This window comes from Streptosporangium sp. H13245 (genome assembly GCF_055690525.1).
On the sequence record NZ_JBSZKT010000004.1, the window covers coordinates 56203 to 105552 of the forward strand.

The following is a 49350-nucleotide window of genomic DNA, read 5'->3' on the forward strand; positions in this document are numbered from 1 at the left end:
TCGAGGCGGGTGTGCCCAGCGCGGCCCAGTCGATCGCGGCGAGGATGCCGCGGCTCCCGGCTCCGGTGGAGGTGTAGCCGTTGACGGTCGCGTTGTTGGTGGCGCTGGTGCCCTCGCCGGTGGCTCCGGCGGGGCTGGCGTGCTGCCCGGTGATCACATACACCTTGAGCGCGCCCTGGGCGTTGGTCACGGTGACAGACGTGTTGGTCAGCGCGGTGGGGTTGGGGGCGGTGTAGATCCGCAGCCCGCCGTAGGTCGCGTGCTGCTTGCGCAACGTCCAGGTGCGCGCGGTGACGTTGTTGGAGATGACGGGTGAGAAGACCTCGCCCATCACCACCGCGACGATCAGGCTGCCCGCGGGTGGGCTGAAGTTCGGGCTCTGGAGGGTGCCGGAGCCGTCGACCTCCACCGCCGGTGAGGTGCCGATCGCGATGGCCATGCCCGCCTCCTCTCTGCTGGGTCAGGGGGAAGGCGGGCATGAAAAAACCGCCCGGAGGCGGCTGCAGCGGCGAGGACGGCCCGAGGTCAGGGGGTGAAGTCCATGGTGAACAAACCGTTCGCGTGTGGCGTGATCAACAGGGTTCCGGCCGAGGTGTTGACGGCGTCGACGAGGTCGATGCCCATGATCAGCGGGTCACCGGAGGTGTTGTCGGCGATCATGTCGACGTGCTTCACCCCCGTCAGGGTGCTGGACGGCCACTGAACGGCGTCGGAGGAGTACTTCATCAGCCCGGCCGTTTTGGACAGCGCGGTGCCGGTGACGACCTTGCCCTTGGCCGTGTACCCGGTGCCTACGATTTCGTTCGTGCTGCTGTAGACGGTGTCGTCGTTGTAGTTCGGCGTCTTCGACGCGTTGTACAGCGCCCAGAGGTGATCCTCGCGGTCGAAGTCCACACCGAGCTGGGTCGCGTCGAAGATGTCCATGAACGTGGCTGCGTACAGACCGGATGCCATCTCTACTTACCTCCGGTCTTGCCGGTGCGGGGACGCGCCCGCACGGTCACGGGCAGGCCGGTCGCCTCAGCGGATCCGTCCTCGATCACCACCGGCGCCTCCGACGGTCGGGCGCCGAACAGCTCCCGCAACGGAGCCGCCTCGACCTCCAGGTCGGCCAGTTCCTCCTGCCAGGCGGTGAGCCGCCCGACGAGGACGGCGCGCAGCTCGGCGTCCGGGTGGCCCCCCTGGTCGAGGATCTGCCCCTGCAACCGCCGGTCCAGCGCCGGGATCTCGGCGCTGAGTTTCGCGATGCGCTTCTCCCTGCGCAGCCACGCGCGGGTGTCGTTCAGCGCGACCGCCGCCGTGTTCTTCGCCTTGCTGGCCGCGCGGATCGCCGCCGGGTCGCCGCCCTCGACGGCCTCGGCGTACGCCGCCTTGGCCGCCTGGTGGGCCTGCCAGATCGGCTCGCACGCCTCGGCCACGGCGAGCTCGGCGCGCAGCTGCGACAGTGGGGTGGGTGGCTGGGGTAGTCCGAGACCGTTCACCAGTGCCTCGTCTCCTTCATGACCTCGCCGCTCGCGGCGTGGACGAGCAGGTGCGGCAAGAACACGTGCGCGTCCATACCGTGCTTACGTTCGCGGATGCGGTTGCCGAGCTCAGTGGTGGTGATCTGCATCAGCTCCCCCGTGATGGGGTGTCGGATGGTCTGGCGCTTCGCCTTGACCCGGTAGGACCAGCCACGCGGGCGGGCCTGCACGGATCGCATCCGAGCCAGGTCCGCGGCGGTGTACGCCTGAAGTCCGGACATGCCGAACCGCCTCTCTGTCGTTGGGGTCCAGGCCCTACGCCTGGACCGCGAGCTCGTAGCCGAACTCCCGGCCGAGCTTCGCGACGTCGGCCTCCTCGCGGATCACGGCGTTCGGCATGTTGACTGTGATGCCACCCCCGCCGGTCGCGGCCGATCCGCCGCTCCAGGTGCCGCCTCCGCTGTCGCTGCTCCAGATGTTGGCCGCGCCCTTGATTTCCGTTGTCTGCTGCGCGGCCTTCGCTTTCTTCTCTGCGGCGGCGAGCGCGTTGTCGATCTCCGCCCGGTTGTCGCCGAACGACTCCGCCATGGCTGCGTCCTTGGCTCGCTTCATGACGGCCTTCACCGCGCCCGCCGCGAGGTCGCCCTTGGCGAGGACGCCGTCGACCCAGCCTTGGATCGTGTCTCCGCCGATCCCGTGGTACAGCTTCGACGGCGAATGCGAGTCCAAGAATCCGGTGACCGCGTCGGTGGCGTTTTTTACCACGGATTTCGCCGCGTCAGCTGCAGCGCCAACCATGGACCTGATGCCGTTCACGAATCCCAGGATCATGTCTTTTCCGGCCTGGAGCAGCCATTTACCGGCGTCGACGAAAACAGCTTTCACTTTACCGGGAAGCTCTTTGATGAAGACGATCAGAGCGTCAATCTTTTCAGACACCGTTTTCTTGAGATTTTCCCAGGCGGTGGTCGCATCAGCCTTGAGTTTCGTCCACGTCTCGGACGCTATTCTCTTGATAGTTTCCAGGGCGCCAGAAAGAATATCTTCTACTAATTTCCAGAGGGAGTCCCAGATTTGACGCAAACCCTCTTTGAGGAGCGTAAAATCACCGGTCATTACGCCCTTGACGGTTTTGACTAGACCGGAAACGACGCCCCAAAAAGCATTCCAGATAGAGAGGAAAGTGGAGACTAGACCGGTGACGGCGGCAATAATGTCCTGGCCATACTTATCCCACAGTTCTTTCAGGATAGTGAGGACATCGGAGACGACCGTTTTCGCGGATTCGAATCCCTCAGAGAGTTTCGTTTTCCACTGTTCGATGGTCTCCCCATTGGCGTCCACCCATTCCTGGACATCGGCGACCACGCCGTCCCAGATCGCGCCTGCCTGCTCCCGCCACTGGCCGAGCGTCTCCAGCGCCCCCGACATCGAGAAGTGGGTCGCAGCCCCCTCTAGGGCCGGTATCACCGTGCCGCCGAGAAAATTTACGACACCCTCAGAAAGTCCCCTCTTCCACTGCTCGATTTTATTCGTCGCTGTGTCATGAAGGGTGTCACCGGCCTTCTTGGCCGCACCGGAGAAACTGCCGAGAGACGTCGCGGCGGTGGTTGGATCCAGGGCGAAAAGAGCGTCTTGAAGATCCTCCGCTTTTGTTCCGAAAAGGCCGACCGCAATCGCATCCTGCTGGACCGGGTCCTTGACGTCTTTCAGGCGCTGGATGACGTCGCCGAGAGCCTGCTTCGCAGGCTCACCGCCCTTGGCGAAGACCTGGAACATTTTGTTGGCGTCGAGACCGATGCCTTCAAATGCGACCTTGCTTGTTTCTGAACCATCCTTAGCGCGGATCGCGAACTCTTTAAGAGCGTCCGCGACCGTATCCGAGTCACGCGCACCGGCTTGAAGACCCTGGGAAATAAGGCCGAGAGCATCCTTGCCGGATAAGCCAATTTCACGGAATTGAGTACTGTATTCATTAAATGTGTCGAGCAAATCTTCCGACTTGTTCGCGCCGTTCTGCGCACCCTTAACGAGGATGTCGAACGCCGCTTCGGCATTCGGGGCAAGATTATTTCGGAGGATGTTGCCGACGGCCGCCGTGACGCGATTGACGTCCTCGTCGAGGATCGTCGACGCGTTCAGGGCGTGCTTCGACAGCGCCCCCAGCGACTCCTCGCTGGCGCCTCGGATCCCGTCAACGTTCTGAATCAGGCTCCGGATCGAGTTGGTGACGTCGCCGATGCCCTCGCCGTACCCCTGGGAGTACACCTCCCCGGCGACCCGGCCGAGCCGCCCCATCTCCGCCTCGGACGCACCGATCTGCGCGAACAGCTTCTGCCGCGCCTCCTCGCCGTCCAGTGCGGACTGCAACCCGGACATCAGGGCCGCACCGATCGCCGCGCCCGCCGCGAGCGCCAGCCCGGCCGCGCCCGCCTTCAGCCCACCGACCAGGTTGGCGCCGACCCCGGCCAGGCGGGACTGCCCTGAAGCCTCGACACCGTCGCCGAGGCCCCGGCCAACGTCGTCTCCGGTCTGCCGGGCGGCCTCCCTGGCCCCGTCCAGGCCGGTGCGCAGGCCGTCGACGAGCTGGTCTCCGGCGCGCTGCCCGGACGCCTGGGCATCGTCGTCGAGGGAAGCGAACGCTTCGTCGATCGAGGCGTCGAGCTCGCGGGCGAACGCCTCAGCCTCCGCCTCCATCTCGCGGAGGCTCGCGTCGAGCTCGGCTTCGAGCCGGTCCAGGTCGGCGATCGCGGAGGCAGGGTCGAGGCCGTCAGCGATCGCCTGCTCGACCTGGGCGAGGGACCGGGTGACGGTGCCCTCGACGGACGCCATGACCTGCGTCGTCGCGGACTGCAGCCCCGACATGGCCTGTCCGGCGCTGTCGATGGCGGAGTCGAAGCCCTTGTCTTCGAGGTCGATGATGCCGTGCAGCTCTCCCAAGCTGAGACTCACGGGAGATCACCTCCCGGTCGCTCAGATCACAGGGTGCTGATGTAACTCTGAGCGGCTTGGCCGCGCAGCTCGACCGGCTCAGCGGCGACGACGCGGCGCCACAGCGATGTCTCGGGGAGCAGGCCGTTGACGAGGACGCAGAACTTGCGCCACGTCATTCCTTCGTTGACCGCCTGGACGATGTCGAGGCCGTTGTACTCGCGCGTGATGTCTGCTTCGAGGAGCGCCCAGTAGCGGACGATGCTGCGCGTCCAGTGGCCGAGGCCGTCGGAGCCCCCGTCGTCGGGGGCTCCGCTTCCCCCTCCGCGGCCTCCTCCTTCTTGGAGTTGTAGGCGCGCATGCAGTAGTCCACGAGGTCGTTCAGCTGCGTGTCGAGGCCGAGGCCATCAGCGAGGATCTGCTGGTATTCGGCCTTACCGAACATCGATTCGAGGATCTCCTGCAGCAGCAGGAGGCCTGTGGCGCCGTCTTGCTCTTTGCGGGCCTTCCGCTCCCGGATCAGCAGGATCATGACCCGCGCGGGCCGCTCGGGCGGCAGGGTGTAGATCTTGCCGAGGACCTTGACCCGCTTCGGCTTCAGGGTGGCCCACGCGGCGTCGAAGTCGTGGTCCAGGTCCTCGTCGTAGTCGTCGGGGTCGACGAACGACGGCTCGATGTCGCTCATGGTCAGGCGACCGCCATCGTGGTGGTGAGGCCGCACTTCGTGATCGTCGCGGCCCACGCGGACTTGTCGTTGTGGGCGCCGCCGGACTCGCCGAGGGTCACGGTGCAGTCCCACACCTTCCACACCTGGTCCATGGGGTGACGGAACCGGATTCGGCCGCGGCTGTCATAGCCGACCTTGTCCTCGCCACCCAGCGCCTCCACCCGGGCCCTGCCCGGCTGAAGGGCGCCGGTGATGTGGTCTTTCTTCTCGGCGCCTTCCAGCTCCAGCACCGCGCCCCTCTGCATCACGTCCTGCTCGTAGGCGCCCTGGGAGTCGTAGTCGGTGGTGTCGGCCACCTCTTCGTTTTCACCGCGGTTGACGGTGGTGTTGCCCAAGTTCTCGATGGTCAGCCACGTCGGCGACGGAGTGGCTCCGTCGGAGACCTGGATAATGATGTCCCTGGCGTTGATCTTCACCTGAGTCAAGGCCGGTGCTCCTGTTCCTACGTGGCCCGCGCGTTGATCTCGGCGCGGAAGTTGACGGTGTACTCGTGGCGGCCGTGACCATCGGGGCCGATCGGCACGGGCCCGGCCTGGGTGCCGACGACCAGCTGCAGCCAGGTGCCACCCGCGAGGAAGCGCATGCCGAGGCCGTGCAGGGCGTCGTAGACGTCCTGGGCCTTCCGTTCGGCGATGCGGTGGTCGTGCGCGGGCCCGCGGACGCGCACCTGGATGCCGGGCTCGTCGTAGCTGTCGGCCAGCGACGACTCGGGGCCGCCGTAGCGGAAGATGGCCAGCGCGAGGTCAGGGGTGTCCGGCAGGTGGCCGGGGAAGATGGTGCTGCCCAGCTCGCCGTCGGCGTGGTAGATGCCGAGGGTAAGGTCGGCGGCGAGCTGCGCGAACTCCTCCAGCAGGGTCATGTCAGCTCCCTGCGGATCTCCGCGGCGATGATCTCGGCGATGACCGGCGCCTCGGTGGCCATCGGCTCCTCCAGGTATTTCGCCTGGCGGCCGTCGTCGTGGCGGTAGGTGAGGTCCTCGTGCTGGCGGACTGCGTACGGCCCGTCGAAACTCACCGCGGCCCGCAGCGCGTCCTCGTCGACCGACGGGGTGCCTGACCGCTCGAGAGTGCCTTCCTCGTGCGGCACGAGCTTCCGGCTCGCCCCGAGGAGATGCTCAGCCCCCTTGCGGAGACCAAGGATGGCGCCTTTCCTCTTCGCGGCCTTGATGGCCGCCCCGTTGAACGTCAGCTTCGCTCTCTGCGGCACCCTGACCACCTCCCTTACTGCAAGGCGACCTCCAGGTGGGAGGGGACGGGCAGGATGCCACCGTCGATCGGCGCGCAAGTGATGACGGTGGTCTTACGGCCGTCGGGGAGCGTGACCCGCGAATCGGGCGGACAGGTCTCCCACAGCTGCATCCGCAGCGTCGTCTCCGACAGCACCTCTTTGCGCTGGGCATCGCGCACCAGGCGGCGTTTGTCCTCCCGCAGGCAGCGCACCGGCGTCGGCGGCCCGTAGATCGGGCCGAACGTGCCGGCACCCTTGTACGGCTCGATCACCACGTCGACGCCCGCCCGACGCAGCAGGAAGCCGGGGATACGGCGAGGCATCAGGTCATCCAGGGGCCGGTGCGGAACAGGCCCGGGACGGCGGCGAGGATCTCGATCGCCCGCTCGGATCGGCGCGGGTCGGCTGGCACCCCGGACGGCCCGGCACCCCGGGTCAGGGCGATACCGCCAGCGGAGACGCTGGTGTAGTCGGCGCCTGCTCCGGTGCCGTCGTCGCCGTGTTCCTGCCACCACTCCACCTGCGCGCACACCGCGCGGGCGAAGGCTTTCGCCACCGCCGGATCCGAGGGCATCTCGTCGACGTCGCCGGGCACCAGGTCGTAGACCGCCCAGCGCAGCACGTTGTCATCGAGGTACTCGGTCGCCCGGGTCAGCAGGCGGTCCGAATCCAGCGGCGGCGCGGCTTGCAGTTCGTCGGCCAGGTCGGTGGTGGTGGCGTAGGAGCGGCCCTGGGCCGGAGCCGGGGCGACGCTCACCAGCTGGTGCTCGATGCCCGCGCCGGTGCCGGTGACGGTCCACGTCAGCCGGTAGATGCCCGCGGCCGGGTACGGCACCTCGGCGGTCCACGTTGCGCCGTCGTCGGTGCTCGCGGCCGGTGTGGTGATCGTCCCGGCCGGTGCGCGGACGGTGAGTACCACCGCCGTGGACAGGTCGGCGGGGTCGACGGCGAGGGTGACGATCTGGGAGTCTCCGGCGTCCGGCATCCTGACCACCTCCTACGGGGTGCGAACGATGGTGAGGGTGGCGGTATCGGCGGCGGCCGCGGCCAGGACTCCGCCGGTGCGCGCGGGCGTGAGCGTCGAGGCGGGAGCGGTGGTGATGGTCAGCGTCCCGGGCACGGGGACGTCGTCACCTGCCGCGACGGCCGCGGACAAGGCGCCGAGCGGTGCGGCTGCAGCTCCGTGCACGGTCCGCTGGCCCCGGCCCGCCGCGACGAACGCGCCGAGGACCGGCGCGGCGCCGTGCACGATCCGTCGGCCCGACGCAGCCGCAGTCAGGGCGCCGAGCTGCGCGGTGAGCGCGGCGCGGATCCTGCGCCTGCCGGTGATGGTGGCGGTGAGCGCGCCGAGCGCCGCGGCGGCGACGCCAGGCACCGGAGGGCGGCCCGCTACCGCGGTCGCGGTGAGCGCGCCGAGCGGGGCAGAGGCCACCGCGAGGACGGTACGACGACCAGCCGCCGTAGCCGTGAGCAAGCCCAGGTGCGCGGTTGCGACCCCGGTGACTTTCCCGACCGCGCCGCCGCTGGCGGCAGCGGTGAGCCCGCCGAGGCCTCCGGTTGCGGCGCCGTGCACGGTACGGTGACCGGCCGCCGCGGCCGAGATGCCACCGAGGTTGGACGTGGCAACGCCGTGCACCGCCCGGTCGCCGACGGCGGTCGCGGTGAGGCCGCCGAGGTTGGCTGCAGCACTGCCACGGATGGTGCGTACGGCCGAGGCTGTGGCGGTGAGCGCGCCGAGCTCCGCGACGGCCCGGCCGTGCACGAGCCGGTCGCCGACGGCCACAGCGGTGAGAGCTCCGAGCGAACCGGTCGCCGCCCCGCGTACGGTCCGGTCGCCGCTGCCGACAGCCTCGAGCGATCCGAGCACCGCAGCGGCCGTCCCGTGTACGCGACGTGTACCGGTGGCCGTCGCGGTCAGTCCTGCGAGGTTGGCGGTCGCGACGCCAGTGACGGGGACATCGCCGACCGCCGTACCGGCGGCCGCCGCGGCGAGCGCTCCGAGGCCAGCCGACGCGCTGCCGTGGACCGTACGGCGGCCGGATGCCGCCGCGGCGAGCCCGCCGAGAGATGCCGCCGCGGCGCCGTGGACGGCGCGGCGCCCGGCGGCGGTGGCCGTGAGGCTTCCGAGCGCTGCGGTGGCGACGCCGGTGACGTCTCCGCCGCCAGCCTGCGGGGGCTGGATGGCCAGGAGGAACGTGATGTTGTCGCGGCTGCCCGCGAGGGTCGCGGCGAAGTTGCCGGTCGCCCCCATGCTGGTCTGTGGGGCGGTGGCGATCGCGGAAGCGGTGTCGGCTCCGCCGGACGACAGCAGGTCGGTGCGCTCGGTCAGGCTGGCCGGGTTGGTGGCGCACGCCCAGCTCAGGTCACCTATGAGCTGGTTGTCGTCGGTGGCCACCGCGGCGACGATCAGGCACTCCGCGACCGTCGTCGTGATGCTCGCGCAGGCGGGGTGGCTGTTGATGTTGGGCTGCGCGTGGAAGACGTGCACCGGGGTCGTGGTGTCAGCGCCGACGACGCCGATCATCGACCCGGCGCAGCTGTCGGTGAACCCTGACCAGGTGTAGCTCGACGGCTCGCTGCCGCCGTCGGTGACCTTGTGCTCGTAGACGCCCGCCCAGAACGTCGTCGAGACCGAGCCGGAGGCGACGAGCACCCACCCGGACGGAACCGTGGTCGGCGCGCTCGCCGCACCACCGTTGCAGACCAGGGCGTACAGGGTGTCGCCGGTGACGGTCCCGCCCGGTTTCGCCACTGTGGTGGAGGTGGTGGTGGAGGTGCCGCCGAGACCTGCGGCCCGGAAGGTCGGGGCGGCCATCCCTCACCCCCTCGGGACTTACGCCAGAGGATCAACTTGCAATGGAAAGCGCCACGTCCAGGTCGCCGATCGGGATCACGAAGTCGTCGCCGATCTGCATAGCGTTCGCCGTCACCGTTCCGGAGAACAGGAACGTCCCGGACGTGCTGGCTGACCACGCGGTGAAGTGCGTATAGTCCTCCGCGCCAGCTACACCGGGCCAGGTCAGCACGGCCGTATTGCTGATCGCCCCGGACGCGGCGTTGGTTCCGAACGTCGCCTGGATCCGATCCGCCTCGGTGGCGACGGCGATGGTGCCAGCCGCACCGGGGGCAGCGGTGTGCAGCTGCACCCACACCTCGTCGGGCTCGGTCCACGGCGTGCTCCGGCAGAGCGCGTTGAGGATCGCGTTCGCGATCCCCGAGCTGAGGCCTTCAGCCATCGGTGGTCACCCTCTCTGTGGTTGTGACGCGGGCAGACGCGGCCCGGACCCGCACCCTCAACGCGCCTGCCCGCGCGTCTACTCGACCTGGTCGGCGGCCAGCCGCCAGCCGCCGGTCTCCTCCAGGACGGCCACGCCGAGGCGGGTGTCCTCGTACGAGCCGGTCGGGGCGTGCACGCGCTCGAGGACCTGGCCGTCGTCGTCGAGGCGTTCGTAGGTCGGCATCAGGTCGGCCCGTCGTAGGTCAGGGCGGTGACGCTCGCGTCCGCGCCGGAGTAGTTGACGTGGATCGTGCCGTCGGCCTGCCGGTACAGGGCGGCCTCCAGCGGCGGGACGATCGCGTACTTCCCGGCTGGGATGATGATGGCCAGGTCGGCGATCGCCGCCCCGCCCCGCCCGGCGGTCGCCGGGGACGGGATGGTCGCGGTCAACGTGGTGTCGTCCCCGTTGAGGAGGAACAGCCACCGGCGCGGACCCCACACGAAGCTGTTGCCGTCGGCGATGTTGACCGCGGCGTCGGTGGCGGTCGGGTCAAGGCCGGAGTCCGGGACGGTCGCGGCCGCGGCGAAGGCGGTACGTGCCATCAGCTACCACCGAACCGCTCGATGAGCTTGTCCTTGGAGAGCTTCTCGGCGTCGGCCTTGGACATGTCGCCGTGCTCGACGGCGTAGTCCACCCACTCGGTTTTGTTCGCCGAGGTGGGCGGAGGCGTCGGACGCTGCCCCTGGCCGTCGCCGCCGGAGGCGGTCTCGGTCGACTGGGCGGGCGCCTCGTCCTGCTCTGACGGGGAGGACAACAGCACCCACTGCTCCAGCCGGTCGAAGCGGCCCGACCGAGCCTCGCGCTCCACGACTTCGTCGGTGTTGAGGTTGCGATAGACGTACATCGGGGCGGCTCCCATCAGCTGTTCGGCAGGTCGTTGACGTCGGCACCGAGCACGATGTCGGCCTGGATGATGACCAGCGGCCCCGAGCTGGTGGAAGCGACCTCCAGGCTGAGGACGTCTCCGGCGGCCATCTTCCCGGCGGTACCGACCGGCCGGGCGGTGGCGAAGGTGCTGCTGCCAGCGGTCAGGTCGGAACCGAGGACGTCGACGGCGCCGATCTGCGCGTTGACGGTGGTCGCGGCGCCGCCGGAGCGGTAGCCGTGGATGGCGACGATGCGGCACGCGGCGGGCGCCCGCCAGACGACGTTGCTTCCGGCGGTGGCGGACGGGACGCGGATCTCCTTGGTGACAATGCGGCGCTGATACCCCATGGGGCTACTCCTTGTTGGTTCGGTGAGGGGGTGGCCCGCGCCCGCCCCGCCCGGGGCGGGCGGAGGGGTTAGACGTCGGCGCCCTTGATGAGCACGGCCCTGTTGGGGTCCAGCGTCTTGACGCCGTAGAGGCAGTCGATCGAGCAGATGTCCTGCTTCTGGTCCATGTCGTAGCCGTAGATCACCCGCAGGGAGTAGCCCTGGTAGTTCATGACCGCGGCGTTCGGGTTGCCCTTGGGCAGAGCGAGCGGCCTGAAGGCGAGGGCAAACGCGGTCTTGTGGAACGCGACGCCTTCCTCGGTCGTGCTGTTTCCGCTGGTCTGGGCGGGCTTGGCGATGTTCTGGGTCATATACGGCGAGAACCCGAACACGCGTCCGCCGAGGCTCGCCTCCAGGAGGCCCTCGGTGCTGCCGCGCTTGTCGGCGTGGTGCAGGATGTCCTGGCCGATCCACCGGGCCGACGTGGTCGGGCCGACCACCGCGCGCCGCTCAGCGCCGGGCACATTCCGGGTGTCGAGCACGCGGCCAGCGTCGATGAGGACCCTCGGGTCGGACCAGGCGTACTGGTTGTCGCCAGCGACGACACCGACCTCCTGGCTGATGTCGGTGCGCAGGGACAGGATGTCGCGGTCGATCTTCTGCGCGATGGCTTCCATGGCTGGGGTCAGGAACTGCTCATCGAAGTCGGTGATCTTGAGCGTGAGCTCCTCGGCGGTCACGCTGAACGAGACGTCGGCCATGTGGTTGAGCGTCATGTTGATGCCGGTCTCGGTCGCGTCCTGGACGTTGATGCCCTCGGTGCGCTCGTACTCCTGCGCGACGAACACGGCTGGCTTGCGGATCGTGATCGCGTTGCCGACCTTCCGGCCGAACTCGGGCTCATAGTCGCGGTGGACCAGACCGGCCATGACGGTGGTCTCGTGGAGGTTGACCAGCGCCTGCCGGGCGATGACCGTCGGAGAGAGGATGGTGTTGGCCATGGGCAGGCCTTCCTAGGAGTCGACCCCGCGGCGCCTACGGCGTTCCTTACGGAGTTCTTCGATGTCGTCTGATCCGGCCGTATCGCCGGTTCCGCCGCCGAAGTCGGCCCCGCTCCGGGCGGGCGGCTCGACGCCGCCGATCTTGAGCTTGGGGTTGTCGGTGACGGCCTTCTCGATGGCCTTGCCGACCTTCGCCACGAAGTCGTCCGCGGCGGGGTCGAGCTTGGCCAGGGCGGCGAGGAATGTCCGGGAGTCGGTGAGCGCGCTGGCGTCGGCGTCGTGCTTGGCGGCGCCTCGCCAGACGGCGAGCTCGGTGGACAGTTCTTTGTTGGTGGTGCCGAGCTGCTCGATCGTCGCGGTCAGCTTGGCCGGGTCGGTCGGAGTTTTGTCGTCTTCCTTGACCAGGCCGAGCGCCTTGCCGAGTTCCTGGACCAAGGCGGTGCGGGCCTCGGTGGCCGCCGCGTCCTTGGCGGCGGTGCGGTCCTTGGCTGCCTCTCCGCGGGCGGCCCTGAGTTCCTTCTCCAGGCGGGTGATCGTCGCGGCGGAATCGCCGTCGCCGGTCTTGCCCGCGTTGTCCTTGCCGGTGTCGGTGGCCGTGTCCTTGGTGCCGTCGTCCTGCGCGGCGCCCTGGTCCTGGCCATCCTGGCTGGTGCTGTCCGGCGCGGTGCCGCCATCGGCTCCAGCGCCTGCGTCGCCGCCGCCCTCGCCGGACCCGCCAGCCTGAAGGTAGATGGGACGGTCGTGCTTGGTGTAGCCGAGGAGCGCACCCGGCGCGGTCGGCAACTGGTCGAACATGTGCCCTCCTGGGGCATCACAGGGGAGGCTCGCACCTGGCGGGCCTACGTTTCGGGTGGTGCTGGTTGCCCGGTTTCGGGCGTCCGTCCCCTGGTTCGGGACGGATGGTCATGGGTTGCGGCATATGGTGCGCGCGTGCACCCTCCGCAGCAGCCGCCTCAGCAGCCGTATTCGTCTCAGCCGGGCCCGCCGCCGGGATGGCCATCGAGACCGTCACCGCCCGGCTGGGATTCATCGCGGCCTTGGCGGGAGTTCGGCGACTCCCCAGACGCTCGGCGCCCGTATCTCCCGCCGAAGCCACCGAAGCAGAGCGGGAAGGGCCGAGCATTCGCTGTGCTCGGCGGCCTACTGGTCGTCCTGGCCCTGCTCGGAGGGCTCGTCAGCATGTTCAGCGGCGACGAGGCTGCGGAGCCGGAGGCGAAGGCGAGCGTGCCAGCGCCGAGCACGGCGTTGACGATCCCGAAGCCTGACGCGATACAGGCCGAGGATCTCCTGCGCGGACTATGGCAGATCGATCCGGAGCTGGACCACGAACGCTCGATAGGCCGAGCCCGGAACAGCTGCTCGAACCTCCTCGCTGGCGAACCTCGCGACGAGGTGGTCAAGAAGACTCAGCAGCGGTTCGACGGTGGCGCGGCGAGCGTCGACCTGGCGGACGCACGGGCGATCGTGAAGCTGATCGAGGACGGCGACTGGTGCGTCAGAGCTTGACCATCAGGTAGCCGTTGGACCATCCGGTCCGCGCCAGGGTGGCGAGAGCCTGTGCTTCGGTCTCGCTCGCGGCGCGCATCTGGGTACGGATCGCGGCGCGGGCGCTGTCTCCGCCGAGGTAGGTGACCGTCCCGTCGTCGGCCAGTTCGGCGCGGGCGACCTCGGTGCCGGTTCGGACGCTCACGATGCGCAGCACGGTCATGGCGGTCACCGTACCCCGGCGATCAGGTTCCGGGTGCCGGACGCGTTCGGTGCGAGGGCATCGAGCACGCGCAGCGAGTAGTCCAGCCACTCGCCTCGGCCGAGGTGGTCGAAGTCCTCGCGCAGCCCTTCCAGGCGGCGGCGGACCTCGTCTACGTCTGCGCGCGTGAGCGGGTTTCCCTCACCCTGGGTGTAGAGGTCCGCGAAGTCGCTGACCACGTACTCCAGGTCGACGACGCCGTCGTCGAGCATCTCGGTGTAGGCGACGCCGTGATCGATGGGGACGACCCGGCCGTCTCGCAGCATCCAGTTGCCGCTGTTGCGGTCGAAGTTGTGGACGAGCAGGTCGAGGAGCCCCATCTTCTTGCCGTCGTCGCTGGCCGCCGCGTCCCTGACCCGCTTCGGTGGATCGCCGTAGCCGGTGAGCTCGGCGGCGGTCGTGGCGTCGTCGACGTAGTCCATGTAGATCGTGTCGGGCCCGGTGCGGTACACGCGGGGCGCGTCCAGGCCGAGGGCGCGGGCGACCTTGGAGGCCACCTGCTCCCCGGCGGCTTCCTGGATGCCGCCGCTCCCCGGTTTGGCCGTCTTACGGACCACCTTGCGGCCGTCCTTGAGGGTGAGCAGGTCCACCTTGGCGACGGCGCCGCCGCCGAGCGGCCGCTCCTCGCGCACACCTTCTTCGACGGCGCGGGCGAGGTCCTCGATGCCGTCGAGGTTGCGGTGGTACGGCTTCGCGGCCGCCGGGACCGGCGAGGCCTTGGGCTTCGGCGGGGTCTTCGGCGCCGGAGCCTTCGGCAGGGCGGTCTTCGGCGCGGGCCCGCCGGGGGCGGGGGGTTGCAGGTCTGCAACGGGTCCGCCCTTCGGCCCGCCAGCCCCGGGGGTGCTGCCAGCCCCGGGCTGCTCCCGGTAGGACAGCCTTTTCAACTTCGGGTTGGCCTTGAGGTGGGCCCGCATGGCGCCCTGCCAGCGGCGGACGTCGGCCTCGGCTTTCTTCTGCGCCTCCGGGGTGATAGCGCCGGTTGCGCGGAGCTTGTGCTTGCGGATCTCCCGCTCGATCGCCCGCTGCCGCTGCCTGGCCTTGTCGCCCTCAGGGTCGGCGGTGTTCTTCGGGGCCGCCGTGACACCCGGAAGGTAAGCGCTGACGCTGTGCCTGCAGTTCGGGTGCTGGAACCCGGCGCGGCGGGCGTCGTCGAGTGTGCCCTCCACGTCGACGGTCACCAGCTCGTCGTCGTCGCGCGTCGCGTGCTGCAGCTGGACCTTGCCGACCGGCCCGGAGTCCCGTCGCAGGACTTTGCCTTCCCAGGGGCGGCAGAGTTTGCACTCCTGGCCGTGGTCGCTGACGATCACCAGGTCGATGCCGATGCTGGCGAGCCGGTCGGTCTGGGCCTGCACTGCTGCGCGGGCCACGTTGGTCCGCGCGATCATCTCGGTGTAGGAGGACAACTGCCAGGTACGGCCAACGGAGTCCGTGAACGAGGTGATGCCCTTGTCAACGAGGCGCTGCCACGCCGCCTGGCTGGCCTGGCGGCGGGTGGCGGTACCAGTCGCGATGCGCGCCGCGGTGGCGGCCTGCACGGCGCGGTATGCGTCCTCGGGAGCCCGCAGCAGGTTGCTGTCCACCCTGCCGAGGTCGCGGTGGAGTGCGGCCGCGATGTTCTCCACTACCGCAGCGCCGGGCACCTGGTCCAGTGCGGACTTGGCGCCCGTCTTGGCCAGGGCGGCCGCAGGGATGGTGCTGAGCGCGCTGCCATAGCCGTTCCGGTAGGCGGCCCGTGCGGCCGCGCGCACCGCGGCGCTCTTCGTCTTGGCGAGGCGCGCTGCAGCCTGCTCGGCGGCCGCGCGAAGGCGACGGACGGCGTCGAGCTTGACCTCGGCGGTCGGGTACGGAAGGTCGCGCCTGAGCTCGGCGGCGATCGCGGTGACGAGGCTGTTCTCGACCTCGCGGTAAAGGTCTGCGACCGATGAGGCGATGGAGTCGAGGAGGTCCTGGTCGACGGCCACGGGAACCTCCCCGCAACCATCAGAGGTGGAGGAGTGCCTGGCCCGGGCCGGTAGGCGCATGGTTGTGCGCAACCACAAGAGGTCACGCACAACCTCTTGGGCCTACCGCCCGGGACCGCTGTGGCCTAGCCGCAAGGACTGCGAAAGTCGACTTGAGCAGCCATTTTGCCGTCTGAGAGAACCGTAGCCGGAAGCGGTCTATGGCGGAGCAGCTTTCATCGGGAAACTTCTTGCGGCCCGTTCTGCTCCTGGGCCTCCGGCTTCTCGCCCTCGGCGCCTTGCATCTCCTCGGGCAGCGCGAAGGGGTCCATCACCGTGGCCGGTTTGTCGTCCTTGATCTTCTGGACTTCTTCCTGCACCTCGGGCTCGTCCCAGTCGGGGTGAGCGAGCCTGACCTTCGTCTCGGTGCTGGCGGCTTCGGCTTGGGCGAGGAGGTTGATGGTCTCGGCGACCGTTTTCGGATCGGGGCTGACGCCGTCGGGCCAGGTCACGACCGGCCGTTGCGGTGTCACCTTGGATTTGAAGATCATCCGGTCGACAGTGAGGAGGGTCTCGGCGAGCCAGGGCATGGCCGGTTTCCAGTAGTTGATCTTCTTGTCGCGCGTCGCGTACGACTTCTCCTTGCGGGCGCGAACCTCGGTCGCGGTCTGGGCGACGTCGCCCTGCTCACCGAACGACTGCGCCGAATAGCCAGCCGCGCGGACGATCTGGTTGACCAGGTCGGCCGATGTCGCCAGGTGCTCGTCGACGCGGATGAGGAACTGGTGGGCCGACAGCTGCATGTTGCCGTCGCCCTTGCCCAGGATGTTCAGCGCCTCGTAGACCTCGCGGTCGGGGTCGAAGCTGGGGCCTTCGCCGCGGCGGCCGGTGCTGTCGAGGTAGTTGTCGGGGACGACGAGTCTTGCCTTGGCGAGGCGGATGTCCCTCATCAGGCTGCTGTAGGTCTCGTCGAGGCTGTCCATGAGGCGCATCACGGCGGGTGTGTAGTCCGACCGGCCGAGCGGGGTGCCGCGGATGATCCGGTGGGGCCGGATGTTCGGTACGTGCTTGACGGCCAGGCCGCGAAGGCCGGTGACGAGCGCGCCGGTGGAGTCGACGAGCAGCGCGAACGGGGCGGTCTCCGGGTGGTCGGCGAGCGGCATCTGCTTGCCGAGTTTGCTGCTGGTGCCCCTGTACAGGCCATGCAGCACGCGGCCCTTTTCGTGGCGTTCCAGGTGGCGCCAGACCTCGCCGTCCTGGTCGGCGACGACGTGCCAGAACGTCACCGCGACCAGGATGCCGCGCTTCCACTCAGGCACCGCGGTGTCGCCCTCGATCGCGTCGACGAGCGGGTAGTCGGCGAGGTCCTTGTCCCAGTCGACGCGGAGGTAGACGTCGCCGTACGCGGCGTTGATCTCCGCGGACTCCAGGAGCCGGGCGTAGATGCCGCCCTCTTCGAGGATGTCTTCCAGGCGGGCCTGGGTGGCTTCGTCCTCGACTTTGAAGCTGGGCGGCTCGCTGAACAACAAGTCCGCGGAGGTGACGGCGATGTCGCTGGCGATGGGGATGTGCAGCCGGTTGTCGCGCATCTGGTTGGGCGGCGTCGGGTTGCCCCAGAAGAAGCGGGCGGCCTTGCCGATGAGGCCGCCGCGGTGCTGGCTGGGGCGGTCGTACTGCTTGAGGTCGAGGCCGGGGCTGCCGTTGGCGCCGCCGTAGTAGCTGATGAGCTGGTCGGGGTCTCCTCCGTACCAGGTAGCGGCGTCCCGGTAGTACTTGTTCGGGAGTTCGCAGGCGGGGGGCGGCCACATGGTGCCGCCGCCGCTCGGCAGCGGCATGGGATGCATCCTCTCAGGGGGCGAGTGGGGTCCAGCCGAGTGCGATCAGGGCGTCGGTCACCCGCTCGGCGGTGGTGAGGACGAGATCGCCGTCTGCGGTTTCGATCTCGATGCGGTGTCTGAAGAGGTCGGTCATCAGGTCGAAAGCGGTGGGTTCGAGCCGTGCGCGCTGGCCTCGTGGCGAGTGGCGGCGGCGAGCAGCACGGAGATGGTGGTCACGGCCTCGACCTCCGGGGCGGGGGGTGCGTTGCCGAGGGGGTCGTAGTGAGCGATCGGTCGGCCGCCGTGGTAGCAGTCACGGCAGTGGAGACTGACCTCGCCGTTTTCGTCGCCACACAGCCAGAACCGCGAGGCGAGCGGGGGTGTCCAGCCGAGCGCGACCAGCGCGTCCCTGGTCTTGTCCGGTACGGCGACCGCGAGCAGGCCGCCGATCTTGACCTCGTAAGTGTCGAGGTCCACGGTCAGCTGGGGCGGCTGGCCGGCCTTCGCGGTGAGGGTGATGCTGCGGACGCCGGGGAGGACCTGGCCGTCGAGCTCGATGGCGTTCGCGCGGCCGGTGGGGCTGAGGTGCAGATGAGCGCGACGCTCCATCAGGTCGCGTGCCGGGTGTCGAGGTGCGTGTCCTTGACGCAGGCGGCCAAGCGCTCGTACTTCTCGGCGGTCGTGTGCCCATCCCAGCCCGGCCACTCGGCTTCCGAGACGGCCACGGGCACGTGCTGGACCAGGTCGAGGTCGGCCTCAGCCAGATGCCAGGACAGCTGGCCGTGCGGGGTGGTGATGTAGATGACCGGCCAGTCGGGCTCGTCCCGGTCGGCGTAAGCGATGACGGAGGGGTAGATCGCGGCGAGGTGGGCGATGAGCGCGGCCCGCTCCCGGTAGGCGCCGATCTCCGGAGCGGGCTCCGGCTTGGCCTGGCTGGAGGCCGACCGTACGAGCCCGGTTTCAAACTCGTACTTGGCGAACTCCGCTCGGAGCTTCTCACGCAGGGCAACGCGGTCGGGGTCCTCAATGGTCGCGCCCGACATGTTGACCGTCACGGGCTGGCCCTGGCTCGTCTTGAGTGCGGTGTGGAGCCTGGTCCAGGCGTCGGCGATGCTCACGAGGGCGGCTACGCGGTGCGGGTCGATCCCGTACTGCCGGGCGTCGTCGAGGGTCTTGGCGGCGGCCTCCGCCGCCTGCTCGGGGGTCACATCGCCTCCGAGTTCATGAGGCCCTCGGCGGCGTCGATGACGTCGCGGTAGAGCTCGACGCGCCGCTCGGGCAGCGCGCTGGCCCACTGGGTGTTGACCGAGTTCACGGCCGCCAGGAGCGGGACGACCTCCGGGATGACCGGGGCGGCGGCGCCGACGTCGGGCGGGACGTCGCGGGCGGGCGGCTCGGGGTCGACCTCGTCGATGTCGGCGTCGACTCCACAGAGGCGCGGCCAGCCGGGCATTTCGAGGAGCGGGGTGGGCTCGGTGTACAGCGAGCGGAGAAGCTCGGCCCAACCCCTGGCGACGGTGACCCGGTTGTCGACGATGGCCGCCGAGCTCTTGCCGTGGAATGCCTCGTTGGCGGCCTCGTCGAGCAGCGCGGCCGCGCGGGCGGCGGCGTAGGCCGGGGTGATGCCGGAGATGGTCTCGCTCATCGGGTACCGCTCCGGGCGATCGCGGCGTTGGCCCAGAACATGGTCTGCTCCAGGTTCGTGAGCGCGAGCGCCTTCTCGCGGCCCTCGGGGAGCATGTAGTCGAGCACCGAGGCGAGAGCGCGGCATGCGTCTCGGACGTCCTCGTGGCCGCGTTGCCGTTCCGGAGTGTCGGCGGGGTGGAAGGCGAAGCGGTTGGCGATGTCCTCGGGTGCCATGGGTTTCTCCAGGTGGGTGCGGGGTGCGGATGGAGTAACTACCGGGAATACGTCTTCTCGCAAGTGAAACGCGTGTTCGAATCAGGCGGCGAGGATCAGCGGCGGCCGGAGTTTGTGCTGCCAGGAGGCCTGCGTGGTGTGGATGCCGTACCGCAGCATGTCCACACCGTGGTCGTTGACCTTGATCGGCTGCTCGTCGCCCTGCTCGGTCTTCTTCTCGTCCCAGCAGTAGCCCGGGATCTCTTCGATGAGCTCGGTGCACTCGGCGGCGATCTTGAGCCGGTCGGTGGCCAGCAGGCTGGCGACGTTGCGCAGGCCGTCGTTGACGTCGTTGTCGCCGGGCAGGCTGGTCAGCCGGTCCGTGTGCAGCTGCACGCGGAACGACGCAGCCGAGGGGTCCACCACGGTGTAGCGCGGCTGGATGCCCTTGAGCGTGGTCCTCGGGATCGGCGCCTCGGCCAGCCAGGCCCGCAGCCGGGCGGAGTACTCGACGTCGCTCAATTGCCGGTGCTTCACCCGGGAGTCGTAGCGCCACTCGTGGGTGAGGTACAGCCGCCGGTCCGAACCCAAGCCCAAGATGCCCGCGTGGAAGGGGTTGGTTGTGCCGTAGTCCACCGAGCAAGCGATCCACTCCGTGATGAGCGGCAGCTCCTGGACGACGTGGACGTCTGGGTCCCATGTGTCGAAGATCGCGCCCTCGGCGGCGACCCACGCACCTTCGATGAATCTGCGGTACCACAGGCCGACGTACTCGGACTTCAGGGACCGCACGTATTCGGGGTCGAGGGCGTGGTTGTCGTCGATGCTGAAGTGCCACGACCTGAGGTTCAGCTCGCCCTTACGCAGCAGGAACTTTTTGCGCAACCAGTGCGCGGGGGTGTCCGGGTTGGTCGTCGCGAAGAGCTTCGCTCCCGGGACCGACAGCCTGGACAGGAGCATGTCCCAGAAGTTCGACGGGATCAACGTGGCCTCGTCCACGTACGCGCCAGCGAACGTGCCGCCGCGCAGTCGCCCCTCGGCGCGCTGGTCGTTGGCTGTGATGATCTCGATGGTGCGGCCTAAAATCATCGCGGTCGGTGCGCCCCGGGTGTAGCTGATGAGCCGGGCGGCCGGACCGAAGAGGGCAGGGTCCATCAGCGGGCCGAACACGTTCCGCCAGACGGTGTCGTACGTTTTGCCGATGACGACAAGCTGGCCGCCGCGCGGCGCCGATGCAACGTAGACGAGCCACCGCAGGAGGCTCGCGATCGTCTTCCCGCTGCGGACGCTGCCTTCCCAGATGTTGATGCGAGCGGTCGCGTGGGCGATCGACCGTTCCTGGGCCTCCGATAGCAGGAGGCTACTCCCCGCGACCATGCCGGTCCTGGAGGGTGTCGAACAGGCCGCCGAGGAGCGAGGAGATCGCCGCGGCGTCGTCGCCGGTGTCGTAGTCGGTCAGGCGGAGCGCCTTGTCCGTGGCGATCGCGACGGAGGCGAGGATCTCCCGCTTGTCGCGAAACAGCGGCTCTTCGAGGTCGTGGCTGTTGTGGGTGTTCTCCTTGCCGCCGAAGTTGTGGATGGTGCACGGTTCCCACAGCTGGCGGCGGAGGCGGATGGCGTCCTGCAGGAGGTCGGCGGCGAGCTGCGCGCGGAGCGCCCGGTTGTCGGCCTGGCGGGCCGCGGTGGCGGCTGCGGTCTGGGTGCGGGCCCAGGACAGGCCCATGTCGGCGGCGTGCCGACTGATCGTGCCGGGCGCTCGGTTCAGGCGGCGGGCGACCTCGTGCAGCGACAGACCCTCGCCGTGCAGCTGCCGGATCTGGTCGCGTTCGGCTTCGGTGACGGGGCGGGCATGGGCCACGGTCACCTCCCGGAGTCACGCGGCTCGCTGCGCCTCCTCGGCGGCTTCGCGGCGGCGGGCCGCACGCTCCTGCCACGTCCGGGGGACGGGTTGGCCGGTGCGCAGGAGCCACTCGATCGTCGCCAGGTCGACGCCGTCGTACATCGCGGTCCGGCCGACGGAGCCGAGGCGACGGGCGTGGTAGCGGTGGGCCCAGACTCCGAGGGTCGCCCGGGGCCGCTCGAGGTGCTCGGCCGCTGCTGCGAGGGTGGTGGGCTCTGGGCGGTCGCCGTCCACGAGGTCACCCCCCGGGAAACACGAAACCCCCGGCGCGGTGCGCTCGGGGGTACAGATCATCCAGATTCGGAACGAAGTGTTACACCTGGTCAGGCCGTCGCGCAAGTGGGGCTCGTCGCGAGCGTGTCGAACGCGGACAGATCGGCGATCAGCTGGTGGCGCTCGGCCGGGGTGAGGCGGATGACGAGCGGGCCGCGCGGGATGAGCAGGGCGTCCCCGCGCGGGCACGGCATCAGGACGTACGGCGGGGAGTCGGGGGCGTCCACGAGATCATTCTCCCAGGGGCGAAACCGGCATCTGACCGCCTCCACACCGGATTACTCTTTGCGCCATGAACGAGACGATGCGTCACTACGCTGAGGTTCCCATCCCCAACGAGGTCATGGAGAAGGCCGCCGCTGCCACGAAGGCGGCAGGTCTCGACATCAGCACGCCGGAGGGCCACGAGTTCCTGATGGACCGGGTCTCGGAGTGGATCAATAACCAGGAAGAGGTCGAGGTCCGCAACCTGGTGAACCTCGACGACCTGGACCGCGCGGCCGACCCCGGCGACCTGTGAACGCAAGTGGGCCCAGGTAGGCGTACGCCTCCTAGGCCCGTAAGCAGCGGGGCTCCGGTTCCTCCCGCAACGTCGGATCGGAGCCCCTGCTGTATCTCAACCCATCATGCCGCGTGAGCGCATTCGTGTAGGCGAGGTCGGCGATTTGAGCCGGAGGGGCTCAACCTCAGGAGGAGACGGGAAACCCCTTCCGGCCCCGCCGCCGGGAGACCAATCTTGAAGCAGGCGCCCCGACCGGTGCGCCACCCCAGCGCTGAGGAGTCCCACCATGGAACTTGACCGTTCCCCGGCTGCCCTGGCCGACTGGTCCACGGTCCCCACCGTGATCCGGATCATCTCGTTCGGCTACCTGCACGGCGCGGCCCCGTCCGCAGACATCACCCTCGACCTGCGCCACCACTTTCGGGATCCGCACGTCAACCCCGACTTCGTGAACAAGACCGCCAACGACTTCGAGGTCCGCGAAGCCGTCCGAACGACGCCGGGCATCTGGAACCTGATCACGTCCACTTGCACCCTGGCGAACGCCTACATGGAAGGCCCGAGCACCGGCGGGCTGCTCACGATCGCCGTCGGATGCGCAGGCGGCCGACACCGCGCCGCAGCCGTGACCATGGCGCTAGCCGAGTTCCTCGGCGGCGACTTCGAGGTCACGCTGGAACACCGTGACCTCGCCAAGGACGTTGTGGAACGCTGACCTGGGCGTGCCGGGATGGCAGCGACTTGACAGCAGTGCATAGTGCCTAGGCGCATTCGTGCGGGCGAGCTCGGCGGATCCATCCGTCGCGGGTCATCACGAACCAGGCGGGGAACCCGCCGTCGCACGACGAGCAGAAGACCATGAGGTCGAACTTCTGCACCTCGTCGACGGCCCCGCCCCACTCCAGCTCATCGAGGGGGTAGGCCAGGAACTCGCGGCTGGTCATCTCCCAGAAGTCGCTGAACGATCGCCGGGGTGTGGTGAGGCGGCCATTGTCGCGGAGCCAGGCGAGGACGACGTCCTCAAGCGTCCTCGTTGAGGCAGGCGGCGACGAACGTGACCAGGTCCTTCTGCGGCTGCTCGGTGGTCATGGGCTCATCCTTCCTCGTGGGCGTGGGATCCGGCAGGCGTCCGGCCGGACAGGTCGTGGTCGTACGTAGGGAGCAGGGCAGGCGTGAGCGCGGCCGCGCGGGCACGGGCCTCACCGAGGCGGCCGTCGCGCAGCTTCTCGAACTGGGCCTGGCTGTAGGCGGTCTTGCAGTTGAGGCACTTCGCGCCGTCGGGCCGGTCATCCCAGGAGCGGATCTCGACGAGGCGGCGGAGCCCGCACCGGCACGGCGTGCTCAGCGGGCGGGCGGGCGCCGTGGTGTCCGTGAGCATCGCGCGGCACCGCCAGGCGAGCTGGAGGATCTCGATGCCTGCGTCGAGGCCGTCCAGCTCGACGAGCTCCCCGTCGCGCACCATCGGCTCGAAGCGGAGGACCAGGAGCGCGTCGACGCGGGGCGCGAGGATCCGGGCGGCCTGGGCGACGGCGACGTGGCCGCGGCGGGCCCGGGACGTCGCGGTGTCGAGCGGGGAAAGCCGGGCGACGGCGCGGACGCGTTCTTCCCAGGAGACGAGGGTCTCCTCGATGAGGCGGGTGAGCTCGTCGGCGCCGACGTCGATGAGCAGGCCCGGGTTCTTCGAGGTGGCGACCTTGATGCCGTCGCCGCCGTCAGCCTGGCCCTCGCCGCGGGCGACGGCGGCGTGCTGGCGGGGCAGCTGGACGAGGGCGTGCTGGACGAGGTCGCGGTCTGCGTCGCAGAGCGGCCGCCACGTCCAGGCCGGGGTGGTGCGGCCGGTGGCGGGGTCGACGGTGCGGGCGGTGCAGTGGGCGCCGCGGGCGCAGGGCCGCATGTGGTCGTTGGTGGTGGTGCTCGGCAGCATGCCCGGCCTCCCTGGTCGTACAGTGAGAGAGCCGGTGTTGAGGCTGGTGGTAGACGGTTTTGGGGCGGCTCCTCGCTGGCGGGCGGGGAGCCGCCTTTCTCATGATCAATCTACTGGCTGGGGAAGGTCAGTTGTCCTCTCGCTCTGCATCGGCTACCGCCTCGCGAGCCAGCCGGATCAGCTCGTCTCGGTCGATGTCTTCGGGCAGCACGACGGCGAAGAGCATGGGCATGAACTCGGCGACGTGCTCGCCATCGCGGTAAACCGCGTACTCGCCTCGCTGGCTCGGGCAGCAAATGCCGAGGTGGTCGATCTCGTAGGTTCGACCGCCCTCCTCATAGGAAGCGACCATCTCGGTGGTGTCGTAGTTCGCCATCTCGGTTCCCCTTGGGTTCAGGTGCCAGGCCGGGCGGCCTGCCCGGCGCTCCCCCGCGGTGGGAGCGCCGGGCAGGTCTACCGGTCAGGCGGAGAGGTTCAGGGCGGCGAAGAACCTGGTGGCCGCCGGGGCGGCGAGGGCGGCGGCGACGATCCCGGCGACCGTGGGGGTGGTGGGGGCGTCGTCGGCGAGGGGGATGATCTCGGCGTCCGCCTCGATGCCCTGGCGCTCTTGGACGCCCTGCAGGTCGGCGAGCATCTGCTCGGCGTGCTCCGCGCTCTTGGCGGGGTAGATCTTGACCTGCTCTCCCTCGGCGGTGCGGATGGTGCCCTGGACGCCGTGGCGGGTGGTGGTGGTCATGTCGTGCTCCTGAGGTCGGGGTGGAAGGGGGTCGGCGCCCGGGGTCGCCCCCGGGCCGGGCGGTTCAGAGGGTGGCGAGGGCGGCGGCGACCGCCAGGTCACGGTGCGACCAGATGACGGTCTCCATGTCGGCGGCGGCGATCGAGAAGGGGATCCAGCAGCCCTCGGCGTCGAGGGCGAGCTCGGCGCCCTCGTGGAGGATCTGCCAGCCGCCGTGGTCGCAGGGGACGATCGTGATCTCGCCGCGCGTCTCGGTGTCGTCGTTCTCGCGCCACTGGCGGGGCGCCCGGTTGGCGGCGGCGTAGGCGGCGCGGCGGTCGGCGGGGGTCAGGCTGCGGATGATCTCGTCGCGGGCGGTGGTGTTGAGGCTGGTGAGGATCGCGGCGGTCATGAGGTCGGCGGCCTGGGGGGCGGTGAGGCTGGTCATGTCCGGCTCCTTCGTCGTTCCTGCTGTCATGTATGACTGTACTAGAAAAGTGACAGTGGGCGTACTAAAAAGATGGCAGTCGTGTCATCTGTTACCTGACCGTGACTGTTGCTTTTCTGGTACGGTCGCCGCATGGCAGACACTCCGCTCGACGTCGTCGGCGCCCTCGAAATCGTCGCCAGAACCCAGGAGCGGTACGGCGCCACCATCCCGGTCGGCAACGTCAGGTCCTGGGAAAAGCGCCGCGCTGCTTGGGCCGCCGCTGGCCGTCCCGCCCGCAACGCCTCCCGCCCCCGGGAAGAGCCGATGCCCGACCCGCTCGGCGAGGTCAACGGGTCTCCAGCGTGGTCCTGGACGGTGATCGAACCGTGGCTGATCCGCTCCGGCAAGGTGAGCCCTCTGTCGGGCCACACCTGGTGCGGCCACTGCCAGAAGCCCATGACGATCACCGCCGACGGCGGCAGGCATGTATGCCCCGAAGCTGATCCAGCGGTGACAGCCGCACGGCCGTCACCCGGGAAGCAGGACTGATCGGCCACGCCCTCGATCGGCCGCCCGGATATCGTGGGCTGTGCGGCCCTGTGGGGTTGTCAACGGCCGGTGGGGTCTCTCACGTCGTGGCGCCTCGGCGCCTCGCCCCACCGGCCCCCCTGAAACGAGGAAGGCCCCCGGCTGGATGCCGGGGGCCTTCGTGTCAGTTCTGGGTGTCGCGGCGGTCGAGCAGCTCGTGAACCCTGCTGATCTTCTCCTTGATTTCCTCGGTGAGGATCAGGGCGGCTCCGAGCCTCCAGACTGCCGGGTCGTCGTAGGCGCCGGTGAGGAGTTCGCCGGTGGCCAGCCACTTGATGATGATCGCCCGGGTCGCCATGGTGGCTTCGAAGGTCGCCGCCGTGGTGAGGCTGAGGGCGGGCAGGTGGGCCAGGGTCCGCTCAAGGGCGGCCTGGGTGATGCCGTGGAGCACCATGTCGGTGGGGATCGCGATGTTGATTCCCTGCCGGTGGAGGATCTTGGCGATGCCCTCGAGGAGGTTCTCCCAGCTGGTCATGAGCCTGTCGACCTCGTGGTCGCGGTAGTCGTCCATGTGGACTCCTTGTTCTCTGTGGATTTGTCTCGCTCGGGGGCTCTCACCCCCCCTTGCGATGTCTCTATTATTGCATGAACCCTTGCGATCCTTCAAGAGTTTTGACATGCTGAATCCATGAGAAACCACATCACGATCACCCTCGGCCAGCCCGTCACCGACGAGCTCCTCGCCCTCCTCCACGCCGCCCTCGCCGACGCCGGGATCCCCGACGCCCGCGTCCAGGACGGCCTCCCCGAACTCGTCGGCGCGGCCGAAGCCGGACAGAGCCTCGACGTGAGCCGGGCCCGCGTGCACCAGCTCGCCGAGCGCCCCGATTTCCCGGCGCCGCTGTACGAGCTGGCGGCCGGGAAACTCTGGGACCGCGAGGACATCCGGACCTTCGACGCCGGATGGGAGCGACGCGCAGGCCGCCCCCGCAAGACGCCCGACCTCGCCGACGGTGAACTCCAGTCCGCAACCGAGGAGGCCGACGCCCGCACCGCCGTCGGCCAGCTCACCCACGGAATGCTCACGGAGATAGCCGCCTTCGAGTCCGACCGTGCCAGTGAGCAGCGGCGGGAGCGGGCGCGCGCCACCCGGCTGGCCTACCCCCGCGAGACGCCCTGACCTACACGCGCGGGTCGTCCAGTAGCACGAACCCGTCTGCGTCCTCCTGGGTCAGGGTGGCGACGGTGAACCGGCGGCCCGCGAGCTCGGCGACCGGGATCCCGGCCTGCTGAGCGATGCGGGCCGCGAGCACCTGGAGCGGCGACCCGGCGGGGTGCCGGGCGGTGATCAGCTCAGCGATCGTCTCGTCGTCGAGCTCGTGGGTCAGCAGCACGTACGCCTCCCCCTCAGGGATGGAGGGGAGGGTGCGGTCGGGGCGCGGGCGGCGGGTCATGGTGTTCATTCTCCTATCGGCTGGAGGTCGTCGCAGGTGCAGACGACCTGGTCGCAGGTGTCACAGGTGTTCTCGATGCACGGCTGGCAGTAGTCAGACCAGGGCTCGGCGGGGATGTCTCTGCAGCGGGCGCATGGTCGGCAGTTGCAGCCGAGGTCGTCGCCCCACCACTCGGGTCCGACGAAGAGGCCGCAGTAGTCGCAGGTCATCGGCGGCGGGTGCCGGGTGCTGAGCGTGCGGGGCGGACCCATCGGCGGCGGGCGCTGTGCCGTCCGATCGGCCGGGCGGGCGGCCGGAACGGGGCAAGGACCAGGTAGCCGCCGATGATGGCCACGATGATCAGGATCGCTGCGGTGAAGAGCGTGACGGCGGCGACGTACAGCACCAGGAGCGGCAAGTGCGTGAGCCTCGAGGCGCGCATCTCGTTGATCTCCCTGGCGAGGGAGACGAGTTCCCATCGCATCCGGTCGAGGTCGGTCGCGTCGCCGCGGCGGGCGGCGCGCTCGGCGCACTCCTGACAGGCGAGCTGGGCGACGTCCTCGGGGTCGAGGATGGTGGTCGCGGTGAGGGTGAGGTCAGCCACGACGGTCGCCCTTCGCCTGCTTGCGCTTCCACGCTGCTACCGCTCGTCGTTCCCGGCGGTTCTTCGGCGCTTCCACGTCCATGAGGTCTTTGGTTTCCATGTCGCCGATCGGCCCACCACGCTTGTTGATCTTCACTTGCCAGGGGAAATGCTTCACGGCGACTCCTCCGGATAGGTGGTGGCGATCACGGCGCCGGACTCGTCGAGGGCGGCGAGCACTCCGACGCCTGCCGACCGAAGGCCTTCGGTCGGGTCCAGGAGCTGCCAGTCGATCTCGTCCAGGGGGCGAGCGTCTCGCCACCGCTCGGCCTTCTTCCTCACGGCGGCCAGCACGGTCTCGGCCCGCCCGGCGCGGCGGAGGAGCCCGTTCTCTCGCATGGCGCACAGCCGGTGGTCCATGGCCTCAGCGGAGGTCTTCTCCATCGCGGCCTTGAACGCGTCGCGCTCGGTCTCGGCCTGCTGGGCGCGCTGGGTGGCGTGCCGGGCGTGGGCCAGGAGATCGTCTACGTCCGTCGGGGCATGGACGACGAACTCGGACATACCGCCGTTGGCGGGGAACACGTGGATTGTGTCCTCGCCGTCGTAGCGCCACTCGCCTTCCTTGACGTGCTCGCGCAGCGCTGCCCGGCGGGCCTCGATCGCGGCGAGCCGCTCGGCCGGGAGTTCCACGCCGGGCACGGCCGCCGCGGCGAGCATGCGGCGCAGTTCCGCCTCGATGGCGAGCCGCTCCTCGGTCGCGGTGTTCAGCTCCTTGGACACGGCCCGCAACGCCGTGGTGAGGTTCTCCGCCTCACGCTCGGCACGGCGCCGGGCTTCTCCTACGGTACGGAGATCACTCTCACGGGCCCGCGCGATCACCTCCCAGTCCACCGGACCATCAGCCTCGCCAGGCTCGCGCACATCGCGAGGGAACGTTTCCGGCCGCGCGCCCGGGTCATCCGCTCGGATGGCTTCGAGGAGGGGGTGAAGGGCGTCGAGGTGGCGGCGGACGTTCTCCTGCGCTTCTCGGATCTCCTGAACTTCGAGGGCGGTGAAGCGGTGGGTGACGGTGGGGTCGTCGGGCTTGATGGCGAGCCAGTCGCCGGGGTTCAGGTCGATGGTGCCGCTCGGGAGGTTGATGCTGAGGATGGCTCCGGAGCGGGAGCCGGTGAGGGTGATCTCGGAGGAAAGTCTGTTACTCAGCCAGGTGGTGAACTGGGTGAAGTCTTCGGCGCTCTGGCCGGTCCACTGCATGGCGTGGGGCTGCTTGTTCATCGGATCTTCCGGAGGTCTCGGATGGCGGGGTGGGCGAGGTAGGTGCGGACCTCGTCGGCGAGCATGCGGCGCTCGGCGGCTGCCGGGGTGAGCCCGCGGCGGGCTCGCGGGGACAGCTGTGGGGTGCCTTCGCACTGCCAGATGGCCCACCAGGAGGAGCGGCAGGCCGCGTGGAGCATGTAGCCGAGCCGGGCGAGGGCGACGTGCCAGTGCCGGTAGCGGAAGGCGACGCGCAGTTGGTGGAGGTCGCGGCCCGCGCCGACGCGGTAGGGCTCGGAGACGGTGAGGCCGAGGGTGCGGGCGGTGGCGCGGAGAGTCTGGAGGTCAGGCATGGCTGTCCTCCTTGGTCCAGGCGCGGCGTGCGGCGGCCTGGATTTTCTGGAGGGCGGCGCGGGTTTGTTGCGGGGTGAGGGCGCCCTTGTCGAGGGCGTTGAGGATGTCGTGGATGCCGACGACGTAGGTGGCGCGCACCTTTTCGAGGCGTGTCTCGGTGCGCTGGGTGCGCCACGCTTGCTGGATGCCTGCGGTGCAGCGGGGGCAGGTGTCGCGGTGGCGCGCGCACGCCAGTTCGACGTTCGACCAGGTGCGGTGCGTGTTCTCCCGCTCGAAGCGCAGGTATTCCTCGTGGGTTCGCAGGCGCCCGCGGACCATCTGGAGGGCGATGCGAAGGCCTTGGGCTCGCTCGTACGCCTGCCAGTAGGGGGAGCCGGAGCGGCTGGTGCCGTCAGGGTCGAGGAGGTATTCGCCTTCGAGGTAGTCGGGGGTCTCGTCAGTGACGGCGGCTTCGAGTCCGGCGATGAGGCCTCCAAACAGGAGTTCCCGTACGCCTTTCGGGTCGAGTGGCTTGGCGGGCGGCTGGGTGTCGTCGAGGTCGAAGAGGGTGTCAGTCACGGATCCCCCACCCATCGTTGGCGGGGCGGTACGCCTCGGCCGGGAGCTCCTGGCCGGTCGCGGCGGCCCACCAGCCGCGGCATACGAGAGCGCCGAGCGGCTGGCCGTTGAACCACGCGGTCGGGGCGTAGGAGCCGCCGACGACCGGCATCCCGTGGTGGCAGAAGAACGGCTTGTCCGGCGGTGGGAGCTCGTCGGCCTCGGGAGCGCCGGGCCGGTACGCGCAGTCCCCGCACGGGCGCTTCATGACGGCGGGCGGGATCGGGGCCAGCCGGACCTCGGCGCGGTCCCACTCACCGAGGGTGTCATCGTCGACGGCGCCCCGGCCCTGGCACGTCTCGCAGGGCAAGCCGTCGTCCCAGACGCCGGTGCCGTCACAGCAGGGGCAGGCCCAAGGCAGGATGACCACGCCGGTCTGGGTGGGGGCGATCTCGGGCGAGGAGGCGCTGAACAGGCACATTACGAGGTCCTCCGTTGGTAGATGAGCCAGGCAGGGACGGTGATGAGCCATGTGAGCCCGACGAGCAGGCACAGGCCGAGGCAGCAGGCCCAGACGTAGACGGTGCCCAGCCCGCCGTCACGTGGTCCGCCGGGGCGGCCGCGGTCGACGACGTCGTTCCACACCCGGGGGTAGGCGGCTCCGATGATGGCGGCGCCGATGACGGCGTAGACGAGCAGGGTGGCCACCAGGGCGGGCCAGGTCATCGGCTGGCCGGGGTGTTGGCGACGTCGGGCACGAACTCGGTGCGGCGGCCGCGGTGGCTGTCGCAGGCTCGCGCCCACCCGGTCGAGTACCAGCGCCAGCCGGTCGACGGGCGGCAGCCGTACGTGCACGGCTCGACCGGGGCGGGCGCCGGAACGGGCGGGCGGTCAGCGGACACGAGGGCTCTCCCCGAGGTCGCGGAGACGGGCCCTTTCGCGGATGAGGTCCTCCAGGGGCCGTTTGCCGAGGCGGCGGGAGGCGGGATCGGTGCCCGTGAAGATCGCTTCGAGCCTGTCGAACTCGCGGCCGACCTTGTCGACGCAGGCGGTCATGGCCTTCTGTGTCGCCGTGCCGAGCTCCTCCAGGTTGGCCGTGAGCTGTTCGGAGATGCGGGCGTCGACTTTGGCGGGGATGCCGTCGAGGAGCTCGTTGATCGCGCGGCGCTCGCGCTGCAGGTCCTTGAGGAGGCCGTGGGCTTCGCGGATCAGGCTGCGGAGTTCCTCGGCTGGGGTCTGGGTGGTCATGGTTCCTCGGGTGGTTGGGGTCGGCGCCGTCCCCTCCAGGTCGGCGCCGACCGGGTGGCTACGTGGTGGGGGTGACGCCCTCGGCGGGCGGGGTGTCGGGCCAGTCGAGGTCGAGGTCGACGTCGAACGGGTCGCCGAGGTCCTTGAGCTCCTGCCAGGCGGCGCGGAAGCGGCTGAGGATCATCGGACGGCCGCCAGGGCCTGGTCGAGCTCGGCGAGGATGCGGGTGTAGGTGTCGGTGAGGATCGAGGCGATGCGGGTCGAGGGGCCGTCGCCGGTTTCGCGGCGGAGCTCGTGCTCGCGGCGGCGCTTCTCCCAGGTGGCACGGAGCTCGACGAGCTCGGCGAGCACGGCATCCAGGGTGGGCTGCTCGGTGGTGGTGGTCATGGTGTCCTCGGGTCAGGGAGTGGGCTGCGGGAGACGGCGACGGCGTCGCTCGGGCGGGGTGAGGCCGGCCCAGATGCCGTCGGTGACCTGGGTGGGGTGGGCGTCGACGTATGTGCGGCACTCGTCGAGGACGGGGCAGGCTCGACAGATGGCCTTGGCGGCACGGACTTCCTCGGCCTGGGTGCGGTAGTCGAGGGGAAAGAACAGCTCGGGGTCCTCGCTGCCACACGAACCCCCTGGGGGGCCTGACCAGCTCATGAGCTGCTGGCCTGCTGCTCGGCCCGGATGACGACGCGCTCGTCGCCGCGAATGACCGTCTCCCAGCACTGACCGCACGCCGTGCCACCGATGCGGCGACGCGCGGTGTGCTCACGCGCCTCGCACAGGTGAGCGGCCTTCTTCGCGAGTTGGTGGGTGCCGGTGAGGTAGTCGGGCTCCCAGGACCAGGAGTGGTCTGAACCGGCGCTTTCGCGGGCCTGCTGTCGGGCGCGGCGGACGCCTTTGATGGCGTCGCCGACGGCGAGGTCACCGGAGCGGACTTTCTCCCTGTCGGAGTCGCTCAGCTCCAGGAGCGACAGGAAGTAGCTGATGGTGGACTGGGAGAGGCCGGTCTGGCGGGCGATCTTCGACGCGGAGTAGCCGTGATCGTCGCGCAGGCGGCCGTACGCCTCGGCTTTCTCGATCGGCCCGAGGTCGGCGCGCTGGACGTTCTCGACGATCATGAGCTCGATCGCGGTGGCGCGGTCGACGCGGGGGCGAATGACGGCGGGCACCGTGGCGAGTCCGGCCTGGAGGGCGGCGGCGCGGCGGCGGTGGCCAGCCAGGAGCTGGTAGTGGCCCTCCTGGGTGGGGTGGGGTTGGACGGTGATGGGCTGCAGGAGGCCGTGGGTGCGCATGCTGTCGGCGAGCTCGCCGACGTCGCCGATGTCGTTGCGGATGTTGCCGGGGTGGTCGTGGATGTGGTCGAGGGGCAGGTCGGCGGTGATCGAGCCGTCGACGGCGGCGGCGCCTCGTACGGCGGGGGCAGGCTCGGCCGGGCGGGTGGCGGGCTGCTCCGGAGCGGCGGCTGGAGGCTTCGGGCGGGCGGGCGGCCGGGGGGCGGGAGCGACGGGTTCCTGGAACTGTACGGTGCGCGGTGTGCCGGTGAGGAGGTCGCGGGCCCAGGTGAGTTCCTCGGTCGGGATGCCGTCGGGAAGGTTCGCCTTGTACCGGGGCTTGCTGGGGTCGTAGACGCGGCCGTTTTTGTCGATCATCCAGCCGCGCTGGCGGCCGACCAGGTTCTTGACTGCGGTGATGGGCCAGCCGAGCCGGTCGGCGGTGGCCTGAACGGTGTGGCCAGCGACGAGTAGGGCGAGGGCCTTGATGGTGTCGGGAGTGACGGCGGTGGTGGTCATCGTGGTCCTTGGGCGATGAGGAGCGGGACGGTGACCGACGGGGGCGCCTGATCGGTGGTGGCGATGACGGCGGCCGCCGCGGCGGCGGTGACGAGCACGGCGAGGGCGAGGCAGAGGGCCCAGAGAGGGCCGCGGTGCTCGCGGATCCGGAGGGCAGACGTGGCCGCGACGGCGGCGAGCAGCGCGAGGGCGGTGAGCAGGTCGTCAGCCACCGGAGGGTGCCTGCAGGCCGGGGCGGCGGGCGAGGATGTCCTCGACCTCGGCGTAGATGTTCTCGGAGTACCAGTTCTCCTGGCCGACGGGCACGGTGTCGTTGATCATCGCCCAGGCGCCGACGACGACCTCCTCCAGCATTCGGATGCGGAGTTCGGCGTCGGCGAGGCGCGCGGTGAGGGTGGGGCGCTGTGGGCGTCCACGTCGCGCCGTCGCGGGCGGGGTGTCCCTCGCGTCGGGGGTTGGGGCTCCAGGCGGTGTGGGGCGGTTCTGGGGGCTGCGTGGGGCGGGTGTGGCGGGCGTGGTCATCGGGATCTCCGGGAGGTGGTGCGGGGGCGCGCGGCGGGGCGGCGGGGGCAGAGGGCGGCGTGGGGCACCAGGGCGTGCTCGTGGTCGCGCCGCGGGAGGTCGGTGGTGATGGTGCGGGAGCGGAGCACGCCGTCGGCGTCGCGCCAGCACCCGCGGGTGAACCAGCTCTCGGTGACACGGCCCTCGCCGGGCTTGGCGTACACGTCGACGGCCTGCGGTTTGTTGTTTCTCGTGACGGTCCAGTAGATGGTTCGGCCGCAGGGCGTGCAGACGGCGAGGTCAGCGCTGCCGAACGGGGGCGCGTCCTGCTGGCTGTACACGGGCTCCTCCGGGTCGGGGGTGGTGTGGGGAAGGGGGATCTGGCCGGGGTGGAGCTCGGCTCGTCGTACGCGGCCGGGGGCGGGGAGCCGGAGCCGCCGGGAGACCTGGATGCCGCGCTTGCGGCGGCAGCCGGATCCGAGCTCGTACAGCAGCGAGATGGGGTCGGTGATCTCTCGGTCGCAGTCCTTGCAGCGGCCCCGGGCGGGCGGCTGCTCGGCGGCGTGGAGGGGCAGGGCGGTCATCCGTCGTCCCGGCGTGGCAGGGTGCTGCGGGCGAGCTCGGCGCCGCGGGCGGTGATCGCGAGGGCCTCCTCGGGATCGGGCCGCGCGGCGGTGCGGTGGTGGAGCGGGATGAGGTCACGGGACTGGGCGGCCGGGTCGACCATGAGGCGGACCAGGCCGACGAGCTGTTGCTCCCAGGTGATGCCGATCGCGGAGGCGTGGACCAGGTCGGCGCGGACGTGTTCGGCGGGCCAGTCGGGGCGGCAGGCGATGGCGAGCATCACGAGCTGCTCGGTGGCGCGCTCGATCGGTGCGGGCGGCGTGGCGGCGCGGGTGGTTCGGCGGCAGTCGGGGCACATCCGGGGGTCGGCTGCGTGGCCGTGCGGGCAGGGCGTCATGCGGGCCTCCGGGCGAGGGTGGCGGCGTGGATAACGAGCTGTGCGAGGGGGGTGGTGTCGCCGAGTTCGGCGCGAGCCTGGGCGAGGTAGGCGGTGCCGAGATCGGGGAGCCGCTGCAGGGCTGCGGAGGCGGCGGCGTAGCCGTCCGGTTCTGATGCGGGATATCTCTCGGCCGAAGGCTCGCGGCGGTCGGCTGTGGCCCCTTCCACCTGAGGTAGTACGGCGAGAAGAGGCGGAGTGTAGGGAGAAGGTTTTTTATAGGGATTAGTACTTAGTAGGGATAGGGTCCGCCCGTGAGCGGACCTTTCTGCCTCGAAGGTCCGCTCGTCGGCGGACCTTTCCTCGATAAGGTCCGCTCCTGGGCGGACCTTTGTTTCCGCCGCCGGGGAGTTATCCACAGGGTTTTCAACAGGGATGGTCCGCTCGTCAGCGGGGCTTTCTGCCTCGAAGGTCCGCCCCTGAGAGGACCTTTCCGGCTCGGGGAGAGAAACCGATGCGGGCAATTCCGGAAGCCGGAAGTTGGTCGCATGACCGCTATGGGCGAATACCGGATTGCCTCGCTTGTCGAGGACCGGGTCCCCGTTCTTGTCGGTGATCGGCACCCGCACTTCGAGGCCGCGGGCCGCGAGCCGGGTGAAGACTTTCCCGATGCTCTTGACCTCGACGCCGCAGGTGTGCGCGATCAACTCGATGAGGTTCTCGTCGTCGCCCCGGTACCGCCACATCTTGCGGGTGGTCTCGTTGGACCGCTCAGCGATGATCATGAGCACGAGGCGCTCGGCGATCGTCATCCCGTCCGCGGCCGGGGACCGCAGCCACCCCGACACGTCACCCACCAGCTTGCCGCTCACGTACGTCCTATCTCGATCTCTTGCAGGTCACTCCTCCCGGGGCGGGCCGGGTAAGCGGGGGTGAGCGTGGAGCCACGCCTCGATGCGGCGGCGCGTGGTGCGGCTGGCCCGGCCGTGCTTGAGGTTGAGCAGCGTGGTGATGCCGAGATCGGTGGAGGTCGAGATCTGCCACCACTTCAGGCGTCGCTCGCGGCGGCGCAGGTCCAGTTCGGCGCGTAGCTCCTGCGGGGTGGCGCCGCGCCAGGATGTGTCGTCGGCCGGGGCCGCCCCGGGGGCCTGCTGGCCCCCGGGAGCGGTACGGCTGGGCTTGGCGGTCACTGGCGGGGGTACGCGGCGTAGGACGGCATCCAGGCGACGAGCGTGGCCGCCTGGTCGACGTCGTCGTCGGTCAGGCCGGGGCCGTGCAGGACGGCGACGAGGTGGCCGTCGTCGCTCCATACGGCGCGGCCGGGCCCGCGGTTGCGCTTGGGCCGGGAGTTCTTGCCGCGGCGGGTCTTCTCCCGCAGTTCGGCGGCGAGATGCTCATCCACGCGGGCCTCCGTTCCAGCTGGCGGACAGGTCGGCCATCTGCTGCTCGTCCAGGTAGGGCAGGAGGATCTCCACCTCGCCCTGCGCGCGGTCGAGGCGCTGCAGGTTTCCGGCGCCGGTGGTCTGCTCCTCGAGGGCGGCGTACACGCAGTAGAGGGCGCGGGCGATCGGCGGGATCACCTGGACCTCGACCTCCCGCACCTTCGGCTCCGCGTAGAGGGCGCGGCCGATCCGGTAGTGCTGGGACTCCCTGGCGATCGCCGCAGCGACGGGCGGACCGGCGGCCTTCTCGGTGCGAGACAGCTGGGCGCCCAGCGACTCCAGGGCCCGGGTGAGCTGGCCGTGCTTGTCTCGGGCGTAGCGCCAGTTGCCGTCCTCGATCTCGCCGATCAGGCGGGAAGCGAAGTCGATCACGGAGACGGTCTCCTCGGCGATGCGCGTCTCTCGGGGCGTCATCGGCTCCCCTTCTCGTTGTGGACGTCGTGGGCGAGCCGGTGGCGGCTCTGGTCGTAGCGGGCGGCCTCGACGCGCTGGCGGGGTTCGCCCTTCCAGGGGCAGTCGCCGGTGCGGCAGACGGCCTGAGGGCGGGCGGCGGAGGCGAGCTCGATGGCGACGACGGCCCGCATCAGGCACCGCCCGCGGGGTGCACGACGCGGCCGTCACGCACGATGACCAGCTGGGGCGGGCCCGCCTCGAACCACGCCTCGACGAAGGGGTCACCCATCACGCCGGGGCTGAAGGCTCCGGCCATGCTGTTGTCCGGAGCGGTGTGGTGCAGTAACCGGAGCTGGAGATCCACCGGAGGTAGGGCCGACTCGACGACGTACGTCTCACTCCAGGCCGACTCACCCCAGACCGGGATGGCGGGGTAGGCGATGTGGAGCACATCGCCCGCGCGGGCCGGATAGCAGGGCGCCGACTCCAGGGAGTGCTGCCCGACCATCAACGCGCCGAGCTCGCCGCCGAGGTCGCGACGGCGCTTGGCGTCCTCGGCCTGAGCCAGCGGACTCCGCTGCTCCTCGGGGCGGCCGTACAGTGCGGTGAACACCTTCGTGGCCACCGCGTCGACGGTCCCGTCCCAGGAGTTCTGCCCGGCGAGCAGCTGCTCCTCGACGCGCACAGTGAGGTTGGCGGGGACGGCGCCGGGGATCAGGGTGCGCAGGGCCTCGGTGATGATCGTCAGCCGGGGGTCGGGCCTGGGCATCAGGCACCTGCCGTGGCGGTCAGGGTGGCCAGGGCGGCGCGCAGGACGTCGAGGCCCTCGGACGGGCGGGCGTGGTCCTTGACGATGGCGACGGCGGCGACGAGCTGCGGGTAGCCCCGGCCGAGGCGGGGCCACTCCTTGGCGGGCGCGGTGGCGATCAGGGAGAGGAGGTCCTGCCCCCACAGGGTCGGCTCGATGCCCGCGTCGTCGCGGTAGTACCAGAGCACGTACCGGATGCTCTGCGCGTCGAGGAGGCCGGGCTCGGCGGCGTCGATACGAGCGGCGAGCTCGTCGACGACCCCCTCGTGGGCGACGATGACGCCGATCTGGTGGGTGCCAGCCAGGACGCGGACGACGCGGTCCTGAGCGCCGGGGGCGACGGGCGGTTGCACGTCGGTGGACAGGTGGATCATGAGATTTCCTCAGGTAGGAGGGATCAGAGCAGGGGGCGCAGGCGGGTCCAGCGGCGGGCGATGTGCCAGTCGCCGCACGGGCAGGCCCGCACCGTGGTGGTGATGCGCCGGAGGCGGGGCAGCCGGGTGAGCACGGCGACGGCCGCCTCCGGAGCCCCGTACGGGTCGAGGTCCAGGCGCGGGCACCCGACGGCCGCCATGTACTCCTCGCACGGCCAGGTCAGGTCATCGAGCTCGGCCAGGGCGACGTCGACGGCGTCGACGGCGGTGCTGTAGCGCTCGGGGTGGCCAGCCGGGAGCCAGACGGCGGCCTCGATCGACGCGATGCCCTGCGGCGCCGTGCGGCGCCGCCGGGGCTGGGTCAGGCGGGAGCCGTATGTCGCGCCGAGGTAGACGGCCCCGAGGAGCACGACGGCGAGGGCGGCGATCAGAGCGGCGGTCGGGGCCATGGTCAGCTCCAGCTCCAGGTACGAGGGGTGTGGGCCCAGCGGCGGGCGTGGGCGGCCCAGGCCCGCGCGGCGAGCGCGCGGACCCGGGGCGTACGGCGGTGACGGCCCATCAGGCCGGGATGTGGAAGGCGGGCATCACCGCGGTGACGGTGGGGTCGGCCGGGCGCGCGGCGGGCGGCTCCGGAGCGGCGGCCGGGGGCTCCGGGGCGGGGGGCGGTGCGACGGAGGCGGCGGCTTCGGCCTGGCGGCGGTCGGCGTCTTCCTCCGCCTCGAGGGCGGAGGCGATCACGGACAGCGCCATGATCAGGTCGCGGGCGCTCTGCGAGCTGGTGATCAGCAGGCTCTCGTGCCAGCCGAGGTGCAGCGGCATGCAGGGGTGGCCGTCTATCCGGTCGAGCTCGCCGACGGTGGGCGGGTCGAGCCGGAGGCGGGTGCGGCGGTCGAGGTACGTCACGAAGGGTCCTTCCGGGGGGTGGTGGCCGCCTCGCGCCACGCGGCGATCTCGGCGGGCGTCTGGGGCGGGAGGGCGGCGGCGAAGGCCTGCGCGAGCGTCGCGTGCGCCAGGGCGGCGCCGAGGTGGTAGCTCTCGTCTTCGCTCCCGAGCAGCGATTCCTTGGCGGCAGCGAGGGCTTCAGCTGCTTTGCGGGCGTGGTGTGCGCCCGGGTGGCCGGTCACCGGGAGCCGCCGGTGCCGGGCTTGACGGCCGTGGGCCAGTCGTCCGGCCAGAGCTCGGATCCCGTCGACGGCGCCGTAGCCGGGTCGGAAGCCGGGGTCTCCGGGGTCTGCGGGGCCTCGATCGCGGGCGTCGGGACGACGGTCAGGGCGCGCGGCTCCGGGTAGATGCGCTCCATGAGGTCGAGCTGGTCGTCGACCTTGAGCAGCTCGCGGATCTCCGGCGAGATGGGGACGCGCTTGGCCAGGCGGCGGACCGGCGTTTTGAGCCACATCGCGTTGAAGTCGCTGTGCCAGGTCGAGTGGTATTTGCTCCAGTGGGGGTTCTGCGCGAAGTGCGCCGGGTTCTCCCGGCGGTTCTTCTCGGCGTTCTGGTAGGCCTTGGACCGCTCGTCGCGGATCTGCTCGGCCTCTCGGCGGTTGACGAACATGATCTGGGAGCGGGCGCCGGTCTTCATCCACGCGAAGGCGTAGGCCAGGATGGGGTCGTGCTCGTGGCGGGTGAGCAGGTTCGGCTCGTGCTCGAAGTCGTCCGGCGACCGCCGGGCCTGGTTATAGCGGTAGATGTCGCCGTCATAGATGTGGTCGAAGACGACGCTGTCGACCATTCCCGAGCGGTACATCAGCTCGATGTAGCCCATGTACATCGGCACGAAGGTGGCCTTCTTGCCGTACGGGACGATCGCGGAGTGCACGCCGTCGGGGTCGAGGCCGAACCTCGCGCACTGCATCAGCGCGAGCAGCAGCGAGTCGGGCGAGCACTCCTGCAGGGCGGTCGTCTTGTACAGCGCGGTGAGCGCCGCCTGGATGAACTGGCCCTCGTTGATGTGCTGGGGCAGGGCCTCGGCGAGGTAGCCTCGCCGCTCGGTCAGCCAGCGCATCCAGATGTCGCTCTGCACCAGGTCCACGGCGGCGGGCGGCGCCGGAGGCGTCTCGGCGGCGGGCTGGTCAGCGGCGGCCCCGGCGCGTTCGGCGACGCGGGCGCTCAGGTCGGGCTTGCTCATGAGGCCTTCTTCTTGGGGACGCGGATGACGCGGGCGCGGTGCGCGCGGTACTCCTGCGGGTGGAGGGTCTTGATGGCCTCGACGTCGAGTGCGTCGACCAGGCGGCGGTGCGCGGCCGCGATGTCGGGGTGCGTCTCGCTGAACCGCTTGGGCGCGAAGTTGCCGTTGGCCTTGGCGGTGTAGAGGACCTGGTTGTTGGCCTGCGCGATCTCGGCGTCGCCGAGCTCGGCGGTGAGCTGGTTGTTGATCTCGTCCAGCCGGTTCTCGCGGTCCTTGACCTCCGCCTTGAGCCGGTCGCGTTCATCCAGGAGCGGCGCCACGGTGAGCGGGTCCATCTCGCGGATGGCGTCGAGCTGGACGTCGAACAGGTGCGCGAGCAGTTCGGCGGTGGCGTCGGAGCCGTCGATCGGCGGCGGGTTGCCGACGCGCACGCGCTCCATGAACGCCGCACCCGCGCTGATCAGGTGGGCGATCAGCTGCTCGTCGCGGTCGATCCGCGTGTGCTTGAACTTGTTGCCGCCGATCAGCGCGGCCAGGTGGCCGTGCCCGTACCCGGAGACCGCGAGCCCCCAGTGGACCTGCAGGGCGGGCTCGTCCGGGACGCCGTCGCGCCAGTCCTCGAGCTGGTACTCCGAGCGGTTCTTGCACTCGACGAAGCACGGGCCGTCCGGGCAGCCGAACACCTTGCGGTCGAGGTTGACGCGCATCCACTCGTGTTCGGCGTGCTGCAGGGTGCCGATCGGCTCGACCCGGGTGCCGGTCATCCGCGCGAACCGCTGCGCGATGAACTCCTCCAGGTCGCTGCCGATGTCGGCGGCCTCTTCCAGCCACGCGGGCCGGGGCAGGTCCGGCAGCTCGCCGCGCATCTCGTAGTACAGCTTGATCGGTGGCTTGTTGCGGTCCATGCCGAGCGCGGCGGCGATGTCGGAGCCGCCCATCGCGCCTTCGCGGAGCGCGAGGAATTCCTTGCGGGGCAGGCCGGGCGGAGCGATCAGCACACCGGTGGGGGTGAGCAGCTCCGGCAGGGTCATCGTCATCGGAGGTCGCCCGTCGCCGCCGGGATGAGGTCGAGCAGGGTCCGCTCCAGCCAGGCGTACGCGATCCACTCGCTCGCGTGCTCCAGCGCCCAGGACAGGGTGTGGTCCCCGGTGGGGTCGTCCAGGAGCGCGGCCTGCAGGTCGATGTAGGACCGGTGGTGCTCGCGCTGGATGGTCACTCGGGGGTCGGCCTGCAGCTCGGCGATCCGGCGGCCGAACGCGACGTACATGCTGTCGCGGGTCGGCCAGCAGGCGTTCTCCTTCTCGATGGCGGCCTGCACCCGGGCGTCGCACTCCATCGCGACGGTGAGGTCGCGGCGGGTCTGCGGCGGCAGGGTGCGCAGGCGATCGCCCGCGGTGACGCTGGCGAGCACCCGGCGCCCGGCCGGGGTGGTGGCGATATCGTGAGTCATACGACGCGTCCCTTCGTAGGGGGGATGTGGTCAGCGAGATCCCGAGGCCCGGCCGGTCGCAACGGCTGGGCCTCGCGGCGTTTCAGCGGGCGGGCAGGCCGAGGGTGCGGGCGGTGGCGCGGCGCGCGGCCTGGGCGAGGCGGACGCGGGCCTTGGCCTCGCGCACCTCGGCGGCGTTCACGGACTGGTGGCCGAGCTTGTGGTTGAGGCGGCGCGTCTGGCGGGGGGTGAGCAGCGCGCGGCGGGTCTGCGTGAGGTAGCGCTCAGCGCGCTGACCGAAGTCGAGCATGGGGATTCCTCTCGGGCGGGGTGGAGGGGCAGGGGTTACGCGGCGCCCTGCAGGAGCCGGGCGCGGGCCCGCTCGCGCTGGGCACGGATCCGCTCTTCGAGCTCTGCGACGCTCGGGCCGCCGGGGATGTACGCCGCGCGGGCGGCCTCCTCAACGGGCAGGGAGTCGCGGCGGGAGCGGGCGCGGCCGACGATGACGGCCGCGCGGTGGATCGCCTCGTCGTACAGCGGTCGCTGGTCGGGGCGGAGGCTGTCGCGGTAGGCCGACATCAGGGCGTTCCCGGCGGCGGGTCGGCCTGGATGTCCGCTGTGGTGGCCATGTCCGGGAGCGGGCCGCACAGCGCGTGGGGCTCGACTCCGAGCGCCGTGGCCAACACCCGGAACCGGGTCGGGGTCGGGCCGAAACGGTCGCTCTCGTAGCGGGACAGGGTGCTGTGGGTGATGCGCAGCCCCGCCGCCTCGCAGCGATTGGCCAGCGCGACCAGCGTCAAGCCCTGCGTCTCTCGCAGGTACCTGGCGCGGCGCCCGTTGAAGGGGAGGCTCAGACTCCGTGGTGCTGGTGTTGCGGTTGCCATGTCCGAAACGTACCGCACATGTGCGCTCCACCGCAACAAACCGCACATCTCCGCACATGGCCATAACTGGACACGACTCAAACGTGTCAGAAAGCATCGCTGATCTGCGAATGTGCGGTACAGTGCGCACAGTGCCGCACTAGACGCCCCGCGGAGGGCCGCCCATGAACAGCACCAGCAGCGAGGCCACCCAGACCCTCGCCGCCGTAATGGAGCAGCGACGCAACGCCTTGCGCCTGCAGTGGGAGGAAGTCGCCGCCCAGGCGCAGATCAGCGCCACGCACCTCCGGCGCTTCCGCGCCGGCAAGGCGGGCATCAGCGACATCGCCGAAGCCCGCCTGGAAGAGGCCCTCCAATGGGAGCCCGGCTCCATCCAGCAAGTGCTCGCTGGCGCTCCTCCCACCCCCCTCTCCCCCGAGCCCGTTTCGGGAAATCCGGCCACGGCGAGGGTGCCCGGACTTCCCGACCAGCCGACCTCTCTGACGGAGCTGGAGGAGCTGTATCGCACGCTCACCCTGGAGCAGCTGGAAGAGCTGCTGGCGGAGAGTGAAGCCAGTTTGTCGCCGGAGGAGCGGGCGAAGCTGGACCGGGTAACCGAGGAGGAATGGCAGGAATTACGCCGCGCCCAAATTCGCCGACGCCTCGTTTGGGGCAAGCTCATGCGCAGGGATTCGACATAGCCGAAATCTCACGCGGACTAACCAGACGTACGCCATTAGTGTAACTTATCCCCTACTTTCGGTAGTGATCCGCATGTGGGGGGCGCAAAAGAAACATGAGAAACATGTAACCCACCAAGCACACTGAAGCGTCCACAACTAGCCGAAAGGGCCTGAGCAGCACAAGAACGACGAAAGGGGTATCCGTGACTCCGAAAAGGGCCACACGGATCGCCATCGCACTGGGGGTTGTCTACGGCATCTACGCGGTAGGCGCTCCACACGTACTTCCGCCAAACAATTGGGATCTCGCCTTCTACGGCGCCATAGCCGGAGGGTTCGGCGCCATAGGCATCGGGATCATCATTGCCCTTCAGCGGATGACCCAGAGCCTCAACCAGCTCACCCAGAGCCTCAACAACAACACCGCCAAGCTCGACGAACAAACCGCCAAGATCAATACCCACGTGGACAAAGCGACCGACCGCCTCGGCACCCAGCTCACCGACGAACGCGAAACCCACGTCGCACGCATCAGCATGCTGCGCGGCATGGTGCTCACAATGAAGACCGGTGAGGACCCACTCACAAACATCCGCCCCTGGTCATAGGACCCGGACGGCTGGCTCGTATCCCTGCTACGAGCCGCCCGGGGACCACCCCCTCTACGGGAGCCCGCATGCCCCCGCAATCCACCCTCACCCGCCCGCCCGCCGAACCCATCCCCGCGATCGGCTACATCCGCGTCTCCCAGCTCCAAGAAGAGCAGATCTCCCCCGAGATCCAACGATCAGCCATCACCGCCTGGGCGGCCCGTACGAACCGGCGCATCGTCCGATGGATCGAAGACCTCGACCTCACCGGCCGCAACTTCCACCGCCGCATCATGGAAGGCATCGAGGCCATCGAACGCGGCGAAGTCCGCGAAATCGCCGTCTGGAAGTACAACCGCTTCGGCCGCAACAGAACCGGCGGCGCCGTCAACCTCGGTCGTATCAACCTGGCCGGGGGGGAACTCCAGTCCGCAACCGAGGAGGTCGACGCCCGCACCGCCGTCGGCAAACTCACCCGCGGAATGCTCATGGAGCTCGCCGCTTTCCAGAGCGATCTCGCAGGCGAGTCCTGGGCCGAGGCCCACGCCAACCGCCGCGCCCGCGGTCTGCCCTCCCACGGCCGCGACCGCTTCGGCTACGTCCGCCGCGGCCGACAGCGCGACCCACTGCAGAAATACCGGACCATCCGCGACCCCGCTGACGGCCTGGAGCGCTACGAGCCCGCCGACATCACCGGCCCCGTCCTCAGAGAGATCTACCTCCGCTCCACCTCGGGCGTCGGCGGCCGGATCCTGGCCATCTGGCTCAACAAATCCGGCCACTTCACCACGCGCGGCCGCCTCTGGTCCGATAGGACACTGATGCGCTACCTCGACACCGGCTGGGGGGCTGGGCTGCTGCGGATCCATGATCCGAACTGCGAAAGCTGCGTGCAGATCGGCAAGTGCCCCAACCGGGTCCTGGTGCCCGGCGCTCACAAGGGTGTCATCAGCGAAGACGAGTGGCTGGCCTACCGCCGCCGCCGACTGCGCGCGGCCACACTGGCCCCGCGCGCCCGGGTGACGATCTACCCGCTGTCGGGCCGGATCTGGTGCGGTCACTGCACGGCGAGCATGACGATCACCGCCGACGGCACCAAACCCGGCTACTGGTACCGGTGCGGCGCCTACCTACGCGCCGGAAACTGCGAGGCCCGCAGCGTGCAACGCAGCAGGGTCGAGGTAGCCGTCCTGGCCGAACTCGCCCAGTGGGCAAGTGACCTCGAGGCCGACACCGCCGTCGCCTCCGTCCCGCTGATCGAACCAGCCGTCGACGTCGGCCGGTTGAAAGCCACGATCGTCGCCGCCGACGCCGCGATCAAACGACTCACCGGGCAGCTCGCCCGCGCCGTGGTCACCGAAGAGGCGTACAGGGATGCGGTCGCCGATCTGCACGCCGAGCGCGCCGAGGCCGCCGACGAACTCGAGAAACTGGAGCAACCGCGGCCGCGCGAGCGACACGAGTACGTGCCCGTGATCGAGGCGCTCCTGGAGGAGTGGGACACGTGGCCGGGTGAGGAGCGGCGGGAGATGCTCGCCGAGCTGATCACCTCCGTCAAGGTGTGGCGGACCGACCGTGCGACCTCCTGGATCGTCATCGAGTCGGCCTGGGGTGAAACTCGCCGCGTTGACCTGCCATTTCGTTAAGTGCGGTTTGGGTACTTTGCTCGATAACAACGTTGTCAATGTGGCTTTACCGACGATCCAGCGCGACCTCGGGCTGAGCATTTCCGGGCTGGAATGGATCGTGAGCGGCTACATCCTGGTGTTCGCCGGGCTGATGCTCGTCGGCGGGCGCCTGGCCGACGTCTTCGGGCGGCGGCGCGTCTTCCTGATCGGCCTCGTCGTGTTCACCGCGGCGTCGTTCGCGGCCGGGATGGCCACCGACGGCGGCGTACTGATCGCCACCAGGGCGGTGCAGGGCGTGGGGGCCGCGTTCCTCACCCCCACGGCACTGGCCCTGCTCACCTCGGTCTTCCCCGACGCCAGGGAACGCGCGACGGCGGTCGGCCTGTGGAGCGCGGTCGGCGCCCTGGCTCTCGCCCTCGGCCCGCTGACCGGCGGGTTGATCAGCGAGCGCTGGCACTGGGGCTGGATCTACCTGATCAACGTGCCGATCGGGATCGCGACGCTCGGCCTCGGGCTCTGGGCGATCAGGACGGCCCCCCGGGAGACGGTACGGCGCGGCCTCGACGTCCCCGGCCTGGTGACGTCGAGCCTGACGCTGTTCGCGCTGACGTACGCGCTCATCGAGGGCGCGGGGGCCGGATGGACCTCGCCGGAGATCCTGGGCGCCTTCGGGATCGCGGCCGTGTCGGCGATCGCCTTCGTCACGATCGAGCGCGGGAGCCGGGAGCCGATGATCGACCTGTCGCTGTTCCGGTCGCGGGTGTTCAGCGGGGGCACGCTGTCGATGGGCCTGTGGTCCTTCGGCGTGTTCGGGATCTATTTCTTCACCGCGCTCTACCTGCAGAACGCGCTGGGCTTCTCGCCGATCGAGGCCGGGGCCGCGTTCGTGCCGATGGCGCTGGTGATGGCCGCCACCGCCGCCCTCGCCCCGAGGCTGGACAGGGCGCTGGGAACCGCGCGGACCGTCGCGGCCGGGCTCCTGCTGATGGCCGTGTCGGTGTTCGGGATCTCGTTCGTCGGGGAGGGCGGCTCGTTCGGCGACCTGCTGCCGTGGTTCCTGGTCTACGGACTGGGCGGCGGCATGCTGGTGCCGCTCACCACGGCGATCCTCGGCGCGCTCCCCACCGGCAGGACGGGGGTCGCCTCGGGGGTGCTGAACGTCTCGCGCGAGGTCTTCGGCCTGCTCGGGATCACGGTCCTGGGGGCGATCCTCAACGCGCGGCAGACCTCACTCCTGGCGGAGGGCGCCGGGCAGCTGACCGCCTTCCTGGACGCGTACCGGTACACGCTGGTCGTCGCCGCGGTCATCGTGCTGGTGGGCGTGCCGGTCAGCCTGCTCTCCCTGCGGGCCTCCCGGGCCGCGAGCCCGCCGGTGGCCACCGAGGAGCGTCCGGCCGTACCGGTGGGCTAGGGGACTCCACACGCTCCCGCACGCTCCCGTACGTGAAACGACACCGGCCCGCGTCCTCCGGGGGGGAGGACGCGGGCCGGTGCCGGAAGCGGGCACGAGCCGGTGCCGCGCCCGCTCACCGCGAACGGACGCGAACCGGTGCCGGGTCAGGAGCCGATCTTGCCGCCCCTGGCGTGCCAGGCGACCACGACGGACGGACGGGGCTGGGAGGTGCCGCCGTCGGGCCAGTGGCTGCTGGGGGCCTCGGGGGTGGCGCCGGTGGTCTCACCGGGGTGCTGCACGGCCACGAAGACGCTGCGCTGGTCCTCGGTGACCAGCGGGCCGCAGGTCTCCGCGCCGACCGGCACGCTCAGGAACTGCTTCAGGTAGCCGCGCTCGGGACCGCGGACCGGCATGGCGAACAGGCCGTCGTGGGCGCCGAGCTGGCTGCCGTCGGTGGAGATCCAGAGGTTGCCGTCGACGTCGAAGGCGACGTTGTCCGGGCAGGAGATCGCGGAGACCTTGGTCTTGTCGAACCCCGCGAAGTAGGTCGCCGGGTCGTTCGGGTCACCGCAGACCAGGGGCAGGGACCAGGCGAAGGTCGTGGCCCCGGCGTCGTTGCGCCGCTCGACGATCTCCAGGATGTGCCCGTGCTTGTTGGCCGGACGCGGGTTGGCCTCGTCCACCTGGGCCGGGGTCCGGTTGGTGTTGTTGGTCAGGGCCACGTAGACGCCGCCGGTGACGGGGTTGCGCTCCACGTCCTCGGGACGGTCCATCTTGGTCGCCCCGACCTTGTCGGCCGCCGTACGCGTGTAGACGAGCACCTCGGCGGCCGTCATCCCGGGAACGTGCGAGACCTTGCCGGTGACCAGCGGGATCCACTCGCCCGAGCCGTCGAACTGCTTGTCGGCGGGGAGCTTGCCGGTGCCGTCGATCTCACTGGCCGGGCTGTCGCCGGTGAACTTCGCCACGTACAGCGTGCCGTCGTCCAGCAGGGTCCGGTTGTGCCGGTCGAAGCCCCGGATGTAGCGCTGCCGGGAGACGAACTTGTAGACGTACTCGAACCGGGAGTCGTCGCCCATGTAGGCCACCACCCGGCCGTCGGCGGCCAGGGAGGTGGTCGCGCCCTCGTGGGCCAGCCTGCCCAGGGCGGTGCGCTTGATCGGGGTGGAGTCGGGGTCGAACGGGTCGATCTCCACGATCCAGCCGGTGCGGTTGATCTCGTTCGGGTGCTTGGCCAGGTCGAAGCGCTCCTCGACCCGGTCGAACCTGCGGTTGCCGCTCGGGATGCCCGTGGTGGCGCTCACCCCGTACCGGGTGAGGTACGGCTTCTGCGCCTCGGGGACGCCGTTGCCGTTGACGAAGTACTGGTTGAAGTTCTCCTCGCCGCTGAGCACCGTGCCCCACGGCGTGGTGCCGCCCGCGCAGTTGTTCAGCATGCCGATCGGCGTGGTGCCCCTGGGGTCGGCGGCGGTCTTCAGCAGCGCGCTGCCCGCGGCCGGGCCGGTGAACTTCATGGGGGTCTGCACGGTGATGCGGCGGTTGTAACGGCGGAAGCCCCGGGTGACCAGCTTCCACTGGCCGGACCCGCCCACCCGCTCGATCTCGACGACCGAGCCGCCGTGCGCGGCCAGCGCGATCTTGATCTGCTCCGGCGTCGCGGCGGTGCCGTCCGTGTAACCGCGGAACATCAGGTTCTCGTCGGTGTACTCGTGGTTGACCCAGAGCAGACCCCGGTTCTGCCCCATCGGGAAGAGGGTGACGTAGTCGCAGTTGTAGCCGAACTGCTTGGCCTGCGCGGCGGCCGTCTGGTTCTCGAAGTCGAACGCGGGGGCGCCGGGCAGGACCGGGTCGCCCCAGCGCACCACGGCCGCCGACAGGTAGCCCGCGGGGACCGTGATCTTGTCGTTGGTGTTCGGCGCGATGGCGGTGAAGCGCAGGCCACCCTTCTGGCCGTGACCGTTGCCGTGGCCGTTGCCGTGGCCTCCGCCGAAGGTCTTCGCGTCGACATCCGGGTCGGCGAGGGCGGGGACCGCCGTGCCGATCCCGACTCCGGCGACGATGGCGCCGAGGGCACCGGCGCGCAGCATGCCGCGGCGGGTCATCGCCTCGGCCACCACGTCACCGAAGTAGGTGTTGTCGCTGGTGTTCACTACATCGTGGGCGCACTGGTCACCGCAGCGGAACCGGCAGGTGAGCGCGCTGCGTCCACCCTTGTGAGGGCTCGTGAGCAGGGGAAGCAGTCGGCGCGGCGACGTGTTCGCCACAGGATCCTCCAAAAAGGGGCGAGGTCTTTCGGCCCGGAGGCTACGTGCGCCAGCCGAACCGGAGGTGAACGACGTTTGCCTGGATGATGAACCGTTTACCTGAATGAGCTGTTCGGACGGGTTCCGCACGTCCGGACGAGCCTCCCGCGCGGGCGTCACACCCTCCGGACTGCCTGCCCGTACGGGCCTTCCGCTCTCCGGACGAACCCTCCCGTACGAACACACCGCACCCTCTTAGCGATCTTCGGACGAACCCGCCCGTACGGGCACACGGCACCCTCCCGACGAACCGCCCTGACCGTCCCGGAGGTACGGGTCACCCGGACGGCCGTGCCGGGGTGTCCGGAGGCGGGGCTCCGGCGGGCATCATGGAGGGCGTGCCACCTCACAAGCCCGACGCCGCCAAGGTCCGCGCCGCCCTCGACAGCCAGCTGAGCGCTCTCGACGAACCGCCCTACGACGGGCCCGGCGGGCTCGCGGCACTGCTGGGCGCCTGCGTGAGCGTGGTCCTGCGCGCCTTCGGCCGGGGAGTCCGCCCGGAACGGGAGATCACCCGCTTCGCCGTACGGCACCTGCTGGACGAGCTGGCGACGGCCGCCCCGGGCAGGACCGTCGAGGTCCGGGTCCCGCCCTACGCGGCGGTGCAGTGCGTGGAGGGTCCCCGCCACACCCGGGGCACCCCGCCCAACGTGGTGGAGACCGACGCGCGCACCTGGCTGGAACTCGCCACCGGCGGCCTGACCTGGTCCGAGGCGGTGGCCGCCGGAAAGATCGCGGCGAGCGGGGCCCGCGCCGACCTGTCCGGCCACCTGCCTCTCCGATAGCCGTTACGGGGTGGGCGGGACCTGGATGCCGAACCTCTCCTCGACGCAGCGCCGCTGGAGCTCCGGAGGCAGGTTCACGCAGTCACCGACCTTGCTGTAGAGCCAGCTCAGGAACACCGCGGCGATCACCAGGGTGAGGAGGCTCAGCACGATCCCCACCCAGGCCCGGCCCGGCCTGGACTTCCTGACGAGCGCGATGACGCCGACGATCAGGCCGATGATCGCCACCAGCACGCCGAGGCCGCAGACGACGAGCGACAGGATCGCGACGATCCCGAGCACGAGCGTGGCGGTGCCCAGCCCCCCGCCGGGCCTGCGCCCCTCGTCCGGGGACACCGGATAGGGCGTGGCGTACGGATAGCCGGGCGCGCCCGGCGGTGCCGGGTACGGCGTGCCGGAGGGGTCCGGTGACGGCGCCCCGGGGCCGCCGTAGGGGTACCCGGCCTGCTGCGTCTCCCCGTACCCCT

85 protein-coding genes (2 of these 85 cut by a window edge) are annotated in these 49350 nt (G+C 70.1%); 10 read left to right on the forward strand and 75 right to left on the reverse strand.

What is annotated here, in order from left to right:
- From ACW9TB_RS09870 to ACW9TB_RS09965, 20 genes are all read right to left on the reverse strand, one after another.
- A protein-coding gene (locus tag ACW9TB_RS09870) for a hypothetical protein (protein WP_472747652.1) crosses the window boundary here: on the reverse strand, positions 1-439 show its beginning. The gene continues 1403 nt to the left of window position 1, outside the view; the window shows 439 of its 1842 coding nt (coding positions 1-439); the start codon lies at positions 437-439; the stop codon falls past the left edge of the window.
- Between the two features lie 86 nt (positions 440-525).
- Positions 526-954: a hypothetical protein gene (locus tag ACW9TB_RS09875; protein WP_472747653.1), complete on the reverse strand. Its 429-nt coding sequence runs from the start codon at positions 952-954 to the stop codon at positions 526-528.
- Positions 955-956: 2 nt separating this feature from the next.
- Positions 957-1481, reverse strand: coding sequence for a hypothetical protein (locus tag ACW9TB_RS09880; protein WP_472747654.1), 525 nt, complete (start codon positions 1479-1481; stop codon positions 957-959).
- The gene (locus tag ACW9TB_RS09885; protein WP_472747655.1) at positions 1478-1744 is read right to left on the reverse strand and encodes a hypothetical protein; all 267 of its coding nucleotides are present in this window, start codon (positions 1742-1744) and stop codon (positions 1478-1480) included. Before ACW9TB_RS09885 ends, ACW9TB_RS09880 begins: the two co-directional genes overlap by 4 nt.
- A gap of 34 nt (positions 1745-1778) precedes the next feature.
- Entirely contained in the window at positions 1779-4415 is a 2637-nt protein-coding gene (locus ACW9TB_RS09890) for a phage tail tape measure protein (protein WP_472747656.1), read from the reverse strand.
- A gap of 26 nt (positions 4416-4441) precedes the next feature.
- Complete coding sequence (locus ACW9TB_RS09895; RefSeq protein ID WP_472747657.1) at positions 4442-4573, reverse strand: hypothetical protein; 132 nt, start codon at positions 4571-4573, stop codon at positions 4442-4444.
- Positions 4570-5079, reverse strand: a complete 510-nt coding sequence (locus ACW9TB_RS09900) for a hypothetical protein (protein ID WP_472747658.1) — start codon at positions 5077-5079, stop codon at positions 4570-4572. The genes ACW9TB_RS09895 and ACW9TB_RS09900 overlap by 4 nt, the downstream gene beginning before the upstream one ends.
- A 2-nt stretch (positions 5080-5081) precedes the next feature.
- A complete protein-coding gene (locus tag ACW9TB_RS09905; protein ID WP_472747969.1) occupies positions 5082-5537 on the reverse strand; it encodes a phage tail tube protein in 456 nt (151 codons plus the stop codon).
- A 26-nt stretch (positions 5538-5563) separates the two neighbouring features.
- The gene (locus ACW9TB_RS09910; RefSeq protein WP_472747659.1) at positions 5564-5980 is read right to left on the reverse strand and encodes a minor capsid protein; all 417 of its coding nucleotides are present in this window, start codon (positions 5978-5980) and stop codon (positions 5564-5566) included.
- Complete coding sequence (locus ACW9TB_RS09915; RefSeq protein ID WP_472747660.1) at positions 5977-6327, reverse strand: hypothetical protein; 351 nt, start codon at positions 6325-6327, stop codon at positions 5977-5979. The genes ACW9TB_RS09910 and ACW9TB_RS09915 overlap by 4 nt, the downstream gene beginning before the upstream one ends.
- A 14-nt stretch (positions 6328-6341) precedes the next feature.
- Complete coding sequence (locus ACW9TB_RS09920) at positions 6342-6671, reverse strand: hypothetical protein (protein ID WP_472747661.1); 330 nt, start codon at positions 6669-6671, stop codon at positions 6342-6344.
- Positions 6671-7333 (reverse strand): hypothetical protein, encoded by a 663-nt coding sequence (locus tag ACW9TB_RS09925; protein WP_472747662.1) that lies wholly within the window; start codon positions 7331-7333, stop codon positions 6671-6673. The genes ACW9TB_RS09920 and ACW9TB_RS09925 overlap by 1 nt, the downstream gene beginning before the upstream one ends.
- Before the next feature lie 12 nt (positions 7334-7345).
- Entirely contained in the window at positions 7346-9163 is a 1818-nt protein-coding gene (locus ACW9TB_RS09930; protein ID WP_472747663.1) for a hypothetical protein, read from the reverse strand.
- Between the two features lie 31 nt (positions 9164-9194).
- On the reverse strand, positions 9195-9584 hold the full coding sequence (locus tag ACW9TB_RS09935) for a phage tail fiber protein (RefSeq protein WP_472747664.1): 390 nt from the start codon (positions 9582-9584) through the stop codon (positions 9195-9197).
- A 78-nt stretch (positions 9585-9662) separates the two neighbouring features.
- Positions 9663-9809: a hypothetical protein gene (locus ACW9TB_RS09940; RefSeq protein ID WP_472747665.1), complete on the reverse strand. Its 147-nt coding sequence runs from the start codon at positions 9807-9809 to the stop codon at positions 9663-9665.
- On the reverse strand, positions 9809-10168 hold the full coding sequence (locus tag ACW9TB_RS09945; RefSeq protein WP_472747666.1) for a hypothetical protein: 360 nt from the start codon (positions 10166-10168) through the stop codon (positions 9809-9811). The genes ACW9TB_RS09940 and ACW9TB_RS09945 overlap by 1 nt, the downstream gene beginning before the upstream one ends.
- Positions 10168-10470, reverse strand: coding sequence for a hypothetical protein (locus ACW9TB_RS09950; RefSeq protein ID WP_472747667.1), 303 nt, complete (start codon positions 10468-10470; stop codon positions 10168-10170). The genes ACW9TB_RS09945 and ACW9TB_RS09950 overlap by 1 nt, the downstream gene beginning before the upstream one ends.
- 14 nt (positions 10471-10484) lie before the next feature.
- On the reverse strand, positions 10485-10841 hold the full coding sequence (locus ACW9TB_RS09955) for a hypothetical protein (RefSeq protein ID WP_472747668.1): 357 nt from the start codon (positions 10839-10841) through the stop codon (positions 10485-10487).
- Positions 10842-10909: 68 nt separating this feature from the next.
- A complete protein-coding gene (locus ACW9TB_RS09960) occupies positions 10910-11821 on the reverse strand; it encodes a major capsid protein (RefSeq protein WP_472747669.1) in 912 nt (303 codons plus the stop codon).
- Between the two features lie 12 nt (positions 11822-11833).
- Positions 11834-12616: a hypothetical protein gene (locus ACW9TB_RS09965; protein WP_472747670.1), complete on the reverse strand. Its 783-nt coding sequence runs from the start codon at positions 12614-12616 to the stop codon at positions 11834-11836.
- 384 nt (positions 12617-13000) lie between these two features.
- Between ACW9TB_RS09965 and ACW9TB_RS09970 the strand changes: the two genes are divergently transcribed.
- On the forward strand, positions 13001-13327 hold the full coding sequence (locus ACW9TB_RS09970) for a hypothetical protein (protein WP_472747671.1): 327 nt from the start codon (positions 13001-13003) through the stop codon (positions 13325-13327).
- On the opposite strand, the gene ACW9TB_RS09975 is transcribed toward ACW9TB_RS09970, so the two are convergent.
- The 12 genes from ACW9TB_RS09975 to ACW9TB_RS10030 form a co-directional block, all read right to left on the reverse strand.
- A complete protein-coding gene (locus tag ACW9TB_RS09975) occupies positions 13317-13529 on the reverse strand; it encodes a hypothetical protein (protein WP_472747672.1) in 213 nt (70 codons plus the stop codon). The genes ACW9TB_RS09970 and ACW9TB_RS09975 overlap by 11 nt on opposite strands.
- 5 nt (positions 13530-13534) lie before the next feature.
- Positions 13535-15529 carry a phage minor capsid protein gene (locus ACW9TB_RS09980; RefSeq protein ID WP_472747673.1) on the reverse strand — a complete coding sequence of 665 codons (1995 nt, stop codon included), beginning with the start codon at positions 15527-15529 and terminating at the stop codon, positions 13535-13537.
- A gap of 215 nt (positions 15530-15744) precedes the next feature.
- A complete protein-coding gene (locus ACW9TB_RS09985) occupies positions 15745-17343 on the reverse strand; it encodes a phage portal protein (protein ID WP_472747674.1) in 1599 nt (532 codons plus the stop codon).
- 13 nt (positions 17344-17356) lie between these two features.
- Entirely contained in the window at positions 17357-17479 is a 123-nt protein-coding gene (locus ACW9TB_RS09990; RefSeq protein WP_472747675.1) for a hypothetical protein, read from the reverse strand.
- Positions 17479-17934 carry a hypothetical protein gene (locus ACW9TB_RS09995; protein WP_472747676.1) on the reverse strand — a complete coding sequence of 152 codons (456 nt, stop codon included), beginning with the start codon at positions 17932-17934 and terminating at the stop codon, positions 17479-17481. The genes ACW9TB_RS09990 and ACW9TB_RS09995 overlap by 1 nt, the downstream gene beginning before the upstream one ends.
- The gene (locus ACW9TB_RS10000; RefSeq protein WP_472747677.1) at positions 17934-18533 is read right to left on the reverse strand and encodes a WDGH domain-containing protein; all 600 of its coding nucleotides are present in this window, start codon (positions 18531-18533) and stop codon (positions 17934-17936) included. The genes ACW9TB_RS09995 and ACW9TB_RS10000 overlap by 1 nt, the downstream gene beginning before the upstream one ends.
- Positions 18530-18970, reverse strand: a complete 441-nt coding sequence (locus tag ACW9TB_RS10005) for a hypothetical protein (RefSeq protein WP_472747678.1) — start codon at positions 18968-18970, stop codon at positions 18530-18532. Before ACW9TB_RS10005 ends, ACW9TB_RS10000 begins: the two co-directional genes overlap by 4 nt.
- A complete protein-coding gene (locus ACW9TB_RS10010; RefSeq protein ID WP_472747679.1) occupies positions 18967-19185 on the reverse strand; it encodes an Acb2/Tad1 domain-containing protein in 219 nt (72 codons plus the stop codon). The genes ACW9TB_RS10005 and ACW9TB_RS10010 overlap by 4 nt, the downstream gene beginning before the upstream one ends.
- 81 nt (positions 19186-19266) lie before the next feature.
- A complete protein-coding gene (locus ACW9TB_RS10015) occupies positions 19267-20541 on the reverse strand; it encodes a PBSX family phage terminase large subunit (protein ID WP_472747680.1) in 1275 nt (424 codons plus the stop codon).
- Positions 20525-21028 carry a helix-turn-helix domain-containing protein gene (locus ACW9TB_RS10020; RefSeq protein ID WP_472747681.1) on the reverse strand — a complete coding sequence of 168 codons (504 nt, stop codon included), beginning with the start codon at positions 21026-21028 and terminating at the stop codon, positions 20525-20527. Before ACW9TB_RS10020 ends, ACW9TB_RS10015 begins: the two co-directional genes overlap by 17 nt.
- A gap of 9 nt (positions 21029-21037) precedes the next feature.
- Positions 21038-21298, reverse strand: a complete 261-nt coding sequence (locus tag ACW9TB_RS10025; RefSeq protein ID WP_472747682.1) for a hypothetical protein — start codon at positions 21296-21298, stop codon at positions 21038-21040.
- Positions 21299-21387: 89 nt separating this feature from the next.
- Positions 21388-21564 (reverse strand): hypothetical protein, encoded by a 177-nt coding sequence (locus tag ACW9TB_RS10030; RefSeq protein WP_472747683.1) that lies wholly within the window; start codon positions 21562-21564, stop codon positions 21388-21390.
- 65 nt (positions 21565-21629) lie between these two features.
- Here ACW9TB_RS10030 and ACW9TB_RS10035 point away from each other — a divergent pair, with 65 nt between their 5' ends.
- Entirely contained in the window at positions 21630-21857 is a 228-nt protein-coding gene (locus ACW9TB_RS10035) for a hypothetical protein (RefSeq protein WP_472747684.1), read from the forward strand.
- Between the two features lie 268 nt (positions 21858-22125).
- On the forward strand, positions 22126-22554 hold the full coding sequence (locus ACW9TB_RS10040; protein ID WP_472747685.1) for a RapZ C-terminal domain-containing protein: 429 nt from the start codon (positions 22126-22128) through the stop codon (positions 22552-22554).
- A gap of 46 nt (positions 22555-22600) precedes the next feature.
- Here the strand turns inward: ACW9TB_RS10040 and ACW9TB_RS10045 are convergent, their stop codons facing one another.
- From ACW9TB_RS10045 to ACW9TB_RS10065, 5 genes are all read right to left on the reverse strand, one after another.
- On the reverse strand, positions 22601-22783 hold the full coding sequence (locus ACW9TB_RS10045; RefSeq protein WP_472747686.1) for a hypothetical protein: 183 nt from the start codon (positions 22781-22783) through the stop codon (positions 22601-22603).
- 149 nt (positions 22784-22932) lie between these two features.
- Positions 22933-23763 (reverse strand): hypothetical protein, encoded by an 831-nt coding sequence (locus ACW9TB_RS10050; RefSeq protein ID WP_472747687.1) that lies wholly within the window; start codon positions 23761-23763, stop codon positions 22933-22935.
- A gap of 127 nt (positions 23764-23890) precedes the next feature.
- Entirely contained in the window at positions 23891-24139 is a 249-nt protein-coding gene (locus ACW9TB_RS10055; protein WP_472747688.1) for a hypothetical protein, read from the reverse strand.
- Positions 24140-24223: 84 nt separating this feature from the next.
- Positions 24224-24499, reverse strand: coding sequence for a hypothetical protein (locus ACW9TB_RS10060; protein WP_472747689.1), 276 nt, complete (start codon positions 24497-24499; stop codon positions 24224-24226).
- Between the two features lie 64 nt (positions 24500-24563).
- The gene (locus ACW9TB_RS10065) at positions 24564-24926 is read right to left on the reverse strand and encodes a hypothetical protein (RefSeq protein WP_472747690.1); all 363 of its coding nucleotides are present in this window, start codon (positions 24924-24926) and stop codon (positions 24564-24566) included.
- A 132-nt stretch (positions 24927-25058) separates the two neighbouring features.
- On the opposite strand from ACW9TB_RS10065, the gene ACW9TB_RS10070 reads away from it, so the two are divergent.
- Positions 25059-25457: a recombinase zinc ribbon domain-containing protein gene (locus tag ACW9TB_RS10070; protein ID WP_472747691.1), complete on the forward strand. Its 399-nt coding sequence runs from the start codon at positions 25059-25061 to the stop codon at positions 25455-25457.
- 163 nt (positions 25458-25620) lie between these two features.
- Here the strand turns inward: ACW9TB_RS10070 and ACW9TB_RS10075 are convergent, their stop codons facing one another.
- Positions 25621-26007 carry a hypothetical protein gene (locus ACW9TB_RS10075; protein ID WP_472747692.1) on the reverse strand — a complete coding sequence of 129 codons (387 nt, stop codon included), beginning with the start codon at positions 26005-26007 and terminating at the stop codon, positions 25621-25623.
- Between the two features lie 117 nt (positions 26008-26124).
- On the opposite strand from ACW9TB_RS10075, the gene ACW9TB_RS10080 reads away from it, so the two are divergent.
- Complete coding sequence (locus ACW9TB_RS10080; protein WP_472747693.1) at positions 26125-26616, forward strand: hypothetical protein; 492 nt, start codon at positions 26125-26127, stop codon at positions 26614-26616.
- 1 nt (position 26617) lies between these two features.
- On the opposite strand, the gene ACW9TB_RS10085 is transcribed toward ACW9TB_RS10080, so the two are convergent.
- The 35 genes from ACW9TB_RS10085 to ACW9TB_RS10255 form a co-directional block, all read right to left on the reverse strand.
- Positions 26618-26890, reverse strand: coding sequence for a hypothetical protein (locus ACW9TB_RS10085; RefSeq protein WP_472747694.1), 273 nt, complete (start codon positions 26888-26890; stop codon positions 26618-26620).
- Positions 26891-26895: 5 nt separating this feature from the next.
- Positions 26896-27099, reverse strand: a complete 204-nt coding sequence (locus ACW9TB_RS10090; RefSeq protein ID WP_472747695.1) for a hypothetical protein — start codon at positions 27097-27099, stop codon at positions 26896-26898.
- Complete coding sequence (locus ACW9TB_RS10095) at positions 27096-27473, reverse strand: hypothetical protein (RefSeq protein ID WP_472747696.1); 378 nt, start codon at positions 27471-27473, stop codon at positions 27096-27098. Before ACW9TB_RS10095 ends, ACW9TB_RS10090 begins: the two co-directional genes overlap by 4 nt.
- Positions 27466-27630, reverse strand: a complete 165-nt coding sequence (locus ACW9TB_RS10100) for a hypothetical protein (protein ID WP_472747697.1) — start codon at positions 27628-27630, stop codon at positions 27466-27468. The genes ACW9TB_RS10095 and ACW9TB_RS10100 overlap by 8 nt, the downstream gene beginning before the upstream one ends.
- Positions 27627-28727 (reverse strand): hypothetical protein, encoded by a 1101-nt coding sequence (locus ACW9TB_RS10105; protein ID WP_472747698.1) that lies wholly within the window; start codon positions 28725-28727, stop codon positions 27627-27629. The genes ACW9TB_RS10100 and ACW9TB_RS10105 overlap by 4 nt, the downstream gene beginning before the upstream one ends.
- Positions 28724-29059, reverse strand: a complete 336-nt coding sequence (locus ACW9TB_RS10110; protein WP_472747699.1) for a hypothetical protein — start codon at positions 29057-29059, stop codon at positions 28724-28726. The genes ACW9TB_RS10105 and ACW9TB_RS10110 overlap by 4 nt, the downstream gene beginning before the upstream one ends.
- A complete protein-coding gene (locus ACW9TB_RS10115) occupies positions 29052-29618 on the reverse strand; it encodes a hypothetical protein (protein WP_472747700.1) in 567 nt (188 codons plus the stop codon). The genes ACW9TB_RS10110 and ACW9TB_RS10115 overlap by 8 nt, the downstream gene beginning before the upstream one ends.
- Positions 29611-30078, reverse strand: a complete 468-nt coding sequence (locus tag ACW9TB_RS10120; protein WP_472747701.1) for a hypothetical protein — start codon at positions 30076-30078, stop codon at positions 29611-29613. The genes ACW9TB_RS10115 and ACW9TB_RS10120 overlap by 8 nt, the downstream gene beginning before the upstream one ends.
- Positions 30078-30323 (reverse strand): hypothetical protein, encoded by a 246-nt coding sequence (locus ACW9TB_RS10125; protein ID WP_472747702.1) that lies wholly within the window; start codon positions 30321-30323, stop codon positions 30078-30080. The genes ACW9TB_RS10120 and ACW9TB_RS10125 overlap by 1 nt, the downstream gene beginning before the upstream one ends.
- Positions 30320-30499: a hypothetical protein gene (locus tag ACW9TB_RS10130; protein WP_472747703.1), complete on the reverse strand. Its 180-nt coding sequence runs from the start codon at positions 30497-30499 to the stop codon at positions 30320-30322. Before ACW9TB_RS10130 ends, ACW9TB_RS10125 begins: the two co-directional genes overlap by 4 nt.
- The gene (locus ACW9TB_RS10135) at positions 30489-30845 is read right to left on the reverse strand and encodes a hypothetical protein (protein WP_472747704.1); all 357 of its coding nucleotides are present in this window, start codon (positions 30843-30845) and stop codon (positions 30489-30491) included. The genes ACW9TB_RS10130 and ACW9TB_RS10135 overlap by 11 nt, the downstream gene beginning before the upstream one ends.
- Before the next feature lie 58 nt (positions 30846-30903).
- On the reverse strand, positions 30904-31029 hold the full coding sequence (locus ACW9TB_RS10140) for a hypothetical protein (RefSeq protein ID WP_472747705.1): 126 nt from the start codon (positions 31027-31029) through the stop codon (positions 30904-30906).
- Complete coding sequence (locus ACW9TB_RS10145; protein WP_472747706.1) at positions 31026-31232, reverse strand: hypothetical protein; 207 nt, start codon at positions 31230-31232, stop codon at positions 31026-31028. The genes ACW9TB_RS10140 and ACW9TB_RS10145 overlap by 4 nt, the downstream gene beginning before the upstream one ends.
- 12 nt (positions 31233-31244) lie before the next feature.
- The gene (locus ACW9TB_RS10150) at positions 31245-31490 is read right to left on the reverse strand and encodes a WhiB family transcriptional regulator (RefSeq protein ID WP_472747707.1); all 246 of its coding nucleotides are present in this window, start codon (positions 31488-31490) and stop codon (positions 31245-31247) included.
- Entirely contained in the window at positions 31487-32626 is a 1140-nt protein-coding gene (locus ACW9TB_RS10155) for a ParB/RepB/Spo0J family partition protein (RefSeq protein ID WP_472747708.1), read from the reverse strand. The genes ACW9TB_RS10150 and ACW9TB_RS10155 overlap by 4 nt, the downstream gene beginning before the upstream one ends.
- Positions 32623-32838, reverse strand: coding sequence for a hypothetical protein (locus tag ACW9TB_RS10160; protein WP_472747709.1), 216 nt, complete (start codon positions 32836-32838; stop codon positions 32623-32625). Before ACW9TB_RS10160 ends, ACW9TB_RS10155 begins: the two co-directional genes overlap by 4 nt.
- Complete coding sequence (locus tag ACW9TB_RS10165) at positions 32831-33148, reverse strand: hypothetical protein (protein ID WP_472747710.1); 318 nt, start codon at positions 33146-33148, stop codon at positions 32831-32833. Before ACW9TB_RS10165 ends, ACW9TB_RS10160 begins: the two co-directional genes overlap by 8 nt.
- A complete protein-coding gene (locus tag ACW9TB_RS10170; RefSeq protein ID WP_472747711.1) occupies positions 33145-33711 on the reverse strand; it encodes a hypothetical protein in 567 nt (188 codons plus the stop codon). Before ACW9TB_RS10170 ends, ACW9TB_RS10165 begins: the two co-directional genes overlap by 4 nt.
- Positions 33708-34088 (reverse strand): hypothetical protein, encoded by a 381-nt coding sequence (locus ACW9TB_RS10175; RefSeq protein WP_472747712.1) that lies wholly within the window; start codon positions 34086-34088, stop codon positions 33708-33710. Before ACW9TB_RS10175 ends, ACW9TB_RS10170 begins: the two co-directional genes overlap by 4 nt.
- Complete coding sequence (locus ACW9TB_RS10180; RefSeq protein ID WP_472747713.1) at positions 34085-34939, reverse strand: hypothetical protein; 855 nt, start codon at positions 34937-34939, stop codon at positions 34085-34087. The genes ACW9TB_RS10175 and ACW9TB_RS10180 overlap by 4 nt, the downstream gene beginning before the upstream one ends.
- Before the next feature lie 27 nt (positions 34940-34966).
- Positions 34967-35257 (reverse strand): hypothetical protein, encoded by a 291-nt coding sequence (locus ACW9TB_RS10185; protein WP_472747714.1) that lies wholly within the window; start codon positions 35255-35257, stop codon positions 34967-34969.
- Entirely contained in the window at positions 35254-35469 is a 216-nt protein-coding gene (locus ACW9TB_RS10190) for a hypothetical protein (RefSeq protein WP_472747715.1), read from the reverse strand. The genes ACW9TB_RS10185 and ACW9TB_RS10190 overlap by 4 nt, the downstream gene beginning before the upstream one ends.
- Positions 35462-35923 (reverse strand): hypothetical protein, encoded by a 462-nt coding sequence (locus ACW9TB_RS10195; protein WP_472747716.1) that lies wholly within the window; start codon positions 35921-35923, stop codon positions 35462-35464. The genes ACW9TB_RS10190 and ACW9TB_RS10195 overlap by 8 nt, the downstream gene beginning before the upstream one ends.
- Complete coding sequence (locus ACW9TB_RS10200; RefSeq protein WP_472747717.1) at positions 35920-36093, reverse strand: hypothetical protein; 174 nt, start codon at positions 36091-36093, stop codon at positions 35920-35922. Before ACW9TB_RS10200 ends, ACW9TB_RS10195 begins: the two co-directional genes overlap by 4 nt.
- Complete coding sequence (locus tag ACW9TB_RS10205) at positions 36093-36671, reverse strand: hypothetical protein (protein WP_472747718.1); 579 nt, start codon at positions 36669-36671, stop codon at positions 36093-36095. Before ACW9TB_RS10205 ends, ACW9TB_RS10200 begins: the two co-directional genes overlap by 1 nt.
- Complete coding sequence (locus tag ACW9TB_RS10210) at positions 36671-37084, reverse strand: hypothetical protein (RefSeq protein WP_472747719.1); 414 nt, start codon at positions 37082-37084, stop codon at positions 36671-36673. Before ACW9TB_RS10210 ends, ACW9TB_RS10205 begins: the two co-directional genes overlap by 1 nt.
- Positions 37085-37107: 23 nt before the next feature.
- The gene (locus tag ACW9TB_RS10215; RefSeq protein ID WP_472747720.1) at positions 37108-37533 is read right to left on the reverse strand and encodes a hypothetical protein; all 426 of its coding nucleotides are present in this window, start codon (positions 37531-37533) and stop codon (positions 37108-37110) included.
- Positions 37534-37642: 109 nt separating this feature from the next.
- On the reverse strand, positions 37643-37987 hold the full coding sequence (locus ACW9TB_RS10220) for a hypothetical protein (protein ID WP_472747721.1): 345 nt from the start codon (positions 37985-37987) through the stop codon (positions 37643-37645).
- Positions 37984-38208 (reverse strand): hypothetical protein, encoded by a 225-nt coding sequence (locus ACW9TB_RS10225; RefSeq protein WP_472747722.1) that lies wholly within the window; start codon positions 38206-38208, stop codon positions 37984-37986. Before ACW9TB_RS10225 ends, ACW9TB_RS10220 begins: the two co-directional genes overlap by 4 nt.
- Positions 38205-39209, reverse strand: coding sequence for a recombinase RecT (locus tag ACW9TB_RS10230; protein WP_472747723.1), 1005 nt, complete (start codon positions 39207-39209; stop codon positions 38205-38207). Before ACW9TB_RS10230 ends, ACW9TB_RS10225 begins: the two co-directional genes overlap by 4 nt.
- Positions 39206-40246 carry a YqaJ viral recombinase family nuclease gene (locus tag ACW9TB_RS10235; protein WP_472747724.1) on the reverse strand — a complete coding sequence of 347 codons (1041 nt, stop codon included), beginning with the start codon at positions 40244-40246 and terminating at the stop codon, positions 39206-39208. The genes ACW9TB_RS10230 and ACW9TB_RS10235 overlap by 4 nt, the downstream gene beginning before the upstream one ends.
- A complete protein-coding gene (locus tag ACW9TB_RS10240) occupies positions 40243-40659 on the reverse strand; it encodes a hypothetical protein (RefSeq protein WP_472747725.1) in 417 nt (138 codons plus the stop codon). The genes ACW9TB_RS10235 and ACW9TB_RS10240 overlap by 4 nt, the downstream gene beginning before the upstream one ends.
- Before the next feature lie 82 nt (positions 40660-40741).
- Entirely contained in the window at positions 40742-40948 is a 207-nt protein-coding gene (locus tag ACW9TB_RS10245; RefSeq protein ID WP_472747726.1) for a hypothetical protein, read from the reverse strand.
- A 35-nt stretch (positions 40949-40983) separates the two neighbouring features.
- A complete protein-coding gene (locus tag ACW9TB_RS10250) occupies positions 40984-41217 on the reverse strand; it encodes a hypothetical protein (RefSeq protein WP_472747727.1) in 234 nt (77 codons plus the stop codon).
- Positions 41217-41522, reverse strand: coding sequence for a helix-turn-helix domain-containing protein (locus ACW9TB_RS10255; protein ID WP_472747728.1), 306 nt, complete (start codon positions 41520-41522; stop codon positions 41217-41219). The genes ACW9TB_RS10250 and ACW9TB_RS10255 overlap by 1 nt, the downstream gene beginning before the upstream one ends.
- Before the next feature lie 164 nt (positions 41523-41686).
- On the opposite strand from ACW9TB_RS10255, the gene ACW9TB_RS10260 reads away from it, so the two are divergent.
- The 4 genes from ACW9TB_RS10260 to ACW9TB_RS10275 all read left to right on the forward strand — a co-directional run bounded on the left by ACW9TB_RS10260 (position 41687) and on the right by ACW9TB_RS10275 (position 45813).
- On the forward strand, positions 41687-42202 hold the full coding sequence (locus ACW9TB_RS10260; protein ID WP_472747729.1) for a hypothetical protein: 516 nt from the start codon (positions 41687-41689) through the stop codon (positions 42200-42202).
- A 185-nt stretch (positions 42203-42387) separates the two neighbouring features.
- The gene (locus ACW9TB_RS10265) at positions 42388-42792 is read left to right on the forward strand and encodes a hypothetical protein (RefSeq protein WP_472747730.1); all 405 of its coding nucleotides are present in this window, start codon (positions 42388-42390) and stop codon (positions 42790-42792) included.
- Positions 42793-42860: 68 nt separating this feature from the next.
- Positions 42861-44420: a recombinase family protein gene (locus tag ACW9TB_RS10270; protein ID WP_472747731.1), complete on the forward strand. Its 1560-nt coding sequence runs from the start codon at positions 42861-42863 to the stop codon at positions 44418-44420.
- Positions 44386-45813: an MFS transporter gene (locus ACW9TB_RS10275; RefSeq protein ID WP_472747732.1), complete on the forward strand. Its 1428-nt coding sequence runs from the start codon at positions 44386-44388 to the stop codon at positions 45811-45813. The genes ACW9TB_RS10270 and ACW9TB_RS10275 overlap by 35 nt, the downstream gene beginning before the upstream one ends.
- Before the next feature lie 146 nt (positions 45814-45959).
- Here the strand turns inward: ACW9TB_RS10275 and ACW9TB_RS10280 are convergent, their stop codons facing one another.
- Entirely contained in the window at positions 45960-48059 is a 2100-nt protein-coding gene (locus ACW9TB_RS10280) for a PhoX family protein (protein ID WP_472747733.1), read from the reverse strand.
- A gap of 368 nt (positions 48060-48427) precedes the next feature.
- Between ACW9TB_RS10280 and ACW9TB_RS10285 the strand changes: the two genes are divergently transcribed.
- On the forward strand, positions 48428-48883 hold the full coding sequence (locus tag ACW9TB_RS10285) for a sterol carrier family protein (protein ID WP_472747734.1): 456 nt from the start codon (positions 48428-48430) through the stop codon (positions 48881-48883).
- Between the two features lie 3 nt (positions 48884-48886).
- Here ACW9TB_RS10285 and ACW9TB_RS10290 read toward each other — a convergent pair whose 3' ends face one another.
- Positions 48887-49350 carry the final stretch of a DUF4190 domain-containing protein gene (locus ACW9TB_RS10290; protein ID WP_472747735.1) on the reverse strand. Its footprint extends 1039 nt past the window's final position, so 464 of the gene's 1503 nt are visible here — the last part of the coding sequence; its start codon lies beyond the right edge, outside the window; its stop codon occupies positions 48887-48889.

Coding starts and splice junctions, on each gene's coding strand:
- ACW9TB_RS10040 (WP_472747685.1), top strand. CDS start 22,126: ATGGAACTTGACCGTTCCCCGGCTGCCCTGGCCGACTGGTCCACGGTC.
- ACW9TB_RS10055 (WP_472747688.1), bottom strand. CDS start 24,139: ATGGCGAACTACGACACCACCGAGATGGTCGCTTCCTATGAGGAGGGC.
- ACW9TB_RS09945 (WP_472747666.1), bottom strand. CDS start 10,168: ATGGCACGTACCGCCTTCGCCGCGGCCGCGACCGTCCCGGACTCCGGC.
- ACW9TB_RS10255 (WP_472747728.1), bottom strand. CDS start 41,522: ATGGCAACCGCAACACCAGCACCACGGAGTCTGAGCCTCCCCTTCAAC.
- ACW9TB_RS10050 (WP_472747687.1), bottom strand. CDS start 23,763: ATGCTGCCGAGCACCACCACCAACGACCACATGCGGCCCTGCGCCCGC.
- ACW9TB_RS10065 (WP_472747690.1), bottom strand. CDS start 24,926: ATGACCAGCCTCACCGCCCCCCAGGCCGCCGACCTCATGACCGCCGCG.
- ACW9TB_RS10035 (WP_472747684.1), top strand. CDS start 21,630: ATGAACGAGACGATGCGTCACTACGCTGAGGTTCCCATCCCCAACGAG.
- ACW9TB_RS10015 (WP_472747680.1), bottom strand. CDS start 20,541: ATGGTCGCGGGGAGTAGCCTCCTGCTATCGGAGGCCCAGGAACGGTCG.
- ACW9TB_RS10105 (WP_472747698.1), bottom strand. CDS start 28,727: ATGAACAAGCAGCCCCACGCCATGCAGTGGACCGGCCAGAGCGCCGAA.
- ACW9TB_RS10285 (WP_472747734.1), top strand. CDS start 48,428: ATGGAGGGCGTGCCACCTCACAAGCCCGACGCCGCCAAGGTCCGCGCC.
- ACW9TB_RS10195 (WP_472747716.1), bottom strand. CDS start 35,923: ATGACGCCCCGAGAGACGCGCATCGCCGAGGAGACCGTCTCCGTGATC.
- ACW9TB_RS09935 (WP_472747664.1), bottom strand. CDS start 9,584: ATGGCTGAAGGCCTCAGCTCGGGGATCGCGAACGCGATCCTCAACGCG.
- ACW9TB_RS09970 (WP_472747671.1), top strand. CDS start 13,001: ATGTTCAGCGGCGACGAGGCTGCGGAGCCGGAGGCGAAGGCGAGCGTG.
- ACW9TB_RS09895 (WP_472747657.1), bottom strand. CDS start 4,573: ATGACGTGGCGCAAGTTCTGCGTCCTCGTCAACGGCCTGCTCCCCGAG.
- ACW9TB_RS10125 (WP_472747702.1), bottom strand. CDS start 30,323: ATGACCTGGCCCGCCCTGGTGGCCACCCTGCTCGTCTACGCCGTCATC.
- ACW9TB_RS09930 (WP_472747663.1), bottom strand. CDS start 9,163: ATGGCCGCCCCGACCTTCCGGGCCGCAGGTCTCGGCGGCACCTCCACC.
- ACW9TB_RS09950 (WP_472747667.1), bottom strand. CDS start 10,470: ATGTACGTCTATCGCAACCTCAACACCGACGAAGTCGTGGAGCGCGAG.
- ACW9TB_RS10120 (WP_472747701.1), bottom strand. CDS start 30,078: ATGTGCCTGTTCAGCGCCTCCTCGCCCGAGATCGCCCCCACCCAGACC.
- ACW9TB_RS10150 (WP_472747707.1), bottom strand. CDS start 31,490: ATGAGCTGGTCAGGCCCCCCAGGGGGTTCGTGTGGCAGCGAGGACCCC.
- ACW9TB_RS09960 (WP_472747669.1), bottom strand. CDS start 11,821: ATGGCCAACACCATCCTCTCTCCGACGGTCATCGCCCGGCAGGCGCTG.
- ACW9TB_RS09955 (WP_472747668.1), bottom strand. CDS start 10,841: ATGGGGTATCAGCGCCGCATTGTCACCAAGGAGATCCGCGTCCCGTCC.
- ACW9TB_RS10090 (WP_472747695.1), bottom strand. CDS start 27,099: ATGACCTGCGACTACTGCGGCCTCTTCGTCGGACCCGAGTGGTGGGGC.
- ACW9TB_RS10210 (WP_472747719.1), bottom strand. CDS start 37,084: ATGATCCACCTGTCCACCGACGTGCAACCGCCCGTCGCCCCCGGCGCT.
- ACW9TB_RS09940 (WP_472747665.1), bottom strand. CDS start 9,809: ATGCCGACCTACGAACGCCTCGACGACGACGGCCAGGTCCTCGAGCGC.
- ACW9TB_RS10240 (WP_472747725.1), bottom strand. CDS start 40,659: ATGACTCACGATATCGCCACCACCCCGGCCGGGCGCCGGGTGCTCGCC.
- ACW9TB_RS10235 (WP_472747724.1), bottom strand. CDS start 40,246: ATGACGATGACCCTGCCGGAGCTGCTCACCCCCACCGGTGTGCTGATC.
- ACW9TB_RS09975 (WP_472747672.1), bottom strand. CDS start 13,529: ATGACCGTGCTGCGCATCGTGAGCGTCCGAACCGGCACCGAGGTCGCC.
- ACW9TB_RS09965 (WP_472747670.1), bottom strand. CDS start 12,616: ATGTTCGACCAGTTGCCGACCGCGCCGGGTGCGCTCCTCGGCTACACC.
- ACW9TB_RS10045 (WP_472747686.1), bottom strand. CDS start 22,783: ATGACCAGCCGCGAGTTCCTGGCCTACCCCCTCGATGAGCTGGAGTGG.
- ACW9TB_RS10135 (WP_472747704.1), bottom strand. CDS start 30,845: ATGACCACCCAGACCCCAGCCGAGGAACTCCGCAGCCTGATCCGCGAA.
- ACW9TB_RS10010 (WP_472747679.1), bottom strand. CDS start 19,185: ATGGCACCCGAGGACATCGCCAACCGCTTCGCCTTCCACCCCGCCGAC.
- ACW9TB_RS10075 (WP_472747692.1), bottom strand. CDS start 26,007: ATGGACGACTACCGCGACCACGAGGTCGACAGGCTCATGACCAGCTGG.
- ACW9TB_RS10060 (WP_472747689.1), bottom strand. CDS start 24,499: ATGACCACCACCACCCGCCACGGCGTCCAGGGCACCATCCGCACCGCC.
- ACW9TB_RS09875 (WP_472747653.1), bottom strand. CDS start 954: ATGGCATCCGGTCTGTACGCAGCCACGTTCATGGACATCTTCGACGCG.
- ACW9TB_RS10250 (WP_472747727.1), bottom strand. CDS start 41,217: ATGTCGGCCTACCGCGACAGCCTCCGCCCCGACCAGCGACCGCTGTAC.
- ACW9TB_RS10270 (WP_472747731.1), top strand. CDS start 42,861: ATGCCCCCGCAATCCACCCTCACCCGCCCGCCCGCCGAACCCATCCCC.
- ACW9TB_RS10215 (WP_472747720.1), bottom strand. CDS start 37,533: ATGGCCCCGACCGCCGCTCTGATCGCCGCCCTCGCCGTCGTGCTCCTC.
- ACW9TB_RS10070 (WP_472747691.1), top strand. CDS start 25,059: ATGGCAGACACTCCGCTCGACGTCGTCGGCGCCCTCGAAATCGTCGCC.
- ACW9TB_RS09995 (WP_472747676.1), bottom strand. CDS start 17,934: ATGGAGCGTCGCGCTCATCTGCACCTCAGCCCCACCGGCCGCGCGAAC.
- ACW9TB_RS10170 (WP_472747711.1), bottom strand. CDS start 33,711: ATGACCGCCCTGCCCCTCCACGCCGCCGAGCAGCCGCCCGCCCGGGGC.
- ACW9TB_RS09885 (WP_472747655.1), bottom strand. CDS start 1,744: ATGTCCGGACTTCAGGCGTACACCGCCGCGGACCTGGCTCGGATGCGA.
- ACW9TB_RS10140 (WP_472747705.1), bottom strand. CDS start 31,029: ATGATCCTCAGCCGCTTCCGCGCCGCCTGGCAGGAGCTCAAGGACCTC.
- ACW9TB_RS09900 (WP_472747658.1), bottom strand. CDS start 5,079: ATGAGCGACATCGAGCCGTCGTTCGTCGACCCCGACGACTACGACGAG.
- ACW9TB_RS09985 (WP_472747674.1), bottom strand. CDS start 17,343: ATGCCGCTGCCGAGCGGCGGCGGCACCATGTGGCCGCCCCCCGCCTGC.
- ACW9TB_RS10165 (WP_472747710.1), bottom strand. CDS start 33,148: ATGACCACGCCCGCCACACCCGCCCCACGCAGCCCCCAGAACCGCCCC.
- ACW9TB_RS10175 (WP_472747712.1), bottom strand. CDS start 34,088: ATGACGCCCTGCCCGCACGGCCACGCAGCCGACCCCCGGATGTGCCCC.
- ACW9TB_RS09920 (WP_472747661.1), bottom strand. CDS start 6,671: ATGCCTCGCCGTATCCCCGGCTTCCTGCTGCGTCGGGCGGGCGTCGAC.
- ACW9TB_RS10200 (WP_472747717.1), bottom strand. CDS start 36,093: ATGCGGGCCGTCGTCGCCATCGAGCTCGCCTCCGCCGCCCGCCCTCAG.
- ACW9TB_RS10205 (WP_472747718.1), bottom strand. CDS start 36,671: ATGCCCAGGCCCGACCCCCGGCTGACGATCATCACCGAGGCCCTGCGC.
- ACW9TB_RS10245 (WP_472747726.1), bottom strand. CDS start 40,948: ATGCTCGACTTCGGTCAGCGCGCTGAGCGCTACCTCACGCAGACCCGC.
- ACW9TB_RS10260 (WP_472747729.1), top strand. CDS start 41,687: ATGAACAGCACCAGCAGCGAGGCCACCCAGACCCTCGCCGCCGTAATG.
- ACW9TB_RS09910 (WP_472747659.1), bottom strand. CDS start 5,980: ATGACCCTGCTGGAGGAGTTCGCGCAGCTCGCCGCCGACCTTACCCTC.
- ACW9TB_RS10230 (WP_472747723.1), bottom strand. CDS start 39,209: ATGAGCAAGCCCGACCTGAGCGCCCGCGTCGCCGAACGCGCCGGGGCC.
- ACW9TB_RS10005 (WP_472747678.1), bottom strand. CDS start 18,970: ATGAGCGAGACCATCTCCGGCATCACCCCGGCCTACGCCGCCGCCCGC.
- ACW9TB_RS09925 (WP_472747662.1), bottom strand. CDS start 7,333: ATGCCGGACGCCGGAGACTCCCAGATCGTCACCCTCGCCGTCGACCCC.
- ACW9TB_RS10145 (WP_472747706.1), bottom strand. CDS start 31,232: ATGACCACCACCACCGAGCAGCCCACCCTGGATGCCGTGCTCGCCGAG.
- ACW9TB_RS10080 (WP_472747693.1), top strand. CDS start 26,125: ATGAGAAACCACATCACGATCACCCTCGGCCAGCCCGTCACCGACGAG.
- ACW9TB_RS10110 (WP_472747699.1), bottom strand. CDS start 29,059: ATGCCTGACCTCCAGACTCTCCGCGCCACCGCCCGCACCCTCGGCCTC.
- ACW9TB_RS09990 (WP_472747675.1), bottom strand. CDS start 17,479: ATGACCGACCTCTTCAGACACCGCATCGAGATCGAAACCGCAGACGGC.
- ACW9TB_RS10085 (WP_472747694.1), bottom strand. CDS start 26,890: ATGACCCGCCGCCCGCGCCCCGACCGCACCCTCCCCTCCATCCCTGAG.
- ACW9TB_RS10155 (WP_472747708.1), bottom strand. CDS start 32,626: ATGACCACCACCGCCGTCACTCCCGACACCATCAAGGCCCTCGCCCTA.